Below are 57,671 nucleotides of genomic sequence, written 5' to 3'. Positions count from 1 at the left end.
GGGGCGCATCGAGGAGGCCGGCCGGCTGCGCATTCATCACGCGATCATCGGCGGTGACTTCGAGGCCGCCGAGCGCATCGCGCGCGAGCTCGAACAAGACATCGCCGACGAATCCCTGGAAGAAAAGCACGTCGTCCCGGCCCTCGCGCTCGTCCAGCTTTATGGGGAGCTAGGCCAGGACAAACGCGCGGCCGAGGTGGCGGATCGATTCCTCGCGCAACGCTCGGCGTGGACCCAGCCGGTGGTCCGGTCGATCTGGTGGGATCCGACGGTCGCGTTCCTCGAAGCGAAGCGGCGGGGCGGCGGGCTCGACGCCGTGCAGTTCACCCTGGCGCGCGCCTCGTGGGAGAGCAGCTTCGCGAGCAGCACGAACGACATGAAGCAGGCCTCGATCTGGTTCGTCGGGTACGCCATGCCGGCCCGAACGGAGGCCCAGGCGCGGGAGGCGCTCGCGGCGCAGCCCGCGCTCCAGCCGGCGACCTTTTATGCGCAAATGGCGCCGCGGGTGGAGATGTGGGTCGGCGGCGTCCATTACCTGGCCGGCGACGTCGAGCGCTCCTTGCCGCACCTCGAGGTCGCCGCCCGCTCCTGCACGGCCCTCGACGAGCCCATTCTCCATACCGTCGCGACGTATCGCCTCGGCGTCGCGCGCGAGCAGCGCAACGACAAACAAGGCGCGTGCTCCGCGTATCGAGCCGTGCTCGATCGCTGGGGGCGCGCGAAGGGCTCGGTCACGGCCCAGGGCGCCGCGGCCCGGGCAAAAGCGTTGAAATGCGTCGAATGAGGCGCGAGCCCGGCGCATGCCACGGGAGGCATCAGGCCGCATGATCAAAGAAAAAGGTTCGCTCGTCGTCGTGGGCACCGGGATCCGGACGGTCGGTCAGCTCACCGGCGATACCATTGCAAGGCTGAAGACCTCCACGAAAGTCTTTTACATCATCGCCGATCTCGTCGGCGAGCAGGTCATCAAGCAAATTCAGCCCGCGGCGGAGTCGCTCGGCCGGTTTTACCGGCTCGGCCGCAATCGCCGGGAGGCGTACGACGCCATGGTCGAGCGGATCATGAGCGCCGTCCGCGACGGCCATCGCACCTGCTGCGCCGCGTACGGCCACCCCGGCGTTTTCGCTTTTCCCACGCACGAGGCCATTCGCCGGGCGCGCGCCGAGGGCTTCGAGGCCACGATGTACCCGGCCGTCTCCGCCGAGGATTGCCTCTTCGCCGATCTCGGCGTCGACCCCGCGAACCCTGGCTGCAACAGCCACGAGGCCACGCGGTTCGTCCTGTACAAGAAGGCCGTCGACCCCTCGTCGGGGTTGATCCTCTGGCAGGTCGGCATGTTCGGCGACGCGACGTACCGGCCCGAGGGCAACCGCGGCCAATGGATTCACGTGCTCGTCGATCGCCTGCTCCAGCATTACCCCGAGGACCACCAGGTCACCCTTTACGAGGCCGCGGTCTTCATCAATTGCCCCCCGCGCATCGAGCGAATCGCGCTCGGCAAACTCGCCGATGCCGAGCTCACGCCCGCGACCACGCTTTACGTGCCCCCGGCCCGTGGCGACGTGCTCGACGAAGAGACGTGTGCCGCGCTCGGCATCGAACGCGCGGCCCTCGCGCGCTGAATTTGCCCGGCCTCCTTCCTGCGAAGGCACCTTCGCGCTACCCTCTGCCGCATGCCCCTTTCCCCGGGAGAAAGGTTCGATCGGTACGTCGTCGAAGCGCTCCTCGGCGAAGGCGGCATGGGCGAGGTGTACCGCGCGCAAGATACGCGTCTCGGCCGCAGCGTCGCGCTCAAGGTGCTTCGGCGCGACATCCAGGGTGGGAGCGAGAGCTGGGCACGGCAGGTGCGCCGCATGCTCCGCGAGGCGCGGATCGCCGCGGCGTTGAATGATCCCGGCATCGTCGCGGTCTACGACGTCGGCGAGCACGAGGGCGCGCCTTTCATCGCGATGGAGCTCGTGCAAGGCAAGCTTTTGCGCGACCTCGTCCACGCGGATGCGCCGCTCGGCGAAAAGATCACCTTGCTCTCCGCGATCGCGCAGGTCCTCTGCGTCGCGCACCGCGCCGGGCTCGTGCACCGCGACGTGAAGCCCGAGAACGTGATGCTGCGCGAGGACGGCGTCATCAAGATCCTCGATTTCGGCATCGCGCGGCGCACCGACGCGGAGATCGCGCTCTCCGAGGGGCACGACGATCTCGCCACGCGCACCGGGGATGGTTCGTTCGTCGGCACCCCCGCGTACATGGCGCCCGAGCAAGTGAAAGGGGATCCCATCGACGCGCGGGTTGATCAATTCGCCTGGGGCGTCACTGCGTACGAGCTGCTCGTGGGCAAACTCCCGTTCCGTTTGGATCGCGGGCCCGTGAGCCTCATCGCCTCGATCCTGAGCGACGACCCGCCGCCGATGAACGACGTGCCTGCCGAGATCGAGGCCGTCGTCGCTCGTGCGCTCGCCAAGGAGCCCGCCGATCGCCACGCGTCGATGGACGACATCGTCGCGGCGCTCGCGCCCTTCGCCACGCCGATCACCACGCTCCTGCGGAGAAGGGACGGGCCCGCGAACGCCGCGCGTCCCTCCGTGCGAGAGCCGCCGCCACCGAAGGCGAGCACCCCCTCCCGCAGCACGACGACGCGCTCGCTCGTGCGCCACGCCGCCACGAATCGCACCCCGGTGACGACGACCTCGCGCGCCCCCGCGCGCGCACGCCGCTTTCTCGGCCTCGCCGCCCTCGTCACCCTGGGCGTCGCAGCCGCCGGGATCGTTTTCGTCCGTAAGGCCAGGACCGCGCCGCCGCCCGTGCTCGCGCGGACCTCCCTCACGCCCGTGCCGACGGCCGTCACGGCCCTGCCTTTGCCGAAGTTCGCCCATGAAGAGGCGCGCGCGGCGTATCGCGAGGGGCTTCAGGGGCTGCGCGACGGGGCCTGGAGGACCGCGTATGCCGCCTTCGCGCGCGCCACGCGGGCCGATCCGGGGCTCGCCGCGGCCTGGCTGCGCATGGCCATCCTCATTTGGGACGCGGACTTCACGGCGGGGCGCGAGCATTTTCGCCGCGCGGTCCTGGGGCGCGCGACGCTCGACCCCCACGACCAGGCCCTCCTCGACGCGCATGAGCCCCTCATTCAGCGTCAGCCGAGTGATGTCCCCGAGACCGCCCGGCGCCTCGCGCTCGCCTCCGCTCGATTCCCTGGCAACGCCGAGCTCGCGAACCTCGCTTCGATGTACGCGCTCGCCTACCTGCCGCCTTCCGACGTCCTGCCGCGCATCGATCGTTGCCTGGAGCTCGATCCCCTTTATGGCGATTGCTTGCAGGGCCGTGCGCGCCTGCTCATCCGTCGCACCGGGCACATCGAGGAGGGCCTCGCGGCGCTCGAGCGCTGCATCGAGGCGACCCCGGCCGCCTCCGATTGCCTCATGGATCGAGGCGATACGAACCTCGCACTCGGCCGGTGTTCGGTCGTCGAGGCCGGCGCGCGTGAATGGATCGCCAAGGTCAGCGCCGCGCCGGCCGCGCACATGCAGCTCGCGGGCGCGCTCTACGCGCGCGGCGCGCCCGAGGCCGCCGTGAAGACCGCCGTCGAGACCGCGGCGGCGCAATTTCGAGCGCAGGGGCTCGAAGCCGAGGCCTCCAAGCAGCTCATCCTGCACGAGATCGCCACGGGCAGATTCGAGCGAGCCGAGCGCATGCTCCGCGACCACCAGCGCCTCGTCGCCGACGATCCTGCCGCGGGCGCACATGGCTGGACGGCCAGCATGCTCGTCCAGGTGCTCGAAGAAATGGGCCGCGACGCCGACGCGGGCCGCGAGGCGCAGAGCTTCCTCGCGCGCCGCGGCGCGCTGATCACCGATCCCATCAGCGCCGATTCTTTCGTGTATCTCTTGCGTGCCGAGCTCGCCGCGGGGCTCATCACGCGGGACGTGTACGAAGCGGAGCGCGCGGCCTGGGCGAAGAACCATTCGGAGCCCGCGTATCGGATGGGCGTATGGGTCTCGGGGTATGCGCTCGCCGTCCGCGACGCCGCGGAAGCGAAGGCCGCGCTTGCGGTGATGCCGTCCGAGGCTTTGACCAAGCCGCGGAGCTTCGCCCTCCACTTCGGCCTCGTCCTGGACAGCGCGCTCGGCCAAACGTATTGGCTGGCGGGCAACCCCGCCGCCGCGCTTCCGCACCTCACGGCGGCGACCGTCTCGTGCAGCGGCCTCGTCGAGCCGATGATGCCCACGCACCCCATGCGCCACACGAAGAGCCTCCACCTGCTCGGCCTCGTCCGTGAGGCCCTCGGCGACCGCTCGGGCGCGTGTGACGCGTTTGGCCGCGTCCTCGCGCGCTGGGGCGGTGCGCGCGCCTCGCGCACGGCGGCCGAGGTCCGCGCGCACGCAAAGGCGCTCGGTTGCGAGGCAAAGGCCGGCTGACGTATGGCGGAGTCCACGCGATTCGCCAGCGGCGAGGTCTTTGGCCGGTACGTCGTCGAATCCCTCCTCGGCGAGGGGGGCATGGGCGAAGTGTATCGCGCCCTCGACACGCGCCTCGGCCGCAGGGTCGCGCTGAAGTTCCTGCGCAAGGACGGCGAGCTCTCCGAAGACGCGTGGGCCTACGAGTCGTCGCGCATGCTCCGCGAGGCGCGCGCGGCCGCGGCGCTCTCGCACGCATGCATCGTGGCGATCTACGACGTCGGCGAGCTCGACGGCACGGCGTTCATCGCCATGGAGATCGCCGAGGGCGAACCCTTGCGCGCGCTCGTCGGAAAGGACGTACCCGACGCCCGCAAGATCCAGATCCTCCACGACGTCGCGCGCGCGCTCGCCGCGGCCCACCAGACCGGCCTCGTGCACCGCGACGTCAAGCCCGAGAACATCGTCGTGAGCCAGGCGGGCGCCGTGAAGGTGCTCGATTTCGGCATCGCGCGCGGGCTCGATCGCGAGACCGATCCCGGCGCGCGGACGCTCGAGGCCGAGCCGCCCGAGTCCATGTTCCAGGGCACGCCCGCGTACACGGCGCCCGAGCAGCTCACGGGCGAGGCCCTCGACGCGCGCTCCGATCAGTTCGGCTTTGGCGTCGTCGCCCACGAGCTTTTCGAGGGCGAGCTGCCGTTCCGCGCGGACAAGGGCCCCGCGGCCCTCATCAGCGCGATCCTCGCCGACGAGCCCAAGCCCATGACCCGCGCGCCCGAGGGCGTCCGTGACCTCGTCCGCCGCGCGCTCGCCAAAGACCCCGCCGATCGATTCCCCTCGATGGCCGCGCTCGCCGACGAGCTCGCGCTCCTCTCGATCGAGCCCGCGCCCGCGCCGCTCCCCGCGCCGCCCCCGCCCGCCACGGCCCGTTTTCCTGCGGCGCGCGGGATCGCGCTCGCCGCCGTCCTCGCCGCGCTCACCGCCGTCGCGTGGTTCGTGTTTCGCCCGGAAAAACATGCCGACATCGGGCCGGCCTTGCCGTTTGCGTCGGCCGTGCTGCCGGTCAAGGTCGCGATCACCGATCTTCCGCTCCCGACCACGGACAAACCCGAGGCGCTCGTCGCGTATCGCGAGGGGGTCCAGGCCATCCGTGACGCCTCCTGGTCGACGGCGCGCCTCGCCTTCGATCGCGCCCGCAAGGCCGACCCCTCGCTCGCGCTCGCGCATCTCCGTTATGCGATGACCGCGATCGACTCCGACGACCTCGACCCCGCGCGCGAGGCCTACCGGGTCGCCTTCCTTTTGCGGTCCTCGCTCGGCGCTCGTGATCATGCGCTGCTCGACGCGATCGAACCCTTCTTGCAGCGCGACCCGCCCGACCTCACCGAGATGCGCCGCCGCGTCACGGCGCTCTCGGCCCGGTATCCGGGCGACGCCGAGCTCGTGTACTGGCAGTTTTTCCCGTTCGTCCACCACACCCCGGCCGAGGTCCTCGCGCTCACCGAGCGTTGCCTCAGGCTCGACGATCGATACGCCGATTGCTGGCAAACCCAGGCCCGCGCGCTCCTCGCCCTCAGTCGGGGCGAGGACTCGCGGCGCGCGCTCGATCGATGCGTCGAGATCGCTCCCACCGCGGGCGACTGCATGTTCGACCGGGCCACCGTGGAGATCCTGTCGGGCCGCTGCGTGGGCCTCGAAGAGGTCGCGCGGAACTGGATCGCGCGTGAGCCCGACCTCGGCCGAGCGCATGGGTATCTCGCGTCCGCGCTTTATGGGCAGGGCCGCGAGAACGCCGCCGTGCGCGCCGTCGTCGACGTGGCGACGCAAAAGCTCCGCCTCTCGGGCTTCCAGGTCGAGGCCCTCACGCTCGATTTCGGGCTCGCCGCGGGCACGGGTGATTTCGAGGCCGCGCTGAAGGCCCTCCAGCAGACGGGCAACGTCGGCGACACGGATCACGGGGCCGGCCCCACGGCCAAGCATACCTTTCTTTTGCTCGAGCTCGGGCGCACCGCGGATGCCGGCCGCGTCGCCTCGGACTTCCTCGCGCGGCAGACGGCCTCGCTCCGCTCCACCGTCGAGGGATGCATCGTCGACCCGGACCCGTTGTTTTACGCCGTCGCCCATCGCGCGGGCCTGCTCTCGGCGGACGACCGCGCTGCGCATCGCGACGCCTGGTTGCAACGCTGCACCGAGCAGGGTGACGCCGCCTCCGCCTGGTACGCCGGGTATGCCCTGCCTGCGCTCACGCCCGAGGACGCGCGCGAGGCGCTCGCCGCGATGTCGCGTTTCGCCGTGCGCCCCGAGGACGTCCCTTTCTATCGTGGTCATTATGCCGCCGCGCTTCGTGGAAAAATCCGGTTCCTCGCGGGCGAGATGGACGCGGCCTTGCCGGACCTCGTCCAGGCTTCGAGCCATTGCGCCATGTTGATGGATCCGGTCAGCTATCTGCAGAACCAGCATCGCATCGGCGTCGCGCGTGAAACGCGCGGTGAAAAGGACCTCGCGTGCGCGGCGTATCAGAGCGTCCTCTCGCGGTGGGGCGCGGCAAAGGACTCGATCACGGCGCGCGACGCGGCTCGTCGGCAGAAGGCGCTCGGGTGCGCGCCCCGGCGCAAACCCTGACGAACGCGCCATCGTACCTGGGCGGGAGCCCGCGGACGGGCTACGATGTTCCCGTCATGCGTTTCTCGCCGGGGGAGTCGTTCGACCGCTACGTCATCGAGTCACTCTTGGGCGAGGGTGGCATGGGCGAGGTGTATCGCGCCGAGGACACCCGCCTCCGCCGCAGAATCGCGCTCAAGGTGCTGCGCAAGGGCGACGAGGCCGACAGCGAGACCTGGGGCCGCGCGGTCGCGCGTATGCTCCGCGAGGCGCGCGCGGTCGCGGCGCTCTCGCATCCGGGCATCGTCGCCATCTACGACGTCGGCGAGCACGAGGGCGCGCCGTTCATCGCGATGGAGCTCGTCGAAGGCCGCCCTTTGCGGGCCCTCGTGGGCGGGGACGAACCCCTCGGCACGCGCTTGCGTCTCCTCCTGGAGATCGCGCGGGCCCTCTCGGCGGCGCATCAGGCGGGCCTCGTGCACCGCGACGTCAAACCCGAGAACGTCGTCGTTCGCGCCGACGGCGCCGTGAAGGTCCTCGATTTCGGGATCGCCCGCAAGCTCGCGCGGACGAGCGCCGATCCCCTCGGGCCCACGGCCGACGGCGGGCTCGCCACGATGACGGCCGAGGGCGCGCTCGTCGGCACCCCGGCGTACATGGCGCCCGAGCAGCTCCGCGGCGAGGACATCGACGCGCGGGCCGACCAGTTCGCGTGGGGCGTCCTCGCCTACGAATTGCTCGCGGGCAAGATCCCGTTTCGCTCCGACAAAGGCGCGGTCAGCCTCATGGCCTCGATCCTGAGCGACGAACCGCCCCCGATCCCGACCGTGCCCGACGGCGTCTGGCAGATCCTCGCGCGCGCCCTCGCCAAGGAGCCCGAGGCGCGGTTCGCCTCGATGGACGAGGTCGCGCAAAACCTCCACGTGTTCGTGACCGCGGAAGATACACGGACCATCACGAGCCGCCGCAACGTCGTCCTCGTCTCCTCCACCGGCGACACCCGCGCGCCGGTCGCCGCGTCGCTCCCGCCCCCTTCGGCCGCGCGCCGGCCCTGGATGCTCGTCGCGTCCCTCGTTGCCCTCGTCGTCGCGGGCGGCGCCGCGTTTGTCCTGCGCAAACCTCCGGCCGAGGGGAATGCGTCGGCGCCGTCCTCGGCGGTCGTGCCGGCCGGCCCCGCGCCCACGGCCGTCACTGATTTGCCCCTTCCGCCCACGGAAAACGCGGAAGCGCGGCTCGCGTTTCGCGAGGGGCTCCAGGCGATCCGGGACGCCACCTGGGATACGGCGATTGCCGCGTTTGATCGGGCGCGCAAAGCCGATCCGGGCATGGCCACGGCGCACCTCCGGTTTGCGGCGCTCGAGGCCTCGTTCGACATCAACGCGGCCCGCGAGGCGTTTCGCAAGGCGATCGGCCTCCGCGCCTCGCTCACCGAGCGCGACCAGGCGTTCCTCGACGCGCTCGAGCCGATGCTCCAGAACGACCCGGGCGATTGCGCGACGTCGGCCCGCAGGTTCGAGGCGATGGTCGAGAAATGGCCCGGCGACGCGGAGCTCGTCTTCTGGTATGCGCGCCAGCTCCTCGAAGCCACGAAGAGCTCCCAATCGGAGAAGGCCCTCGCGCTCGCGCGGCGCTGCGTCGAACTCGACCCGCAATATGCCGATTGCTGGCAGACACAGCAATACGCGCTCTTGCCCCTCCGCCGGAACGCGGAGGCGCTCGTCGCGCTCGAAAAATGTGTCGAGGTCTCGGCCGGCGCGGTCGATTGCCTCAACGACAAGATCAAGATCGTTTCGTCGCTCGGCCAATGTGACGTCGCGGCCGAGACGGCGCGGCGGTGGATGGCCAAGGAGCCTTCCTCGCCGAAGCCCCACGTGATGCTCGGCGGCGCTCTTTATGGCGCCGGCGAGCCCGAGGCGGCCGTCCGCGCGGCGCTCGACCAGGCGGAGCGGCGTTTCCGGGCGACGGGTCATCTCTGGCAAGCCGAGGACCTCGTGGCCCGCCGCGCGATGGCGTTTGGCGAGTTCACGACGGGGGCGCGCGTCGCGGATTCGCTGATGGCCATGACCGCGCCGATGCCGCAGGACGAGGTCGCCGTGTATCACTTGCGGACGTTCGCGCGCGTGGAGCTCGGGGACATCGAGGGCGCGGCAAAGGTCGCGGACGAGTTCCTCGCGAAGAGTGCGCTCCGGACGGGGTATTTCGTCGGCCATCACGTCCTCGACCCTACGGTGTACATGCATTCGCTCCGGCTCCGCGCCGGCAAGGAGTCGCGCGCCGAATACGAGGCGGCGCGGTCCGCGTGGCTCGCGAAGCAGAACCTCTCCACGCCCGGGACACGGCGCGTGGCCTGGGACGGGGCGTATGCCTGGCCGGCGTATTCGGCCGAGCTCGCGCAGGAGGCCCTCGCGAAGGAGGAGGAGTACATGCGGCTCCCGTCGGGCGAGCTCGACGCGAGCGAGCCGGTATGGGCGGGCGCGCTCGGTCATGTGCGCCTCCTCGTCGGCAAGGAGATCGAAGCGCTGCCTTACCTGGAGAAGGCCGCGCAGATCTGCCCCAACCCCTGGCAGGCGAGGTGGTACGTCCACCAGCAGGCGCGCCTTGGCATCGCGCGCGAGGCGAAGGGCGACAAACCCGGCGCTTGCAGCGCGTATCGCGCCGTTCTTTCCCGGTGGAGCAATCCGAAAGAGTCGGTCACGGCGCGGGACGTCGAGAAGCGGGCGAAAGGACTCGGCTGCGGGTTTCTCACGGACGGGGGGCTCGCAGGGCCCCGTTCGCCGCGGGGGTCGAATCCGAACGCTGGCTGACGTTCCCGCGGCGCCGCGCGGGAGGGTAGGCGCGCGCCGGCTTGCCACGTAAGATATGCTGTCCCCTTCGAGTTGCCCCCCGAGAGGTCATGACCGCCACCCGAAGAGCCCCCGACGAGCCGAACGCCTCGGACCTCGAGCGTATCCTCCGCGACGCCACGCGGCTTCAGCTCGACCTTGCCCGGGCCGCGAGCCTCCTGCGCGAACGCGGCGGTGATCTCGCGCGGGATTTGCCAGGCGAGATCGACGCCCTGATCACGCAGCTCTCCACGTTTCGCACGAGCCTCGACGTGGAACGGCGCGAGCAGGAGGGCGCCATGTCGCGCGAGGCGCAGGCCGCGCTCTTCGAGGTCGGCAAGGCGATCACCTCCTCGCTCGACCTCAAGACCGTGCTGAACCAGTGCATGGACTCCGTGATCGAGTTGACGAAGGCCGAGCGCGGCTACCTCGTCCTCGTCGACCAATACGGCAAGCTCGACGTCCAGGTCGCGCGGAACCTCGATCAGGACACCATTCGGAGCATGGAGTTTGCGTATTCGAGCTCCGTGGTCGAGGAGGTCTTGAAGAGCGAGCGCAGCGTGCTCACGAGCAATGCGCAGACGGACGAGCGATTCGCGCTCCAGCGCAGCGTGGCGATGTTCCGGCTCACGAGCATCATGGCGGCGCCCTTGCGCATCCGGGGCAAGGTGATCGGCGTCCTGTACGTGGACAACCGCGCCTTCACCGGGCAGTTCTCGCAAGCGAAGCTCGATTTGCTGGAGGCGTTCGCGGGGCAGGCCGCGATCGCGATCCACAATGCCAAGCTCTTCGGGCAGACCGACGAGGCGCTCAAGCAACGCCTCCTCGAGCTCGAAGGCCTTTACAAGGAGCTCGCCGTGGCCCGCGAGCGCGCCGAGAATGGCCTCGCGGCCGTCGAGCGCGAGATGCAGATCGGCCGCGTCCTCCAATCCGAGTTCCTCCCGCGTGATCTGCCCTCCTTGCCCGGCTGGCAGATCGCCGCCCGGTTCTTGCCGGCGCGCCAGCTCTCGGGCGATTTCTACGACGTCTTTCAGCTCGCCTCCGGCGAGGTCGCCGTCGCGATCGCCGACGTCTGCGACAAGGGCGTCGGCGCCGCGCTCTTCATGTCCCTCGTCCGCGGCCTGCTCCGCGCCTTCGCGCTCCGGGCGCCCCATCGGACCGCGGTCCTCGAGGCGATCACGCAGACGAACGATTACCTCGCCGAGAACCACGGCCGCACGGCCATGTTCACGACCCTCTTTTTTGGGGTCCTCGACCCGGAGAGCGGCGATCTCTCCTACGTCAATTGCGGTCATGACGCGCCGATCGTCCTCAGCGCGACCGGCGAGGAGAGCCGCCTCGAATCGACGGGCCCCGCGCTCGGCGCCATCCGGGACGTCGAATTCGAGATGGGACAGGTGACGTTGCTGCCCGGCGATTCTCTCGTGGCCTTCACGGACGGCGTGAGCGACGCGCTCGACCCCTCCGAGGCCCCGTTCAGCGAGGAAAAACTCCTCTCGATGCTGCGGGGCGGCGCGCCTTCCGTCACGACCATGCTCGGCGACGTCGTGGCCGCGCTCCGCCATCACATCGGGAGCGCCGCGCAGTTCGACGACATCACGCTGCTCGCGCTCCGCCGCAATCCGACCCGCCGCGACTTCCCCACGGGCCAGTACCGCGTGATCGAGCCGATTGCGCAGACCCTGGGAAAGCGCAACCGGCGCTGATCGAAGCGTTGAAAAACGGGGAAAGCGCGGGTAGCCTTCGAGCGTGCTCTGGGTTGGTGGGAAACGCCTCTACGGCAAGGTCGAGCAGGTCGGCAGCACCTACGTCGCGACGACGTTTGCCTTCCTCCAGTTCTTGCCGCTCTTCCCCGTGCGGTCGCACATCGTCGTCGCCGAGGGCGCGGCCGACACGCACACGGTCGTGCCCATCAAGATGCACTGGAAGAGCGTCGTGACGGGGTATCTCCGCGCGTACGGCATCGCGGCCACGCTCTTCACGTTCATCCCGGGCCTCGTCATGGCGGGTACCTCGAAGGTGCCGACGGCTTATGTCGGCGCGGGCCTCGTGCTCGCCTGCGCGGGGTTGACCACGGCGGCGTTCTCCAGGATCGGCCGCCTGAGCCGCGAGGAGAAAGCGCAGCGCCTCCTTTACGCGCGTTTCCTCGGGCACCCGGTGCACCCGTCGATCCTCGACGAGGACATGCGCGGCGCCATCGCGCAGAAGCTGCGTGATTTCCTGGAGGAGCGCGCGGCGGCGGCGATGACGGGCTCGAACTACCGCAAGGGCGGGCCCGTGAAGGCGGGGTATCGGGTGCTCGCGCTCGAGCCGTCGATGCGGGATCGGGAGTATCTCGAAGCGGCGTTCACGCTCGCCTGCATCGACGCGTCGCTCTCGGTGGGCCCGATGCGGGCCGACGCGGAGCGCGTGCACGGGGCGCTCTGGAACAAGCTGCTCGCGGAGCACCCCGATGTCATCGACGTCGTGCGGGACGCCGAGGCCGTGCAGCGCTCGTGGGTGAGCAACGTGCTCGGGTTCGTCCCGCTCGTGGCGGCCTTGGGCGTCTGCTGCGTGATGCTCCTGCGCAACGACGCCGTCTTCAAGTGGAGGCCGAGCGGGGCCGAGAAGAAGGCCGAATACGGGTTCGTGCCGGAAGAGCTTTTGCGCTGAAGGCGCGCGACGCGCATGCGCCTTGTGGCGCCGCGGCTCCGCGCGGTACGATCGTGGGCGTTTTCCCAGGGAGCACCCACGCCCATGCGCCTTCTCCATTTTGCTGCGCCGTTCCTCCTCGTCGCTTCCCTCGCCGCGTCCGGTTGTAGCAGTGACGTCGCCTCGTCCTCGGGGGACGGCGCCGCCTCGGCGTCGTCGTCCTCGTCGGCCGGCGGGATGGGCGGCGCGGGCGGCATGGGCGGCATGGGCGGCGTGGGGGGTGGTTCGTCGTCCTCCTCGGGCACGGGGGCCGGCGGCGTTGCCTGCACGGACGAGGTTTGCAACGGCCTCGACGATGATTGCGACGGCGCCGTCGACGAGGACGCCTCCCTATGCCCCGGGCCCGGCGAGGTCTGCGCCGCGGGCGCTTGCAAGGCCGATTGTGTCCCTCCCGAGGCAAACCCTTGCGCGCCGGACACCGTCTGCAACGTCAGCGACAAAGACCCCGGCGCTTGCGTCGCGCCCGACGCCGGCTGCGTCGTCACCGGCCCGCTCGTCGCTTGTGGCGCCTCGACTTGCGGCCCCGGCACCACCTGCGACGCCGCCACGAACACCTGCGTCGCGTCCCTGCCTTGCGCGGGCATCGAGTGCCTCGGCGCGGTTTGTCGCGGCGTCGCTTGCCCCTGCGAGCGCCCCGCGCCGACCTGCACCGGCGCCACGCTCGAACAGCTCAACGCGTCGGCGTTCGTGAATGGCCTCGTCGACATCGACTTCGACCTCGCCTGCAATGCCTGGGGCGTCACCGTCATCAGCGGACCCGATTACCTGCGCAAGGTGAGCACCACCGGCCAGGTCTCCACGGTCCAGGGCGTCACGAACCTGAACATGGGCGAGGTCGCGGCGATCCAGGGCCAGAACGGCACGTTCGGCGGCAGCGTCACCGAGGTCGGGCTCACGTACAACTGCTGCGCGAACTGCGGTTGTCAGGGCACACCGCAGGGCGTCGCGTTTTTCGACCAGATGACGAATGCTCTGCCGCTCGTCATCCCGAGCGCGAAGATCACGACCGGCGCGGGCCCCTTCAAGAGCGGCTACCTCGACACCGGCCCGCAGGGCCTCACCTGGGGCCTCACGAAGAAGCTGTACGTGGGCAATGTCGATGCAGACGGCGATTTCCACACGGTCGACCTCGCCGATGGCACGAAGGGCCTCGTCGCCACGCTCCCGGCCCGCGTCTACGCCGCCTCGCCCTACGATGGGAGCCGCTTGCTCGTCGCGCTCGCGACGAAGGAGATCGTGCTGCTCGACGTGAACACCGGCGCGACGACGCCCTTCGCGGCCCTGCCGGCGGACATCACGAGCCTCGCGCGGGATCCGTTCACCGGCCACGTCTATGTCTCGCTTTTCGGCGGCGAGATCCACGACCTCGATGGATCCGGCAACGATCTCGGGATGTTCGCGAAGGGCGCGAAGAGCGGTCGGATCGCCCTCGCGCGCGACAACCACCTTTACCACGTGAACGCCGCGCCCGTGGGCGGCGCCTCGATCGAGCGATTCCCGCTCCCGCAGACGTATTGAAGTTGACTCCTCGCGGGCCTTGCCTTCCAATCCTCGTATCAAAGTCGTGATTTGCCGCTGCCCGTGATGATTCGATCCCTCCGCAGGCCCCTTCTCCTCGGGGCCCTCCTCCTCACGACGGCTTGTTCGAGCCGGGGGCCCACGCCCGAGGTCGGGCCCTCCGCGCCGCCGCCCGAGCCGCTGCCGGTCGTCCCGAATCCGCCGACGATCGCCGCGCCGCCCCCGCTCGAACCCAAAAAGCCCGCGTCCCCCGCGCCGGTGGAGCCTTCCCCGCCGCCCGCGCCCTCGGAGACGAGCGCGCTCCCGGCCCGCGTGGACGGCATGATCCTCGTGCCCGCGGGGCCTTTCACGATGGGCGCCGACACCGGCGGCGAGGCCGACGAATGGCCGGCCCACACCGTGACGCTGCCGGCGTATTACCTCGACGAGTTCGAAGTGACGAACGGCGCCTACGCCCGCTGCATCGAGGCGAAGCTCTGCCCGCCGCCCGAGCCGAGCAACGCGGATCGCAATGGCGTGGGCCCGGACAAACGGTTCCGGGGCCCGAAGCAACCCGTGAGCAGCGTCTCGTGGGACAGCGCGCGTGCCTATTGCGCATTCGTGGACAAGCGCCTCCCGCGCGAGGCGGAGCTCGAAAAGGCGGCGCGCGGCGAGAGCGGTCGGCTCTACCCGTGGGGACACTCGCCGCCCGGGCCCGAGCGCGCGGTCTTCGCGGTCAGCGTCACGGCGGATGTCGGGACACACCCCGCGGGGCGTGGTCCTTATGGGCACCACGACCTCGCCGGCAACGTGTGGGAGTGGGCCGAGGACGTCTACGATCCGTTCGCCTACAAGCGCGCCGGCGCCTCCGAGGGGCGCGGCGGGTCGTGCGAGGAGACCCTCGAAGCCTACGCGGAGCTCCGGCGAACGCGCCAGCAGGGTTTTACCGGGTCGAACAAGATCCCGACCGAATGCGAGCGTGTCCTGCGCGGCGGCGGCTTCAACTATCACGCGACGGGGCTCCGCTCGACGAACCGCGTCCACCACCCGGCGCGCTACCGGATGGTGATGAGCGGGTTCCGATGCGCGAGGGACGCGAAGGGCTAGGGCGCGCAGGCTCGCCCGGGGACATGGGCGATCGGAGAACCGCCCCATGGTGTAGGATGGACCGAGGGCACGACGTCGGCTCGGCGTTCGGGCTCCGGGACCACGTCACCATGACCGCGGAGGATCGGGGCGATCTCGAGCGTGAACTCGAGACCCGCCTTGCCAGAGGAGACCTGAGAGGCGTCGCGACGGCCGTGCTCGCGACGTACGGGCCCGAGATCTACGCGTTCCTCGCGGCCCTGCACCGCGACGAGAGCGACGCCGAGGAGGTCTTCTCCCGCTTCGGCGAGGCGCTCTGGCAGGGGCTCCAGCGTTTCGAGGGCCACGCCTCCTTCCGCACCTTCGCCTATGCCGTCGCGCGGAAGACCTCGGTCCACGTGCGCAGGGACGCGGCGCGCAGGCGCAAGCGCGAGGGCGGGCTCGACAGCGCCGAGCTCTCGGGCGTCATGGCCGAGGTTCGCGAGCGCACGGCCGCATACCTGCGGACGACGACACGCAGCCGCCTCGCCGCGCTGCGCGCCTCGCTCCCCGAGGAGGACCAGGAACTGCTGATGCTCCGCGTGGACCGCAAGTTGCCCTGGGACGAGCTCGCCGTGGTGCTGCGCGGCGAGGACGAGCCGCCCCTCTCGGCCGAGGACAAACGCCGCGAGGCGATGAGGCTGCGCAAGAAGTTCCAGCTCCTGAAGGACCGGCTGCGCGAGATGGCCCGCCGCGAGGGCCTGCTCGACGAGGACGGGTGAGCACGATGTCGTCGCAGAGCTTCGCCTGGCTCATGTCCACGCTCGCGGGGAGCTCCTCGTCGGACGACGCGTCGGACGACTCGTTCCTGCGCGAGGTCGCGCGCATCGACGACGTGCCCGTGCCCCCCAAGCGCGAGGAGAGAGCGGGCAACCGGGTCGCGGATCGATATGTGCTCATCTCGCTGCTCGGCCGCGGCGGGCAAGGCGCGGTGTGGGAGGCGGAGGACACGCTCACGGGCGAGCGGGTCGCGCTGAAGGTGCTGCGCTCGGTGTCGGCGACCTGCGCGGCGCGCGCGCAACGAGAGATCGCGGTGCTGCGGCTCCTGCGCCTGCCCGGCGTGGTGCGCCTCGTCGACGAGGGCCTCCAAGGCGACAGCCCCTTCCTCGTGACCGAGCGCATCATGGGCCGGCCCTTCCCCGGCGTGAGCGTCCCTTGCTCCTGGGAGGAGCTCGAGCCCGTCCTCGTCGGCCTGCTGGAGACGCTCGCGCGGATCCACGCCGTGGGCATCGTTCATCGTGATCTCAAGCCCGACAACGTGCTCGTGGGGCCGGACAAGCGCCCCGTGGTCCTCGATTTTGGCCTCTCGTCGCCCTCCGCCGCGTCGCCGGATCCGATCACGGACGCGGGGCAGATCGTCGGCACGCTCTCGTACCTCGCGCCCGAGCAGTTCCGCGAGCAACGCGCCACGGCGCGCACCGATCTCTACGCCGTCGGCGTCATGGCGTACCTCGCGCTCACGGGGCGCGTCCCCCATGAGAAGCGTGACATGTGCGCGTTCATTCTTTCGCGCCTGAACGAGCCGGCGCCGAACCTGCGTACGCTCGTCCCGAGCCTGCCCTTCGAGGTGGCGCTCGTGCTCGATCAGCTCGTCGCCACGAACCCCGCGGATCGACCCCGCTCGGCCGCGGAGGTCGTGGTGCGGCTGCGGGATCGCGTCATCCCCTCGACTCGTTCGAGCCGCGTCCCGCCGCCGCTTCGCCCGATCTTGATGCCGCGGGATCGGCAGCCGCCGCGCACGGTCACGGCGCTCCAGGCCGTGTTCTCCGGTCCGAACCGCCTGCTGTATCTGCAAGAGGACGCCGCCCGGGTGCTCTTCGCGCGGACCGCGGGCGAGCCTGCGCTCGTCGCGCGGGAGCTCGAAGCGTGGGTGCGCGCGGGCCTGGCGCGCTGGGACGGCGAACGCGTGGCCATGGATCGCGAGGCGATCGAGGTGCTCGAAGCGGGGCTCGTGGTCGCGCCGCACGACGACACGGGCGCGATGCGGCGCCATCTGACGCTGCGGCAGTGGGACCTCGTCGCATGGGTGGCGCTCGCGTTCCCGCACGCGGACGTGGGCGTGCTGGCCGAGGCGCGCGGCGACGATCCGGAGGACGTCGAGGTCGAGCTCGACGAGCTCGTGCGCGCGGAGGTCTTGCGTCCGCTGCCCGAGGGGAAGTTCCTCCCGGTGCTCTGGCCGGATGTGGAGGAGTTCTGGACGGTCGAGGCGCAGCAGCGCGCGCACCGGGCGCTCGCCGCGGCCTTGCCGCTCGGCGCGCCGGGCCGGCTGATGCACCTGCTCAAGGGCGCCGCCGACGATCGGGAAAGCGCGGCCGACGTGACGCGGGAGGTCGTGCGGGCCTCGCAACGGCTCGCGGCCGAGGGGCGCACCACGCGGGCGACGCTCCTGCTCACGGAGGGCCTGCGGATGCTCCGGCAAAATCCGCAGGCGTCGCGCGAGGATCGGGCGCGGCTCTTCGCGTCGTGGGTGGAGATCGCGCTCGCGGAGAACACGTCGACGGCGCTCGATCGGGTGCTCTACGAGCTTTGCCGGCCCGGCGCGGCCGACGATCCGGCGCTCGCGCACCTCGCGGCGCTCGTGCGCGCGGCGCTCGCGGCCGGGCCCTGGACGTCCCGCGTGCTCGTGGCAGCGGCCGAGGTGCCGCCGTTCACGGATCCGGCGCTCGAGCTGCGGCGGCAGGGCGTGCGGGTGCTCGCGGCGCGGCGCGGGGCGCTCGCGGCCGAGGAGGCGACGATCGCCGAGGTCGCGGCGTGGGCCGAGGCTGGAGGGGATCGGGTCGCGCAGGCGCGCGCGGCGAGCTGGCTCGGACGGCTGCGGTATCGGCAGGGTCGCTTCGACGAGGCGGCGGCGTGCCATCTGACGGCGGCGGCGGGCGAGGCGTGGCCCGTGGCGCGGCTGTGGGCGCTGCTCTTCGGGGCCTCGGCGCTGCTCGAAGCGTTTCGTTTCGAGGAGGCGAAGGCCACGGCCGAGGAGGCGCTCGCCCTCGCGCGGCACTGCCGTCATGCCGTTTGCGCGGGCCGAGCCGAGTGGATCCTCCGATCGGTCGCGTACCGGATGGGCGTGATCGACGGCGGTCCCGTGGACCACGAGCTCGTCGAGGCGACGCCGCTCGTGGGCGGCTCGGACCTCGAAGCCCTCGTGTGCCTGACCGAGGCCGCGGTCGCCCACCGCGCGGGGGATCGCGCCCTCGCGCGGGACCTCGCCGGCCGGGCCTACCGCGTGTGGCGGCCTTTGCAGGAGCGTGTCGGCGCGTTGCTCTGCGCGGGGCTTTTCCTCGCGCACGGCGGCGATTTGCCGGAGGCCGAGGTGCAGGCCTTCGTCGAGGCGGCGCGGACGTGCCCGATCCCCGGCGTGGGCGTGCAGGCGCTCGCGCTCTTCGTGGTGGCCGGGGTGCCGGTCACGTGGGGGAGGGACGACATCAACAGGCTCGTCGCGCTCGTCCCTGTGGATCGGCGACGGGATCGGATGGATGTGCTCTCGGTGGAGGAGGCGCTCGAAGGAATGCCACGCGCCTAGTCGTTTCACGCGGCCACGGCGCAAAGCGCGTTCACCGTCACGACGGCGCGGCCCGTGAGATCCGGCGTGTTCACGGCGCCGAGGTAGGTCAGCGCGTACGTCCCGCCGAGGCTCGCGTCAGGGGCGCTGTACGGTGCCTCGTTGAGGTTGTTCAGCGTGCTCGTCGTGACGCGGTCGAAGAGGTGCCACGTCTCCAGGGTGCCGCTGGCGATGGGCGTCACGACGAGCACGCCGACGCGCCGGTTGCCCTGGGTGATGTCGTAGATGCCGAGGTCGACCTGCTGCGGCAGGCTCGGCATCGCGGCGGAGATGCTCCCGGCGTTGTTCGAGGCGAGCCGGTCGCAACGCGCCTCGATGTACTCGATGCCACAACCCGTCGAGATCGTCAGCCGCGCGAGGTAGTCGTTCACGTTGAAGCTGGCCGGCGGCGCGCCGGTGCCCCGGAACGACAGGCCCACCGGCGTGCCCAGGAACGAGCTGCTCGGGCGGACGTACTCCGCGTAACCGGAACCGATGGGCGCGCTCGTGTACAGGAACCAGTGCTCGACGCGGGTATCGCCGTCGAGCTCCGTCACCACGAGGCGCCCGACCTCGAGCAGCGGCGCGCTCGGAACGCGCGGATCGCGCTGAAAAAGAATGTACTGACCTGCGCCGATATGCCCACTGATCATGGCGTACTCTCCTCGGAAGAACGAACAAGAGGCCCCGGGCGGGACGAACGGCCCCCCAGCCTTCTTCGAGAGAGTTCCCGCTGCGAACCGATGTGACGAAAAAAATCGCGGCGGCCGGAAGGTTTCTCCGACCCCCTCCGAGGGACCGAGGACGAGCCGTGGGGAAGCCGACCTTCGGCGCGCGGAGGCTGCTACGGAACCTCCGCGTCGCCCGCCGGGCCCTTCGGCACCGGCGGGCGCGGCGGGGGGTTAGTTGCAGAGGCCGTTCTGGCAGGTCGTGCCCGCCGGGCAGTCGGCGTTGCTCGCGCATTGCAGGATCGTGCAGTTGCCGTTCAGGCAGAGCTGCGGCGCGGGGCAGTTCATGGAGCCCGGGTTGCCCTCGTCGACCATGCCGTCGCAGTCATTGTCCATCCCGTCGCAGGTCTCCACGGTGGGCAGGTTGTTCTGGATGCAGACGATGGCGCCGTTCTGGCAAGCCGTCTTGCCGGCCGCGCAGATGCCGGGCAGCCCCGTGTTGCAGGCGCTCCCGCCGCCGGGGTTCTGATCGTCGATCTGGCCGTTGCAATCGTCGTCGATGCCGTTGCAAACCTCGGGCTGCGGGAAGCAGCCGTTCGGGTTGACGCACGTCCCGTTCGCCGGGTCACAGAGATGGCCGGCGGGGCAATCGGCGTCAGTCATGCAGCCCTGGAACGTGCACTGGCCATTGACGCACGCGCCGCCCATCGGGCAGAGGAGCGTGCCGGGCGTGGGCTCGTCGATCACGCCGTCGCAATCGTTGTCGTAGCCGTCGCAGAGCTCGGGCGTGGGCGAGCACATGCCGCCGCACTGGCCATTGACGCAAGGGGTGCCGTCGGCGCAGAACGCGTTGTCGTCGGGGATGCCGTTGCAATCGTCGTCGAGGCCGTTGCAAGCCTCGGGCGCCGGGACGCAGCCGCCCGGCACGCAGATGGCGGCCATCGGGTTGCAGAGCTGGCCGGGCGGGCACTCGGCGTCGGTCATGCAATGCACGACCACGCAGGCGCCGGCCATGCAGACGCCGCCGTTCGGGCAGAGGAGCGCGGCGCCGGGGTTCTGCTCGTCGACCTGGCCGTCGCAGTCGTTGTCGAGCCCGTCGCATTGCTCGGGGAGGGCGCTGCACACCGGATCCGGGACACACATCCCGAACATGTCGCAGAAATGGTCGGGGGGACAGTCGCACACGAGCTGGCACATGCCGTTCGCGTCGCAATACGCGTTCGGCGGGCACGGCATGTCCGCGCTACATTGCACCTGGCCGCCGCACATGCCATTCACGCAGATGCCCCCGTCGGCGCAGACGACGGGGCCGTTCGGGGTCGCGTCGATCTGGCCGTCGAGATCGTCGTCGATGCCATTGCAGACCTCGGGCTGGGGGCCGTCGTTCTGCACGACACAAGCGCCGTTCACGCAGAACTGGCCGGGCGCGCAATCGGAGTCGGCAATGCACGGGCCGTCGTTGCCGCCAATGATGACGTGATCGATACACCCGCCGAAGGGCGCGATCGCGAGGAGGGCGCCGAAGGGGAGCAGGGCCTTGAGGAAGGAAGCACGAAGGTTTTTCATGAGGGAATCGTCTTTCTCGTGGAGGAATGGGCGTGCGCGTCCGTTCGCCCGCGCAAGGGACGCGCGGCGCGGTTGTCCGGGTCTTCGTCTGTCTTCGTGGCCGGACGTCCGCCGATCCGTGTCGAAATGTTAAGGGCTCGCGGGGCAGGCCTTCCGCACGCGATCGGCGAGCGGCGAACCGGGGCTCTCCGAAAGGAACCTGGCGGCCTCGGCGCGGGCCTCGGCGACGCGGCCGAGCTTGCAGAGCGCGAGCACGCGCGCCGCGGTCCGCTCCGCGCGGAGCGATTGCCCTTCCGCGCCCGCCGAGGTCTCGTCGAGCAAACGCAATGCCTGCTCGGGATCCCCTTCCTTCATGGCGCCGTGCACGGCGCGAAGGCGCTTCGTTTCGGCGAGCAGCGGGTCCACGGGCGCCGGGGGAGGCTCGTTCGTCGCGATGGGCGCCGCCGGCCGCTTGGGAAGCGCATTCACCGCCGGTGTATTCGGGAGCGCGGGCGCCGGCGGCGGCGGTTCGTCCGTGGGGAGAGCCTCCAAAGGCCGCACCTCGACCTCCGCCGACTTTTGCGCGGGCTTGGTTTGTCCGAAGGGCGCGGGCGCTTCGAGGTGTGTCGCCGCGGGGGGCGTCTCCACGTGCGTCGCCGTGGGCCCGAGGATCGCCACGGCAGAGGCGGCGCCGCCCACGATCAAGGCAAGCATTCCTTTCCACGCGAGACCGCCGAGGGAAACCACGGCGCTGGTCTTGGCAGCGGAGGCGATCTTCGTGGCGGCGGCGACCTCGCCGAGCTTCGTCGTCGCGGCGTCGGCGACGCCCTCGCCCCCGACCGAAGCGGCTCCACCTGCGGCAATCGCAGCGGCGATCGATCGGCGCAGGCGGGCGCGATCGGCGGGCGAGGGCTCGTCCCCGTCGCGCCCTGCAAGAAGGATGGCCCGGGCTTCGGGGCCGAGCTCGCTCATCGGAGCCTCCACGTGTCGCGCGCCCGCTCCCGGGCGACCACTTGCTCGAAATCGCGCCGCGCCGCCCGCAGCCTCGCGTAAATGGTGTTCACGTTTTCCCCGAGCGCGTCCGCGATCTCGGGCGCCGTCATCTGCTCCAGCTCGGCGAGCACGAGCACGGTGCGTTTGTCGAATTCGAGCTCGTCGAGCAGCTTGTGCAAGAGGCGCGCGCCTTCGAGCCGAACGGTATGCTCGTGCGGGCCCTCCGTGCGCTCGTCGGGCACCGAATCGACGTCGACGGCCTCGGCCTTGCCGCAGGCGTGTGGGCTCTTTCGCCGCAGGGCGCGCCGGTGGTCGCTCGCGACGCGCGTGACGATGGAGCAGATCCACGTCTTCAGCGAGGAGCGGCCCTCGAACTGGCCGAGGCGGCGATACACGACGAGGAAGACCTCCTGCACGGCGTCGTCGACGAGCGCGTCGGGGACGCCGAGGCGGCGCACGTTGCGGAAGACGAGATCAAAATGCTCTTCGTAGACGACTTCGAAGGGGGGCACGGCGACCACCTCGCCCCCACCCCCCGGGCGCGCCGCGGCCGTGGACTCGGGGGCGAGCGGCGAGGGGAGGGCAGCGTGGCAGGAGGCGGAAGGGGGCAAGCGTGTCCTTGGTGGCCGGCGCCTTCTCGTTCCGTGATCAAAAATCTCAGAACCGCACCTCGAAGCCGAGCTCGGCCCGGCCGACGACGGGTGAGGCACGGTGAACGGTGCCGAGGCCCGAGATGACGAGGTCCGGGTGGACGATGGGCACGCCGGCGCCGAGGCCGACGACGAGGGCGACGGGCCGCGCGAACGTCCAGCCGAAACGTCCGCCGGCCGAGAGGGCGAGCCAGGGGGCGGCGCCCTGGCCCGGGGAGGAGACACCGGCGCTGGAGCTCTGGATCCGGCCGGCCTCGAAGGCGACGCAGGGGCCGAGCTCGATGCGGGGGCGCCGGAAGAAGGCCGCGCAGGCGCCGACGTGGGCGAGGGTGAGGTCGATGTCGCCGGTGGCGGTGCCGAGGGTGGGGAAGGGAAAGGTGCGCGTCGGGAGGTAGGTGAGGCCCGCTTCGAGGCGGTAGTTGCCGACGAAGAGGGAGATCGCGGCGCCGAGGCCGAGGGTGGGGGTGGGGAAGGTGCCGGCGTCGGCGAGGGCACGCACGGAGAGGGCCATCGGCGGCGGTAGCGGTTGTGGGGATACCGACAGAGGGACCTTCGAAACCGATACGCGCTTCGGTTCGGGTCGTGGGGGGGAGGGCTGGAACCGATGCGCGCTTCGGTTTGGGTCGTGGGGGGGAGGGCTGGAACCGATACGCGCTTCGGTTTGGGTCGTGGGGGGGAGGGCTGGAACCGATACGCGCTTCGGTTCGGGTCGTGGGGGGGAGGGCTGGAACCGATGCGCGCTTCGGTTCGGGTCGTGGGGGGGAGGGCTCGGGGTGATGTGCGCTTCAGTTTGGGTCGTGGGGGGGACCTCCGGCGGGGGTTCGGCGATCACGTCCGGATCGATCATCATGGCGATGATCAAGGCGGCGGCCTCGCCGAGGGCGGCGCAGGAGGTGGCCTCGACCTCACGCGTCCGGGGTCCCTCCTCGCTCCGTGTCTCCAGCCGAACCCGGAACCGTCCCGCCTCGTCGCGCTTCACCTCGGCCGTGACGTCGAGCGGCGCGGCCTGCGCGCCTCGGCCGCCGAGCAATCGATCCACCTCGGCCGAGACCACCGCGGCCGTGGGACACCCTTCCGGCGCGGACCATCGCAAGCGCACCGCGCTCTCGGCGTGCGCATCGGCGGCGAGGCCGAGCGACGCGAGCGAGGCGAGGATCAAGGAAGGGGCGCGGGCCCGAAGCATGGGGTCACTCAGGTCATCGAGGCGCGGGCTGGCTCGTGACAACGAGACCAGGGATCGCGTGCTGTTCGGCGAGATCGCGGCACATGACGAGCACCTTGGGATTCAGCCAGGTGAGCTCCCGCTTGATCGCCTCGGCGAGCGTGGAGGCCGCGGCGGGCGTCGGCGGGCGATCCTCTTCGAGCCAGAGCACGACGGGGACCTTGTGCTTGCACCCCAGGAGGGAGCGCAAGAACGGGCCGAGATCGTTCCGGTCGAGGGGGGTTCGCTGACATGCCCACGCCATCGAGGCGATCGAATCACGCACTTTCCACGCGATCTCTTTCGCGAGCTCACCGCTCGTGAGCCGCTGCTTGTTCTCGATTCGATAGTCCCGGAAGTCCTTGACCTCGATGAACCAGGGCGCGCCGAAGAGCAGGCCTACGAAATCGACGGCCCGGGTCCCTTCGAATCGCTTCAATCCATCCTGAAACGCGGTGTGGTCGTCCCACTTGAGGATCTGCCAGTCGTCCCCGAAGGAGAAGGAGAGCCGCCCCTCGACGTGAAGCGCGCTCACGCGGTGCTCCGCGCGTCTTCGTCGAAGAGCTTCCGCTCGAAATCGTAATGCTTCGTGAACTCGTCGAGGATCGGGTTGTCCGGCAGCTCGGCGAGCGTGCTGCCCGGCGCGATTTGCACCGGGTCGTGCTCTTCCTTCCGGTGAAATGCGAAGAAGCGAATGGGAACATCCGGACACCGGCCGTACTCCGAGAGGAGGGAGAGCTTGTGGGCGAGCAGATAATCGTGCGTCGTGACGAAGATCTGCACGCCGCGCTTTCCGAGCTCGAGCAGGATGTCCACCACGAGGGAGACGAGCCGGGGATTGAGGTTTGCCTCCGGTTCGTCCCAGAACAGAATGCCGTTCTTCGTGAGGGAACCATTGAGGACGAGGTGCGCGAGGCCAGCGATCTTGCGCAAGCCTTCCGCGACGAGATGGGCTTCCATATCGCCGTCCTTGCGCACGAGGTAGAATCGCCCGCCCTGGAGGGCGACGTTTCCCCCGAGCGCGGCCTCGATGGGCTCGATCAGCGCCTTGGCCTGCGCGGAGCGGGGGCCGCGCAGCACGGCCCGGCTGAGGGCAAGACACGCATCGTAGTAGGTCTCGTCGAAGGAGAGCTCCCGATCCTGGTACGCGGCGATGAACCCCTCGTACATGGCGAGGATTTCGCGCGTCGGGAGGAAGATGATCGGCTCTTCGCTCTTCCAGGTCGCCGCGCGCACGTCCAGCTTCTTTTTGCCGCGGGTATACAGCGTCAGCCGCAAATCCCCGGAGCTGCCCTCGATGTCGATGTCGCCGTGTCCTTGCCCTTTGCGTCGCCGCACGAGGCGTCCGAGGAATCCGTCGTCGGGACGGAACACCTTGGCGAGCTTTTCATGCATACGGGCGTCGAGGGGGATCGTGCTCTCGGCGTGCTCCATGACCTTGATGGGCGCGTAAAGCGCCTTCATGGCGTGCGACTTCCCCGTGGCGTTCGTTCCCAGGAATACGTTGATGCCGGCGCAGGGCTGGAACGCGACGTCCTTGAACGCGCCGAACTCCGTCAACCGGACCGCCTGGATTTTCATGGGAGCGCCCCGAGCCTACTCGTGATGGAACCCGCGTGCATCCGGGTTCATCATGCCCCGCGGATGAGCCGGCCGAAAACGAGCAGCGCCGCGCGCCCTTCCCCGACGGGCCTGCCCTCCCGTGAAGGCCTGCTCCGGGACCTCGGCCGCTCGCCCGACGAGCGCCCCGTCTTCTCCTTGCCCTCGCCGCTCCTTCCCTGGATCGGCATCCTCCTCGGCATCGCCGTCGCGATCCTCGCGCGCGGGCTCGTGCGGGTGGGGCCTTGGGGCGCCACGCTCTGGGTCGCGCTCGTCCTCGCGGTCGTCGTTGTCCTGCTTTATCCGCGCAAGCTCGTCGTCGGCGAGGATGGGCTCTTGCTCGTCTGGATCCGCGCCCGCTTCATCCCTTATCGCGACATCGCCTACGTCGAGACCTCCGACGGGTTTTACCTTCGCCACCCCGGCATCAACATCGCCCTCCGCTCGGGCCGCGCCTTCGATTTCGCCACCAGCGTCTTCAAGGATCGCTGGGCCGAGCGCGACGCCCTCCTCAGCTTGATTCGCGCCACCGCGGAGGCCGCGAGCGCGCGCCGCCCCGCCTGCGCGCCCGACGCCCTCGGCCGCGGCGGCAGGCCCTACGACGCCTGGGCGCGTGCGCTCCGGGCGATCGGATCGGGCGCCCACGAGGGCATCCGCACCTCGCCCGTCCCCGCCGACGAGCTGCTCCGCGTCGCCGAGAACCCGGGCGCGCCGGTCGTCGATCGCGCCGCCGCGTTCGTCGCCCTCGCCGCCTCGCGGGACGACGAGCACTTGCGCCGCTTGCGCATCGCCGTCGACCTCACGGCCGCGCCCGAGACCAAGGCCGCGCTGCAAGCGGCGCTCGCGGCGGACGGCGACGAGGCTTCGATCGCCGAGGCCCTCGCGTTTGCCGAGACAAGGACGCCGCGGCGCTGAGCCCGCGATCCATCGGCGTCGGAAAGCGGGCGAAACCCTCGCCACGACGCCCTCCTTCCTTAATGATGGCGCATGCCCTTGCGCCGCACGTGTCCCTCGGCGCTCGTCCTCGCGAGCGCCGCCCTCCTCGTCGCCTGCTCCGATCCTGTCGAGCTCCCCATCCCGCCCGCGCCGTATGCGCCGCCGCCGAGCTCCACCGTCGTCGAGGACGGACCCGTGCGGATTCGCCGCGACGTCTTCCTCGTCCCCGGCGTCACGCCCCCGCCGAACCCCCTGACGGGCAGTGCGACGCCCGCCGAGCTCAACGCCGTCCGCGTCGTTCGGTACCGCGTCGACGCCGATCCGCCGGCGCCTGCCCGCGCGGTCGCCGTCCTCATGCCCGGCTTCCTCGGCGGCGCCAGCAGCTACGATTCCATGGCGCGCGCGGTCGTGCGCAGGTCCAAGCAGGGCGAGGCCTTCGAGGCCTGGGCCATCGATCGACGCTCGAACTTGCTCGAGGATCACCACGGCCTCGACGTCGCCGAGTTCCGCAAGGATCCCGAGATCGCGAAGCGCTACTACTTCGAGGAGGAGCCCGCCGAGGACAAGACGTTCCCGGGCTTCGTTGATCAGGCCTCGGTCGATTACGCCTCCGAGTGGGGGCTCGACACCACGATCGGCGACCTCCGCCGCGTCATCGAGATCGTCGCGCCCGAGGAGCGCAAGGCGCGTGTCTTCCTCGTCGGCCACTCGCTCGGCGCCACGATCGTCGAGGAGTACGCGGCCTGGGATTTCGACGGAAAGCCTGGCTACGGCGAGCTCGCGGGCCTCGTCCTCGTCGACGGCGTCGCGCGGCAGGAGGGTGCCCTTGCCCCGACGATCACCGAAGAGGACTACCTAAAAGGCTCGTCCCAGGAGCCCAACGCCTACCTCACCCCGGGCCTCGAGACGATCCGCAAGACCACGCGTTACATCGCGCTCCCCTTGCTCGGCCTCAAGATCTACCCCGTCGCCGCGGTCGCCGGCATGCGCGCGATGTGGTCGCCGACCGCGATCACCGAGGATCCCTACCGCGACAACGCCTTCCTCACGCTCCTCTCGCTCACCCAGGTCCCGCGCATGACGAACCGCGCGGCCATGGGGTTCGCCATGGACGAAGCGTCGAACGGCGTCTCCTTCGCGGCCGTCTCGTGCGGCGAGAGCAAGGGCGGCGCGCTCGCCGAGTACGACAGCCTCTTCGGCACCAAGCTCATCCAGCCCTCCGATCCTACGGCCACGTACGATTGGGTGGAGTACGACGCCAAGAGCCCGCGCGAGCACACCTCCCTGGACGACATTTCGCGCTCCTGGTTCGAGGGCCCCTCGCTCGATTTCGCCGAGTGGTACTTCCCGGCGCGCCTCTCGCTCGACGCCCAGGCCGCGGCCACGCTCGTCTTGAAAGATGGCGATTGGCCCCTCGCAACGCACGGAATGCGCGCGATTCACGGCGCTTCCATGGACCTCCCGATCTTCGCCGCCGTCGCGGGCCTCGTCGGGGACACGGCCGCCCTCGACCCGCTGCGCGCGCTCGTTCAGAACGTACCCATCGGACCGGACCGGCCCCTCGCGGGCAAACCTCGCACGGATCCCGATGCGTTCGTCGTGCTCGACATCGTCAAGCTCACGCACATCGATCCCCTGTCCGGCACCGATGACGGTCAGGGCGATGTGACGAAATGGTACGACTCGCTCACCACGTGGATGACCACGAACAGCCCCGCAGGGGGGGTGGTCCTCGCTCCATCGGACCCGTGATCATGCCTGTTTTCGCAACACCCCGAAGGTTCTCGGTCTGGCTCACCCTCGGCGTCACGGTCCTCGTGATCGCGCTCTTTGGCTGCTCGAAAAAGGACGAGGGCGCAGGCCCTCCCGGGGGCGGCAAGGGGAAGATGGCGTTCCCCGTCGAGCTCGCGCCCGTCCCGGGCGAGCGCGTCGAGTACTCCGTCACCGCCGTCGGCAGCGTCGACGCGTACGAGCGTGTGCAGGTCACGGCGCGTGTCTCCGGCGTGATCGAGCACGTGCGCTTCGCCGAAGGTGACGTTGTCAAGAAAGGCCAGGTCCTCGTCGAGATCGATCCGGCCCGCTTCAACCTCGCCGTCCGCAGCGCCAAGGCCACGCTCGAACGCGCGCAAGCTTCGGCGGCCGAGGCGCAGCAGAACCTGGATCGCCGGGAAAAAGCGGGCGAAGACGGCGCGGGCGTCTTCTCGAAGGAGGACGTCGATGGCTGGAGGACACGCGCGCGCACCGGGGCGGCGCAGGTCGCCGAGGCGCGCGCCGCGCTCGACGAGGCGAACCTGAACCTGCGCGACGCGTACGTGCGCGCGCCCATCGAGGGCAAGATGCAGACGCGCACGGTGCAGACCGGCCAGTTCGTCCAGCCCGGCGCGGTGCTCGGCACGGTCCTGCGCCGGGACCCGCTCCTGCTTCGTTTCCCGGTCCCCGAGGCCGATGCGCCGCGCCTCTCGGCCGGCATGAACGTCTCGTTCAAGGTCACGGGCATCGAGCACGACTTCACCGCGAAGATCACGCTCGTCGCGGACGCCGCGGATCCCGCGACGCGGATGGTGCCAATCGTCGCCGAGGTCGCGGACGAGAAAAAAGATTCGCTCCGGCCCGGCGCGTTCGCCGACGTCACGGTGCGCGTCGGCGCGACCGAGAACGCGCCCGTCATCCCGCAGACCGCGATTCGACCGAGCGAAAAGGGCTTCCTCGCGTTCGTCGTGGAGAACAACGTCGCGCACGAGCGCGTGCTCGCGCTCGGCATGCGCACGGCCGACGGGCGCGTCGAGGTGCGCAAGGGCTTGAAACCCGGCGAGATGCTCGTCGTGCGTGGGGCCGAGCCGCTGCGTGATGGCACCACGGTGCGCGTCGTGCCGCCGGGACAAGGGCCGGGCAAAGGACCGCCCGGGGCCTCCAGCGCGGCCGCGCCGCCGGGGACCTCGAGCGCGCCGAGCGAAGGCGTCGGCGCGCCTGCGAAGGGAGGGAGCGCGCCATGAGCTTGACCGAAGCGTGCCTGCGCAAGCCCGTCCTCGCGTGGATGATGATGGCCGCGACGATCGTCTTCGGCATCGTCGCGGCGACCCGCATCGGCATCAGCCAGTTCCCCGACGTCGACTTCCCGACCATCAACGTCAACGTCACCTGGGAAGGCGCCGCGCCCGAGGCCGTCGAGCACGACATCGTCGAGCAGATCGAGGAGTCGGTCGTCCAGGTCGAAGGCGTCAAATCGCTCACGTCCTCGTCACGGCAGGGCGGCGCCTCGATCACGGTCGAGCTCGACCTCTCGCGCAACGTCGACTCTGCGCTCCAGGACGTGCAGGCCAAGGTCTCGCAGGCCCAGTCGCGGCTGCCGCGCGACATCGACCCGCCCGTCATCTCCAAGTCGAACCCCGAGGACCAGCCGATCATGTGGATCGGGTTGTCCGGGCCGTTCTCGCCGCAGACCCTCTCCGACTACGCGCGCTACCGCGTCAAGGAGAAGCTCCAGACCGTGCCGGGGATCGGCGAGGTCATGCTGGGCGGCTACCTCGAGCGCAACGTCCGCGTCTGGTTCGACGCCGACAAGCTCGCGGCCAAGTCGCTGACCGTGACGGACGTGATCGCGGCCCTGCGCCGGGAGCACGTGGAGCTTCCGGCGGGGCGCCTGGAGACCACGGGCCGCGAGATCAGCGTGCGTGTCCTCGGCGAGGCGCTCGACCTCGAGACGCTCCGCCGCATCGTCGTGCGGGAGCAGGAGGGCGTCCCGACGTACATCGAGGACGTCGCGATCATCGAGGACGGCTTCGAGGACGTGCGGCGCATGTCGCGCGTGAATGGCCAGCCCGCGCAGGGCATGGGCATCAAGAAGCAGCGCGGCTCGAACGCGGTCGCGGTCGCGGGCGGCGTGAAGGCGCAGCTCGACGAGATCCGGAAGACCTTGCCCGAGGGCATGGAGCTGCAGATCAACTTCGACTCGACGCGCTTCATCGAGCAGTCGGTCCACGAGATCGAGCTCGAGCTGATCCTCGCGGTCGCGCTCACGGCCCTCGTCTGCTGGCTCTTCCTCGGATCGCTCTCCAGCACGCTGAACGTGATCCTGGCGATCCCGATGAGCCTGCTCGGGACGATCGCGGCGATCTACTTCCTCGGCTTCACGCTGAACACCTTCACGCTCCTCGGCCTCTCGCTCGCGGTCGGCATCGTCGTCGACGACGCGATCATGGTGCTCGAGAACATCTTCCGGCACGCCGAGCAGGGCAAGGATCGCGTGCGGGCCGCGCGCGAGGGCACGGCCGAGATCACCTTCGCCGCGCTCGCCGCCACGGTCGCCGTCATCGCCATCTTCATCCCCGTCATCTTCATGGAAGGCGTGATGGGGCGCTTCTTCCTCCAGTTCGGCGTGACGCTTTGCATCGCCGTGGCCCTCTCGTACGTCGAGGCCATCACGCTCGCGCCCGCGCGCTGCGCGCAGCTCCTCACGACCTCGCGCGAGGGCCGCAGCAAGATCGGCATCTTCGTCGATCACGCCTTCGACAAGCTCTCCGCCGGTTACGGCTGGCTGCTCGCGCGGGGCCTCAAGTTCCCCTCGCTCGTGCTCGTCGCGTCCGTGGGCCTCTTCGTGGGCGCGGTCTTCGCGTTCCAGGCGCTCCCCGGCGAGTTCGTCCCTTCGCAGGATCAAAGCCGCCTCATGGTCCGGCTCACGACCGCCGTCGGCTCCGACATCCGCGAGACGGACAAGATCGTCACGAAGGCCGAGACCATCGTGAACAACGCGCCCGAGGTGGCGCGCACGCTCGTGGTCGTCGGCGGCTTCGGCACGGGCGCCGTGAACAGCGGCATGATCTTCGTGACGCTCAAGCCCCGGGGCGAGCGCAAGGCGACGCAGAACGAGTTCGCCGCCGTCCTGCGCAAGGAGCTCAACGCGATCCCGGGCCTACGCGCCGTCGTGCAGGACCTCTCGCAGTCGGGCTTCACCGCGTCGCGTGGCTTCCCCGTGGAGTTCTCGATCCGCGGGCCCGAGTGGGGCGAGCTCGTCTCGCACAGCGAACGCATGAAGGCCGAGCTTCAGGCGGCGGGCCTCGTCGTCGACCTCGACTCCGACTACCAGCTCGGCATGCCCGAGCTACGGATCGTGCCCGATCGTGCGCGGGCCGCGGATCTCGGCATTTCGGTCGAGGAGATCGCGACGACCCTGAACGCGCTCGTCGGCGGCACGCGCGTGGGCAAGTACAGCGCGGGCGGGCGACGTGTCGACGTGCGCATGCGCCTGCTCGCCGATCAACGCTCGCGGCCCGAGGATCTCTCGCGCCTCAAAATCCGCGCGAAATCGGGCGAGCTCGTTCCGCTCTCGACGCTCGTGAAGTACGAGGAGCAGCCGGCGCTCCAGGCGATCACGCGCCGGGATCGCGAGCGCGCGATCACCCTCTTCGGCAACGTCGCGCCGGGCAAGTCGCAGAGCGACGCCCTCGCGCTCGTGGAGAAGCTCGGCAAGGACGTACCGACTGGCTACCACGTGGTCCTCGGCGGGGCGTCGGTCGCCTTCCGCGAGTCCATGGGGGGCCTCGTCTTCGCGCTGATCCTCGGGATCATCGTCGCGTACATGGTGCTCGCGTCGCAGTTCAACTCGTTCCTGCACCCGGTCACCGTCTTGACGATCCTCCCGCTCTCCGTCGCGGGCGCTGCGTTCGCGCTGCTCCTCATGAAGCAGACGCTCAACATCTTCAGCATGATCGGGATCGTCCTCTTGATGGGGATCGTGAAGAAGAACTCGATCATCCTGGTCGACTACGCGACGGAGCTACGGAACCACGGCAAGAACGCGCTCGACGCGATGCTCGAAGCGGGGCCGGTTCGTCTCCGGCCCATCCTGATGACATCCATCGCGACCCTGATGGCGGCGATCCCCTCGGCGCTCGCGCTCGGCGAAGGCAGCGAGGTGCGCGCGCCCATGGCGATCGCGGTCATCGGCGGCCTCGTGATCTCCACGGGCCTGAGCCTCCTCGTGGTGCCGGCGTTTTACATCGTCGCCGACCGCATCGCGACGCGCCTCGCGCGCGCTCGCCCCGCGTCCACCCCGCCCCTCGCCGAGCCGGTCCCGCCTCCCCCGCACGTTTGACGCGCTGGGCCGACCAACTCGTGCTCCCCCCTCCCGTCCCGGCAGAAAAATCGATCGCAACTGTTGCCGTTCGAGAGGCTCGGCTTTAGGTGCGCCGAGGTGGCTTGATGCTGCAAAGAACATTCCGCAGCCTGGACGGTCGGGGGTTCGCCTCGGGCGACACGAACGTGCACAAACCGCTACGCGTCAGGCTTGCTTCTTCTGCACATCGTGTAGGATTGGCGCATGCCGACCGCTGGGGGCCGAGGGAGTCACGCTGCTGCGATCCGAGGGACGATCGCGCTGCGCACACTCGGTGCCGGGGCAAACGCAGCGCTCCCTTCGCGCTGCACCCGTCCCCAAGTTCCCCGAGCGGCAATCTTCGCTTGCACCCCGGCCAGGGTTTCCTGGAAAATCTGAAAAATCGGCTTTTGGGAGATGAACGATGAGCGCCAAGAACCGACCTCACACCCCGGCCGTCGCTGTTGCCCCTCGCGAAGCGGCGTTTCAGGATGCAGTGGTCCTTGTTCGTGAACCCTTCGTCATCGACCGGGCGGTGGCCATGCAGGCCATCCGCTACACGAAGGAGCTTCTGTCCGGCTCCTTTGCGCCGAACACACAACGCGAGTCCATGCCATCCTCCAACCCGTCGACCTCGAGGCGACGCGCTGCGAGCGGCCGCTAGAACTTCCGAAGCGGTCCGCGCGTCGATGTAGCGCTGGGACCGAATGTACATCCTCCACCTGTCGGATCTTCACGTCACGGAGCCCGGGCAATCGCTCGACGACGTGTGGATGCACCCGGCGCAAGCGCTGGGGACGCTGCACCCGGCCCCCTTCGACTTCGTCGTCGTGAGCGGGGATCTCACGCAGCGCGGGAGCGCCGCGGAGTACGACGAGCTGCTCGAATTCGCGGAGCACCGTGTCCTGCCGCTCGTCGTGAACCGCGAGCGCGCGCGCGTCGTGTTCGTTCCGGGCAACCACGACGTCGACTGGGGCGCCGACATCGGCGAGCCCGTGCGCGTCACGTCGCTGCGCACCGCGCACGACTTCGACCTCCTCGAACAGGAGATGCAGCGGCTCAAGCGCTCGCCGGATCTCTCGGATCTGCGCATCGACGTGGGCCGCTACGGTCACCTCGACCTCGTCAAGCTGCGGGCGGGCGCGGAGTACAACAAGCGCTTCGCGAACGTCCAGCGCTTCTTCGACCGTTTCTATGGCGAGTCCTTGGATGGCCGCGGCCGCGCCTTTGATCTTCTCGACCCGAACGAACGCGAGCATTGGTCGGCGCATGTCTTCCCCACGGAGAAAGTCGCGTTCTTCGGTTTCAATTCCTGCCATCGGAACGACAAGTACTGGACCGGCGCCTGCATCTCCACGCGCGCCGTCTCTGCCGCGCGCGACTTCGCCAACGGCCTCGATCGCGACACGCTGCGCGTCGCTGTCTGGCACCACGGCTTCACGAGCGAGCGCGGGCGCCCCGACTACCTGACGCTCCAGGACGTCGGCACCCTCTACGCCGCGGGCTTCCGCATCGGCTTCCATGGCCACACGCACCAGGAGAGCTCGAAGCTCGTCGAGCTCTTCAAGAGCCGCTTCGTCATCATCTCCACGGGATCGCTCGGCTCGGCCGCGCACGAGCGCCCCGGCGCCGTGGGCAACCAGTTCTCGGTGGTGCGGCTCAGCCCGAGTACGGTCAGCGTCGAGGTGTACGAGCGCGACGGCGAGGCCGGCGAGTACGCGCTCGAGCCGAAGCGCAAATACTTCGAGGTGAACTGGGAACCCGTCGCGCAGGCCGAGCGCTTCGTGAAGGCCCGCGAGCACACCCGGATCTGGAGCGTCGGCGACGACGGCATCGCGCTCGTCGAGGTGGAGCTGCGTGACTTCGTGGCCCCCGTCGAGACGCCGATCGCCGTGCTCGAACCGCCCTACAACAACGTCCAGGCCGAGCCGCGCGCGACCACGTGGCGCGGCCGTCGCGAGGTGAAGGAAGAGCCCCTCGGCGGCGGGCGCGTGCGCTTCATGCTCCAGGGCGCCGACAAGACCGAGCGTTATCTCACGTGGAGCTACCACCTTTCGAACGCTGTCGCGCTCACGCAGGCCGAGCTGAACCTGCTGGAGAAGCGCGATCGTTGGTACCCCAACTTGATCGACGGCTACGACGTCCGCTCGCACGTCGTCCGGTTCGAGTCCGACCACCTCACGCTGGCGCTCGTGTTCGCCGAGAGCTCGGGCGCGACGATCGAGGACGCGTATCCCATGGTCGAGCGCTGCTACGAGCAGTTCGGCGAGGATCGCTGGGAGCCCGTGGAGTTCGAGCAGGAGCGGTGCCGCTCGCACTTCATCGTGGGCAAGTCGCACGTGGAGCTCAAGATCCCGGGGCCGATCGTGGGCTACCGGTACTCGCTCGCGTATCGCCCCGGAGGCCCCGGCAAGGAGTATCCCGAGGCCGCGAAGTGGACCGCGCGCGCCTTGCTGGAGCGTTGCTGCGGCAAGCCCATGTCGAACCACTCGCTCTCGGCGAAGCTCACGGAGGCGGTCGGCAACTCGATCTACAAGATCGCCACGGCCTCGCCGTGGGGCGTGCAGACCGCGCCGATCGTGCGGAACGGCCTGCTCTCGGAGCGCGGGTCGTGGATGGGCATGATCTGGGACGCGAACCTGCGCGTGCTCTGCCCGGCGTTCGGCCAGTTCTGGCCGCAGTCCTGGGCCGCGCGCTTCACCTGCGGCAGCGGCGTCGCGGGCCACGCCTTCCGCTTCAACATCGCGGCCGCGTGGCATCGCGACGCGCACGCGACGACGAGCATCATCTACCAGCCGAGCCCGGATCATCACCGCCTCTTCGCGCGGCACTACCGCTGGATCTTGTGCTTCCCGCTGCGCCTCGCGCCGGAGGAGGAGTCCTCGCTCGGCGTCGTTTGTCTCGCGAGCGAGGAGGAGAACACCCAGGTCGAGCGCGCGCTCGGCCACCTCGCCCGCGCGATCTGCACCGAGACGATGGATCCCGAGGCCACGAAGCTGCGCCTCATGCTCCAGACCGTCATCAACGCCGTGTTCTGGACGTGCGTCACCGATCCGAACCACGGGCTCAGCGAGAGCGAGGGGCGGTACGCGCGCCACGTGCTCAACGCGCTGCTCTCGTCGGCGACGGATTAACGGACGAGCAGCAGGTAGCCGATCGCCACGACCATCGAGGCGACCGTCACGGGCAAGCCCGCGCGCAGGTACGTGACGAACCCGATCTCGTCTTCCGCGTGCGCGGCCTCGACGACGATGATGTTCGCGACGGAGCCGAGGAGCGTGAGGTTGCCGGCGAGCGTCGTGGCCATCGCCGTGACGGTCCAGGCGAGCGTGGGATCGGGCAAGGTCCGGATCATCGGCTCGGCGAGCAGGATGAAGGGCACGTTGCTCACGACCTGACAGCCGAGCGTGAACATCGCGGAGAGCGCGGCCATCGCGGCGCCACGATCGGCCGGGATGAACGGCCGCGCCGCGGCGAGCGCCTCGTCGACGAGGCCCGTGCGCTGGAACGCGGCCGCCACGATGAAGAGCGCGCCGAAGAAGACGAGCACGGTCCACGTCACGCCCGAGAACAGCGACGTGGGATCACGCCTGCGAAGGACGAGGAGCGCAGCCGCGCCCGTGAGCGCGGCGAACGCGAGGTTCGCGCCGGCGAGGAAGGCGATCGAGACACCCAGGAGCACGACGAGCGCGAGCGTCAGCTCCCCGCGTGATCGGGCCGCGACGGGTGCTTCCGTGTCGATCGCCGCGGAGCTCGTCGGCCGCAATTGCTTCCGGAAGAGCAAGTGCAACGTCGCCGCCGTCACCAGCAGCGCGAGGAAGCCGGCCGGCCCCGCGCGCAGGAGGTAACTCCGGTACGACAACCCCGAGAGGTGCGCGACCAGCATGTTCTGCGGGTTTCCCGCGAGCGTCATCGCGCTGCCTGCGTTCGCCCCCATCGCCAGCGCGAGCAGGTAGGGCACGCGGGGCAGGCCCGCCCGCCGCGCCGTCGCGTCCACCACGGGCGCGAAGAGCACGCACACCGGATCGTTGACCAGCACGGCCGAGAGCACCCCCGAGGCGATCGTCGTGCCGTAGAGCAGGCCCACCGGCGAGGGCTCCCGCTTCAGCAAATACGACGCGGCCATCTCGAAGAACCCGGCCTCCGCGAGCGCGGCCGCGAGCAGCATCATCCCGAGCAGGAGCCCGATCGTGTTCGGCTCGACGGCGGCGAACGCGGCGTTCGCGTCGATGCCCCAGCGCGGCTCGATCGACGCGAGCACGACCATCGCGCACGCCCCGGCGAGCGCGCCTGCGGGCCGGCCGATCGGCAGGAGCGACAGGCGCCGAAAGGCGATCAGCGCGTAGGTCGCGACGAACACGGCGAGCGTAGGCAGGTGGCTCATGGCGGGGTCACGGGTTCGTGTCGGCGTCGGGAGCTTGCTCCGAAGCGACGCGGGAGGGCTTGAAAGAGCCGCAAGCAACCGAGCGGCGGGTTTGTCCTTCTGGACCCTTTGCGAGGGCGTACGGGCGCCCCCGACCTTGTCACACGCGGGGCCTTACGCTACGTACGTTGCCCCCGCAGATCCCGAGGTCCTCGGAGGCCCTGGGGATGCTATATACGTCCACGCAAGCGCACAGGAGAGCGAGATGTACGTCCCCGACGTGGTGATCCGGCCTCGGCTCGAGATACTCGCGAAGGCCCCCGTGCCGACGCAGACCGGTTTGTTCGAGATGATCGTATTCCGGTATGGTGAGCAATCCGCCGAAAGCGGGCTTTCCCCGGATCATGTGGCGCTGGTGATGGGCGATGTGCGTGGACGGTCGTCCGTCCTCGTCCGGGTGCACTCGGAGTGCCTGACGAGCGAGGTCTTCGGCTCCCTGAAATGCGATTGCCGTGGGCAACTCGAAGCGGCGCAGGCCGAGATCGCGCGGCGGGGGCAGGGCGTCGTCGTGTACCTGCGCCAGGAGGGCCGGGGCATCGGCCTCTCGAACAAGATCCGCGCGTACGACCTGCAGGCGCGGGGGCATGACACCGTGGACGCGAACCGGATGCTCGGGCTCCCCGACGACGCGCGGGATTACGCGCCGGCCGCGGCGGTGCTGGAGCACCTCGGCGTCGCCTCGATCCAGCTCATGACGAACAACCCGCTCAAGGTGCAGGCGCTCCGGCAGCTCGGCACGCGGGTCGAGGCGCGCGAGCCGTCGATTGTCGGGACGAACCCGTTCAGCCAGGGGTATCTGGAGGCGAAGCGGGTGCGGATGGGACATTCGCTGCCGCCCGTGGACGCGGCCTTGATCACCTCTGCCGAGAACATCGACGCCGAGTGACGTTCAGCCGTTCGACGGCTTCTTCGCCGCGCCTGCCTTGAGCCGCGCCTTGAGCCGCGAGGCGTAGCCCTCCTTGTTCTCCTGCTTCACCCGCGAGATGGCGAGCGCGTCATCCGGCACGTCGCGCGTGACCGTCGTGCCCGTCCCCACGTACGCGCCCACGCCGATCCGCACCGGCGCGATGATCTGCGAATCGCTGCCGACGAACGCGCCCGCGCCGATCTCGGTGCGGTGCTTCTTGAACCCGTCGTAATTGCAGAAAATGGTCCCCGCGCCGATATTGGCGCCCTCGCCGATGTCGCCGTCGCCGAGATACGCGAGGTGATTCGCCTTCGCCCCGCGGCGGACCACGGTCTTTTTCGTCTCCACGAAATTGCCGATGTGCGCCTCGGCCTCGACGCGGCTCTCCGGGCGCAGGTGCGAAAACGGCCCGATCTGCGCATGCTCGCCGATCGTCGAATCGCTCGCGATCGAATATGGTTTGACCAGGGCCGAGGGCGCGACCTCCACGTCCGTCAGCACCGAGCCCACGTCGATCCGCGCATTCGCCCCGATGCGGGTCTTTCCGCGGAGCACCACGTAATGCTCGATCACCGCGTCCGCCTCGACGACCACGGTCGCGTCGATCCGCGCCGTCGCCCGCACCGTCGCGCCCGCGCGCCGGATCCGGTCCGCGATGCGCCCGTACAGGATGTCCTCGGCCGCGGCGAGCTGCGCCCGGTCGTTCACCCCCACGAGCGCCGCCGCGCTCTCGGCCCGCACGGAGGCGACCCCGCCCGCCTTCGACGCGACGGCCACGATATCGGTCAGATACAGCTCGCCCTGCGCATTGTTCGGCAAGAGCCCTGCCACCGATTCTCGCAAAAACCCTGATCGCGCGACGTACACGCCCGTGTTCACCTCGCGCACGCGCCGCTCTTCCTCCGTCGCGTCGCGCTGCTCCCGCACGGCGAAGATGTTTCCATCGGCGTCACGCAGCACGCGCCCATAGCCCGTCGGATCTTCGGTCATCGCCGTCAGCATCGCGACCGACGCGCCGCCCTCGATCGAGCCCGCGAGCCGCACGAGCTCGGCCGGGTCGAGCAGCGGCGTATCCCCGCAGAGCACGAGCACGCGCTCGGCTGCGGGATCGAGCGCCGGCAGGGCCGACCGCACTGCGTCCCCCGTCCCGCGCTGGGCCTCCTGCACCGCCGTCCGCACGCGATCGCCGAACGCCTTGGTGAGGTGCGCGGCGAGCTCGTCCCGGCCATACCCCACGACGACCACGACGTCCCCGCACCCTGCGGCGAGCGCCGCTTCGATGGCGTAGTCGACCATCGGCCGGCCGCAGAGCGTGTGAAGCACCTTGGGCTTCGCGCTCTTCATGCGGGTGCCTTGCCCGGCGGCGAGGACGATGGCGGTGAGGGAAGGGGAGGCTTGGGTCGTCATCGGCGCCGAAACTAGCACGGCCACCCGAGACCCCCCAGCGATCGGCGAAACGGCCCGCGGGGCCCCCGCGGGACGGACGGGCCGGCGCCGCGGACGTATCGAGCGCCATCCCATTGTCGCCATTGAATGGCTGTTGAAATGGGAAAAGGCCGTTCTGTCTGCAACCACGAATACGAGGTTGGTCTCACCCGGTGGTATGTGGAGTGACCGCATTGCGTCGAAACCGTGCCGGCGCGCCGTCTTTTCTCGATGAATTGGACCTTTTTGATGATCTCCTCGTCAGGCGCAGTGTATGCACGAAGGGAAGGACGGAGGGAACCTCATGACCCGCTTCGCTCATGTATCGCTCGTGTCTCTCGTTCTCGTGTTCGCGTCGGCTTGCAGCAGCACCGAGGCCACGGCGCCCGCGGCGGTCAACGTCGAGGCCGAGGCGGTCGTCAACGCGGATCTCGGGGCGGAGGCGCTGATCGAGGAGCACGACGAGGGAACGGTCGCCTGGCGCATCGACAACGACGGCCAGGTGAAGGCCGCGGTCACCGCCTCGGCGACGGGGCGCGTCAAGGAGGACGTCAGCGGCTCGCTCATCTACAAAGTCGAGGGCAGCGAGCCGAAGACGGTGCCGCTCGTGCTCGACGCGAAGACGGGCTTGCTCGTCGCGGCTGGGCCGAAGCTCGAAGCGGATCTGACCGAGGTCGACTACACGCTGACGGTCGCGGGCAAACCCTGGACCGGCGTCATGCACGTGCCCGTGGGCGGCACGGCGGAGCTCGTGGCCGGCGCCAAGGTGACGGCCGAGGCGAAGCTGCCCGACGAGACCGTGGGCCCGCACGGCGGAACGATCCAGATCGTCGGCGAGGATCGGCTGGAGATGGTCGCGGACGCGGACACGGGCGAGACGCGCGTGTACGTGCTCGACGTCGATCTCAAGCCCGTGCGAATCGAGACGCGCAAGCTCCGGATGGGCTTCGTCGCCGAGAAGACCACGTTCGTGAACTTCGATCCCGAGCCGTCCGGCTTTTATTTCTCGGCGCGGCTCGGGGCTTCGGCGGCGGTGCTCAATCCGCTGCGCGTCACGGCGTCGCTCAGCGTCGGCACGATCACGCACGCGGCGATCTGGGGATATCGGCCGGGCATTCGTGTCTACGCCCCGAGCGCCACGGTCAAAATCGCGGCCGCGCCGCGCGTCCGCTTCAGCCTCCGGGGCGGCTTCGACAGCGGCGTCGACTGCTACGGCCGCGCCCACGTGAAGGTGCACCACAGGGACGACCACGACCACCACGACCACCACGACCACCACGACCACGACAGAAAGGGCAACAACGGCCGGCATTTCGGCCAGGACGGCACCTTCGCCCGCGACAGCGGCGGCTTCAAGTCGGACAACGCCGTGCACCCTGGCAGCAGCAAGGCGAAGGGCGGCGGCGACGACGATCGCGGCCACGATCACGTCAGCAGCGCGAGGAGCAGCGGCAGCCCGAAGCGCAGCAGCCATGACGATCGCGGTGGCGGGGACCGAAAAGGCGGCGGCGGGGACCGAAAAGGCGGCGGCGGCGGCAAGAGCGGCGGCGGCGACGCGAAGGGCGGCGGTGGCAAGGGCGGCAAAAAATAACCGCGTCGCGAGACGAATGTAGGGTTTTCACCCTCCTTCTGTCAGGTTCTCGTCACGATTGCATGAAATCCAACGACGCAGCGCAAGACGCGCATTGCGTCATGCTGGAAACGGCCTTTCCTCCTCTTGCCGGCTTTTCTGCAGTCGGGTAAAGATGGGCCTTCCTCCATGAAGGCCAAGCTCGTTTCGCTCTGGAACTGGTTCGAGATTCTCGCCGTCGTGACGGTGTCGACCGGCGCCGTCGCGGCGGTGTTTGTCACGACCGCACCATTCGACCGCGTCCGCAAAATCACGGGCAGGTTCTTTCGCGTTTGCGGCACGATGCTCGTCCGCTTGAATCCGCTCTGGAGCGTGAAGGTCTCCGGCTGGCAGAGGCCCAAGGACAGCGGGCCTTTCATCGTCGTCGCCAATCACCAGTCGATCGCCGACATCCCTGCGATCAGCTATTTGCCCTGGGAAATGAAATGGCTCTCGAAGGAGAGCAATTTCAAGGTCCCGGGCCTCGGCTGGATGATGAGCATGGCCGGCGACATCCCGCTCCGCCGCGGCGAGCGCGAGAGCGCAAAATCGGCGATGGAGCGCTGCAAATGGTACCTCGACCGCGGCATGAGCGTGATGATCTTCCCCGAAGGCACGCGCTCCTCCGACGGTGAGCTCAAGCCCTTCAAGGACGGCGCGTTCCGCCTCGCCCTGGAGACGGGTATCCCCATCCTGCCCATCGCTGTCGCCGGCACGCGCCACGCGATCCCCAAGAACTCGTGGGTCTTCGGCGTGAAATGCCAGGCCCGCATCGAAGTCCTGCCGCCCGTCGACGTGAAAGGCATGACGATGGCCGACCTCGACACCCTGCGTGATCGCGTGCGGGGTGATATCTCGGCGGCCTTCGAACGGCTCGGCAAGTGGATGCCGACGCTCCCCTCCGAGGAGGACGGCGAGAGCGAGGCACCAGAAGCCACGGTCCCGGCTGCGATCGAAGCCTCGCCCCCCGCCTGAGCCTCACCGGCACATCGAAATCACCATCGTCTCGAGCACCGCCTGCGGCGTGCGTTTCGAGCCCTTGAGCGCTCGATCCGCCTCCGCGAGCAGGCGCACCCACGTGGGCAAGGTCCCGCGCGGCAGCGATTTCAACGTCTGCGCCGTCTCCTGCGCCTTGAACGGCGGAATGCCCGCGCGCGCGGCCGCCTCGTTCACGTTCGCCCCCGCCCGCAGCGCCGAATCCATCTTCACCATTTTCCGCACGTTCGAGGCCACGAGCCCGAGCAGCGGCAGCCCGCCGTCCTTCGAATCCACGACCTCCGCGAGCACCGCGAGCGCCTTGTCGAGCCGCCGCCGCGTGAGCGCGTCGACGAGGTCCCACACCGAGCCCGGCCGGACCTTCATCACCATCGTCACGACCGCGTCCTCCGTGATCGGCTTGCCCTCCCCGACGAACAAACTCAGCCGCTCGATCGCGTCCGCCACGTAGCCGAGCTCCGGCCCGGCGATCTCCGCCAGGTGATCGGCCACGTCCGGCGCGATGTCGTGCCCTCGCTCCTTGGACATCTGCCGCACCACGGTCGGCAGCGCTTTGCGGCTCACGGGCTCGCAGTTGACGAGGAAGTCCTCCTTCTTCGCCGCCGTCACGATCTTGCGTTGCGCATGGAGCTTCGACGCCGACAGCACGAGCACCGTCGACGAGGCCGGCGCCTTCGCGTACTCGGCGAGCGCGTCGAGGGGGCTCGCGTCTTTCGCCCCGCGTTTGCCCTCCGAGGCGCTCTTGCCGCCGCCCTCGTCGTCGTCGCTGTCGCCCTTCTTCTCCCAGCGCTCGAGGCCCCGCGCCAGGACGAACCTGCGCTTGGCCATCATCGGCACCATCTTCGAGGCCGAGAGGACCGCGTCCACGCTCGCCTCGCCGGCGGTGAACTTGTCCTCGTTGAAGCCCGCGATGCCGCCGAGCATCGTCGCCTCGCGGAGGGCGTGCACCACCTTGTCGGCGAGGTACCGCTCCTCGCCGAGCACGAGGTAGACGGGCCGCAGGGTCCCTTTTGTGGCTTCCTGGATGGCTTGCTCGGGCGTCACGGGTGTCCTCGTTCGTCCCTTCGGAGGGGCGCGTCAAGCGCGGGAAGAGGTACCATGTCCCCCACCATGATCGACCGCCTCTCTCCGGCCGAACGTCCGCCGGGCCGGCCCGCCGGCTTCCAGCGGTGGCGAACCCTGCTTTTCCTGCACTGGGAGGTGCCGGCCGAGGCGATCACGAGGCTCCTGCCCCCCGAGCTCTCGGTCGACACGTTCGAGGGAAAAGCGTGGGTCGGGGTCGTGCCCTTCACGATGCGGGACGTCGCGCCCCGCTGGTCGCCTTCGGTTCCGGGGGTCTCCCATTTCCACGAGCTCAACGTCCGCACGTACGTGCACCTCCGTGGCAAGGATCCGGGCGTCTGGTTCTTCAGCCTCGACGCGGCCGCGACGATTGCGGTGGCCGTCGCGCGCGCCGGCTGGCACTTGCCGTACCACCGCGCCTCGATGACGCTCGACATCGCGGGGAACACCGTCGATTACCGGAGCAAGCGCCTCTTCCCCGGCCCCACGCCGGCTGAATTCGAGGCGCGGTACCATATCGGAGACTCGATCGGCTCCGCCAAACCCGGCACGCTCACGCATTTCTTCGCCGAGCGGTACATCCTTTACGCTCGCACCCGCTCGGGTTTGTCGCTCGGGCGCGTCCACCACGTGCCGTATCCGCTCCACGAGGTGAAGGTCGAATCGTGGCGCGACGGAATGGTCGCGGCCGCGGGCTTGCCAGCGCCCGCAGGCGAGCCGCTCGCGCTCTACAGCCCCGGCGTCGACGTCGACGTCTACAAGCTCGTGCCCGTCGTTTGAATCTCTACGGGCTCCGCGCGCCGTTTTTTTTCGCGCGCGTGAGCAGCCCCGCCAGCACCTGCGGATCGAGCGGCTTCATGAGCTGATGATCGATGCCTGCCTCCTCGGCCTTGTGTCGATCCGCCTCCTGCCCATAGCCACTCACGCCGATCACCAGCGCCTTCGACGTTGGCCTCGTCGCGCGCAGCCGCCGCGCGACCTCGAACCCGTCCATGCCCGGCAGGCCGATGTCGACCAGCACCACATGCGGGCGGAACGTCGCCGCCAGCGTCACGCCCTCCTCGCCGCTCTGCGCCGCCCGCACGTCGTAGCCCCAGAGCCCGAGCAGCTCGGAGAGCATGTCCGCCGCGTCCGCGTTGTCCTCCACGACGAGCGCTCGTTGCGCGTTCGCAGGAGCCTCCTCGGCCGGGGGCGCTTGCGCGCTCAGGCCGTCGCGCCGCACGTGCGGCAGGCGCACCACGATCTCCGAGCCCTTGCCCATGCCCTCGCTCCGCGCCTCGACCGAGCCCCCATGCATCGTGATCAGGCTCTTCACGAGCGTGAGGCCGATGCCGAGCCCGCCCTGCGATCGATCGAGCGTGCGTTCGCCCTGTACGAACAGATCAAAGACACGCGGCAGGAGATCCGCGGGCATCCCGATCCCGTTGTCCTTCACGGTCGTGGTCACGCCCGCCTTGTCCTGCTCGACCGAGAGCGCGATCTGCCCGCCGCGCTCGGTGTACTTCGCCGCGTTGTTCAGCAGGTTCACGATCACCTGCTCGAGCCGCGTCGGATCGCCCTGCACGAGCACCGGCGCCGCCGGCAGCGTCACCACGAGCGTGTGGCCCGAGGCGTCGATGAGCGGCCGCGCCGCGTCCATCGCGCTCCGCACGATCGTCCCGAGATCCACGAGCATCGTCTGCAGCGTGATCGTCCCGCGCGTGATGCGCGAGACGTCGAGCAGATCGTCGACGAGCCGCGACAGGTTGCGCGCCTGCCGCTCGATCACGCTCCGGAACCGCTCGACCCGCGCGTCGCCTTGCGTCGACATGCGGATCATCTCCGCCGCCGTCAGGATCGGCGCGAGCGGGTTGCGCAGCTCGTGCCCCAGCATCGAGAGGAACTCGTCCTTGCGCCGATCGGCCTCGCGCAGCGCCTCGTTCGCCTTCACGAGCTCGGCCGTCCTCGCCGCGACGCGCGCTTCGAGCTCGTCGTTCACCTGCCGCAGCGCCGCCTCCGCTGCCTTGAGCGGCGTCAGATCCGTCGCGACCCCGGTGAACGTCGGGTCTTCCTCGCCCGCGTCCCGGATCGACAGCATCACCGGCAACTGCGCGTCGCTTGCTTGCATGAACGACACCTCCCCTTTGGCGCTCCCGCCCTTGGCCTGCGCGAGCAGCGTGGAGAGCGCCTCTGCCTGTTCGGGCACGACGAACCCCGACAGCGACGCGCCGAGCACCTTGCCGAGCGGGCGCTCGAGCATCTCGGCGAGCTTGCGGTTGGCGAAGAGGATCGTCCCGTCCCCGGTGATCGTCATCGCGCCCTCGTTCAGGCTCTCCAGCAGCGTCCGGTGCGCGTGGTCGGCGCCTTTCAGCACGAAGACCTGCGGCGTGCCGTCGGCGGCGACCACGAGCGCGTCCACCTCGCCGGCGCGGATCGCCGCCAGCGTGGCTTCGGCTTCTTCGACCCGCAGGATGAGGTCGTGCGCGACGATCGGGGCCGGAGGTTGGGTGCTCGCATCGGCGTCCTTCTTCGTCATGGATCCCCCGGTTCGTGTGCAGGAAGCCCGAGACCCACGAGGACACGCTGGACACCGGAGAGCGAGCCGATGATGCGCTGCACGGGCAGCGGCCGCTCTCGCACCAGCGTCGGCGCGGCGATGATTTGCGCGTCGCGCGCGAGCCACGGTTCCTGGTTCAGATCGTGCACCTCGAGATCGTAGCGACCCGCGAGGTGCTCATCGCAGAGCCTCCGCACGTTGCGGATCGCCCGCCGCGAACGGGGGGAGTTGCCGACGACGTAGAGCCGGAGGACGTACGTCTCCGGGGGATCGTCAGCGAGCGCCTTCTCCCAGAAGTCCGCCGTGTCTCCCGAGGCCGTTCGGGTGGTTTCTTCGCGGCGCTCGTCGTCTTGATCGCTCCCCCCCATGGTCGTTCTTTCAACGAGGCCGGATGTCGAGACCCACGAGCACACGCTCGGTGTTCGACAGGTCCCCGATGATCTTCCGGATCGGCTCGGGCAGCCGCCGCACGAGCGTGGGGATCGCCAGGATTTGATCCCCCTCCGCGAGCTGCGGGTGCTGGAGCAGATCGACGATCTCGATGCGGTACTTCCCTGCGAGGTGCTCCTCGCAGAGCCGCTTCAGGTTGGAGAGCGCGAGGAGCGACTTCCGCGTCTGGCCCGCGATGTAAAGCCGTAACTCCCAGATTTCGGCGCTCCCTTCGGGTTGGATTCCGTTTCCGAGGCTCGTCATCCGGTACCTCCCGTCTGCTGCTTGCTCGTGTCCGCGTTCCGGAGACGGGCCCTCTGTTCACGGTCGTGACGGAGGGTCGTCTCGCGGTGCTTGTCCTGCTCCACGATGGCCAGGACCTCCTGCTCCTCCGCCTCGAACTCTGCCCGCAGCGAGAGGATCTGTGCCTCGACCTGAGCACGCTTCCGCGCGAGCTCACGCTGCTTGCGCTCGATCGCTTGCTGCCGCGTGATCGCGTCCGCGCGCTCTTGCGCCTCCTGCGCCTGTCGCGCCGACCCCGTGAGCACCCCCGCGGGCCCCACGTAGACGTCGAGCAGATCGATCCCGTGGTCGCCGAGGTGGAACTCGCGCACCTGGTTCGAGTGCGACATGCCCCTCGACTTGAGCACGTAGAGCCCCCGGTTCCGCTCTCCGCTTCCTTCGAGGAATTGCACGAGCAGCCACGTATCCATGAGCGACGAGATCCCGACGTCCGTCTCCTCCAGCGCGCCGCTGCCGGCCGTCAGGCTCGTGAAGATCGCAGTGATCCCGCGGCTCTTCAGGAAGTCGACGAGTCGCATGAGCATCGCGCGCACCTCGAAGGTCGTCGCCACCATGGAGAAGTTCGTCACGTGATCGATCACGACGACGCTCGGCTCGAAGGACTCGACGAGCCGGTGCATGTTCGCGAGGTGCATCTCCAGTCCGAAGAGCGTCGGACGGGAGGCCTTGAAGAGGAGCCGGCCCTGGTCGAGCCACGGCTGGAGGTCGACGCCGATCGAGCGCATGTTGCGCACGAACTGTCCCTGCGACTCCTCGAACGCGAAGTAGAGGCACCGCTCGCCGCGACGGCAGGCGTTGTGGACCACGTGCGCCGCCAGGCTTGATTTGCCCGTGCCCGCGGTCCCCGAGATGAGCACGCTCGACCCGCGGTAGATGCCTTTGCCGCCGAGCATGGCGTCGAGGCGCGGCACGCCGGTCGACATGCGCTCCTCGGAGGCGTTGTGCTCGAGCCCGAGCGAGGTCACGGGCACGACCGAGATGCCGCCGGCGTCGATGAGGAACGGATATTCGTTCGTCCCGTGCATCGTCCCGCGGTATTTGACGACGCGCAGGTAACGCGTGGCGACCCGCTCGTGCACGCGTTGTTCGAGCAGGATCACGCAATCGGAGACGTACTCCTCGATTCCGTGCCGCGTGAGGGTGCCGTCGCCGCGTTCGGCCGTGATGACCGCGGTCACGCCGCGATCTTTCAGCCAGCGGAAGAGCCTTCGGAGTTCGGAGCGCAGGATGGCCTCGTCGCCGAGCGCCGAGAACAAGGTCTCCAGCGAGTCGATGACCACGCGCTTCGCCCCGACCGAGTCGATCGCATAGGCGAGCCGCACGAAGAGGCCATTGAGATCGTAGTCCCCGGTCTCGAGGATCTCGCTCCGCTCCACGTGCACGTAGTCGATCGCCAAAAGCTTGCGGGCGATGAGCGCGTCGAGGTCGAAGCCGAGCGAGGCGACGCTCTGCGCGAGCTCCACGGCCGTCTCCTCGAATGCGAGAAAGACCCCTGGCTCGACGTGCTCGGTCGCGCCGCGGACCAGGAACTCCATTGCGAAGAGCGTCTTGCCCGAGCCCGCGCTCCCGCATACCAGCGTGGTGCGTCCTCTCGGGAGTCCCCCGACCGAGATTTCATCGAATCCCTTGATACCGGTCGGAGTTTTTTTCAGAACATTGGATGATTCTATCGAAGTATCAACAATCTTCGCAGATTCGTATGTGTCCATACGAGCCCAACTCCCAATCGATAGGTCAATCGGTCACGTATCGGCCCAAGCCGATACGCTCGTGCCCCTACGGAACCCGCGGGCTCCGTAGGCGGCATATCCTTTCTTCGATTTCCCCCATCGTACAGGTGCAACCCGCTGTGCAAGACAGGATACGGATTGTCACGGCTCCTCAACATCCCGTCCGTTCAACGATGACAATATCGTAGGAGGAGGAGGGTATGTTGTCGAAAGAAAATCGCTCGCCGTGTAGGCCCTAATCCTGCTTGACCTTCCGCAGGAGTTCCTTCGTCAAATTCTTCTGGTGCGACTCCAGCGTGCCTCCGCCGATTTCGAGCAGCTTCGCGTCGCGCAGGAACCGCTCGACCTTGTACTCGTTGCAGTACCCCCAGCCGCCGAGGACCTGCATCGCGTTGTCGGCGACCTCCTTGCCCACCGGCGCCGCGAAGAGCTTCGCCGCGTCCGTGCCGATGCGGTTGCGTTTGGCCGGGCCGACGTCCCGCGCCACGCAGTAGACGAGCGTCCGCGCGGCCTCCGTCTTCGCGAAGCTCTCGCCGATGTATCGCTGGATCTGCCCGTGCTCCGCGATCGACTTGCCGAAGCTCGTCCGCTCCGCCGCGTACTGCACCATGATGTCGAGGCAACGATCCGCGATGCCGAGGCTCATCGCCGCCAGCGTGAGCCGCTCGAGCTCCAGGTTGCGCATCATGTTGCGCACGCCCCCGCCCACCGTGCCGAGCACGTTCTCCGCCGGCACGAAGACGTCCTCGAGCATGAACTCGCTCAACGTGCTCGCGCGCATGCCCATCTTCTCCGTCTTCTTTCCGACGGAGAACCCCGGCGTGTTTCGCTCGACGACGAACGTCGTCACCGCGTTCTCGACCTTCGCGTAGACGATGAACACGTCCGCATCGACCGCGTTCGTGATGAGCGCCTTGTGGCCCTTGATCACGAACCCGTCACCCTCGCGCCGCGCCGTGGTGCGCATGCCGAGCACGTCGGTGCCGCTCGACGGCTCCGTCATGCCCATCGCGCCGATCCATTCGCCCGAGATCACCTTGGACAACCAGCGCTCGCGCTGCGCTTCGTTCGAGGCGTAGTAGAAGTTGTTCACGAAGAGCACCGCGTGCGCGAGGTACGCGAGGCAGAAGCCCGGATCGCTCTTCGACAGCTCGTGGTGCACGACGACCGAGCCCACGGCGTCCATGCCCGCGCCCCCGTCCTTCTCCGGGATCGTGAGGCCGAGCAAGCCGAGCTCGCCCGCCTGCCGGAGCAAGGGGACGTTCAGCGTGCCCTTGCGATCATGCTCTTCCGCCTGCGGCTCCACCACGTCGCGGACGAAGTTCCGCACCATCTGGCGCAGCATCCGGTGCTCTTCGGTCGGGTTCTCGAGGTCGAAGACGACGTCGCTCATGCGCGCGACACTAGCACGAGAGCCACCGCCACCGTCCTCATGCGAAGCACCTTCCCACGCAGGTCGGGCACGCCCTTCGCAACGGCGCCGGACGATGCTGGTCTTCTGGGGACTCACCATCGGCGCCTTCCTCGCCTGGCTGCTCGCTGTGACGGGCGTCTACCAGGCAGGCCCGTGGATCCACGTCCTGCTCGTCATCTCCATCGCCTTCGCCGTGACGGGCCTCCTGTTTCGCCCGATCGGCCGGCGCTGAGGAAACGAGGAAAACCTTTCCTGCGCCGCGCCGTGGGCCTATATCCGCGCCCGTGCGCCCCGAGAGCCTGTTTTTCCGGCCGGATGACCTCGTCCTCAGGGGCGCGGCCGGCCGCCCCCCCGTCACGGTCCGCTGGCTCGGCACGGCGGGCTTCGAGATCACCTGCGAGGACCACGTCGTCCTGCTCGACCCCTACGTCACGCGCGCCTCGCTCACCCGGTGCATCACCTCCCCGCTCGCCCCGGATCTCGGCGCGATCGGTCGCTACATCAGCCGCGCGGACGCGGTGATCGTCGGCCACACGCACTTCGACCACGCCCTCGACGTGCCCGCCATCGCCAAGCGCACCGGCGCCCGTGTCTTCGGCTCCCGCTCCGCCGCCGCGCTTTGCCACGCCGCAGGCGTGCCCGAGGCCCGCGTCGACATGGTCGAGCGCGCGCCCGGACAAACGCCGATCGTCCGCGAGGTCGGCCCCTTCCGCCTGCGCTTCGTGCCGAGCGCGCACTCGCGCTTCGCCCTCGGCCGCGTGCCGTTCCCCGGCGACATCGACGACTGCGACGCCGTCCCCGTCCGCGCCGAGGGCTACCGCTGCGGGGCCGTCTTCCGCGTCGAGATCGAGGTCGCCGGCCGCACGATCGTCCACCTCGGCAGCGCCGAGCTCTTGCCCGACGAGCCCGCGCCGCGGCATGTCGACCTGCTCCTGCTCTGCGTGGCGGGCTGGCGCAGCGGGGTCGATCTGCCCGAGCGCGTGATGCGCGCCGTCTCGCCCGCGGCCGTGCTCCTCTCGCACTGGGACGATTTCTTCCGGCCGCTGCACGCGCCCGTGCGCGCCTTGCCGGCCGTGGGCCTCGGCCCGCTCGCCGAGCGCCTCACGCGCGCGTCGCGGGACGTGCGCGTCGGCGCGCTCCCGCTGCTCGGCGACCTTTTCCTTTGACCTGAAAGGGCCTACTCGTCGCGCGCCCGGATCGCCGCGTTTCCGTCGGGCGCGTGGTAGACCTCGATGACCCGCGAGGTCACGAGGTGCTCGAGCATGCGGCGACGCGCGTCGGGCGAAGGATCGAGCCGGTTCGATTGCCAGCGCGTCACGAAGTAGTTCGCCCCGACGTACCCGTTGCGCAGCCTGCGCTCGGCCGCGCGTAGCTCCTCGATGAACACCGACTCGTCCTCCGACGGCTGGTACGAGGGCGGCGCGGATTCGCCCGCCTCCGGGTCTCCGTTTTGCGGGTCCTCGCACTCCTCGTGGATCGCCTCGCGGGGCACCGACCCTGCGGGCGGCGTCGGCACGGCGGGGGGAATGTCCTCGCTCGCCCAGCGCGGCTCGGGCCCGGGCGGCGCGGGCGGCCCGGAGCCCTCGGTATCCTCGAAAAACGAGATCCCTTCGAGCAGATCGATGTGATCGAACGCCGCCTTGCGCAGCCGAATCGACAGCCCTGCGCGCCCCCAGGTCGATACGTAGGCCTGGCGGCCGAGCTGCCGCACGCCCTCGACCGCCGGCGCGTGATCGGAGTCGCCCGAGACGAGGACGAGCACGTCGAACGCGTTGACGGCCGCGAGACGGAGCATGTCCGCGACCATCGAGGTGTCGACCTCTTTTTCCTGCGTATACCGGTTCTCTGCGCCGCACGCGGCACACTGGAACATCGTCGTTTTTCGTGGGAAACGCTTCACGAAAAAGCCGGGCTGCACTTCGAGCATGTCGAGGAAGCCCGCGAGCTTCTTCTGCCCTTCGGTGACCGCGGCCGAGCCGATCTCGATGCCGGTATAGTAATAGGCGCCCCAAAGCAACGAGCCGCCCACGCGATCGACCAGCCAGCGCGAGAGTTTCGGAAACGCGAGCCTCCGACCTCCGGCCTCGTCACGCCATCCGGAGTGGAAATTCTTGCCGTCGAAGAAAATACAGACGCGCATCTCACCGCCGCTTGAACCAAAGAAAACCGGTGCCCCCCGGGGAAACCGGTCACGGTCATTCGAGCGATCCCTTCACGCGATCGCGGGGCGGGTGTCTTAGTCCGAGGCTCCTCATCCGGTCAACCCGCTCTACGGCCGAAAAAAACGGCTTCTGCGATGCAGGACGCTCGCCCACCGGGCCCGCTCACGCTTTCTCCGTCATCGCAGTGTTATGGTCGGCCGTACCCTCGATCCGATGACGCGTTGACGGCGCAGCGCTCCGTCCCGCTTGTGCCTCATTTGGCAGCACCCAAACGATCTCGACTCGCGCCTGGGCCTCTGCCGGGTATTCTTGGGGGCGCATGCCCGGTCCTGCCCTCGATCTTTCGCTCGCGCTCGACGTCCGGAGTGTCGCTCCGGGCGCCCCGCAGCGCGCGCACCTCGTCGTCGAGGTCTCGGCCGCGCTCCCCGAGGACGAACGGCACGAGCGACCGCCGCTCGCGCTCGTGTTCGCGATCGACGTCTCCGCGTCGATGTGGGGCCAGCCGATGGAGCAGGTCGTCCGTTCCATCGAGCGGATGGTGGAGCTGCTCGATCCCACCGATCGCGTGGGGATCGTCTCGTTCTCCGAAGGCGCGGAGGTCGTCGCGGAGCTCGAACAGCTCGACGCGGCCGCGCGCCGCAGGCTCGCGGGTAGCTTGCGTCGCATCGATCCCGAGGGCGGCACCGACATGGAGAGTGGTCTGCGCGTGAGCCGCAGCGCGCTCGGACCCCGCGTGCCCGCGGAGCGACGGGGCATCCTCCTGCTCAGCGACGGCGATCCGACGCTCGGGGATCGGCGCCCCGAGGCGCTCGCCGAGATCGCGGCCTCGTTTCGCGCGGACGCGGCGGTCTCCACGCTCGGCTACGGCGAGGAGCACAACGAGGACATCCTGCGGCGCATCGCGGTCGCGGGCGGCGGCCAGTATTATTACGTGCGGGATCCAGCGCTCTGCGCGACCGAGCTCGCGCTGGCCGTGGGCGCGACGGGCGACGCGGTCGCGGAGGGCGTGTCGGTCGATGTTTCGCCTGCGCGCGGCGTCGACATCATCCGCATCGCGGGCGACGTGCGCGTGCGCAAGACCATGGGCGCGGCGCGCGTGGAGATGCCGGACCTCCAGCCGGGCGAACGCGCGTCGCTGGTCATCGAGCTCGTGATCGAGCCAGGCGCCTCGGTGCACGGGGCCTTCGAGGTCGTGAAGACGCGCCTCGCGCATCGCCGCCCCGGCGCGACGGACGTCCACGTCCTCGAGCGCGTGATCGGGGTCGACGTGCAGCCCGGCCCTCCCGAGCGCGACCCTGCGGCGCGCGCGCGTGTGCTCGTCGCGCTCGCGGAGGAGGCGCGCACCGCGGCGCGTGTGCTCGCCGATCAGAGCTCGTTCGAGCTGGCAGCGGCGCTGCTCCGGCGCGCGGTGGACGGCATGCGCGCGGAGGCCGATCTCCAAGCGGAGGACGGCACGCCGCTCGGCGAGACGATCGCGCAGCTCGCGGAGGAGGCGGAGGTGCTCGCGAAGAAGCCGAACCCTGCGGCGTATCGCCTCTTCCGCAAGGCCCAGGCGGGCCGCGCCGCTGCGGCCTCGCGCCGCGCGGGGGCGAGCCAGGCGGGCCCCCTCAGCCGCCGCGCCATGGCCACGGTCGCCGGGAACCTCCCCCGCGCCCGCCTGCTCGTCGTGAAGGGCCAGGGCCCGAAGGACGGGTATCGCCTCGAAGGTACGACGATCACGATGGGCCAGACGAACCAGGCGCAGATCCGCCTCGAAGGCAACGACGTGTCGCGGGAGCATTGCTCGATCGTGGGCCAGGACGGCAAGTTTTACCTGACCGACCTCGGGGGCGGCAGCGGCACGTTCGTCAATGGCAAGAAGCTCACGGCGCCGGCGGCGCTCAAGCCTGGGGACGTGATCGGGGTCGGGGACTACGAGCTCAAATACGAAGAAGAACGGTAGTGGAAAGGCCCGCCCGGGCCTCGTGCGTTCCGGCTTTTGCTTTCCATGCGCCTCGATCCTCGCCCTGCCTTGCTCGTCGCCGCCCTCACCTCGACCGCTGCGGGCTACCTCGCCGCATGCAGCTCCTTCGAGGCCCAACCGACCGGCGGGGACGCCGTGCCGAGCACCACGGAGGCCGCTCCGGCGAGGTCCACGTTGCCCGTGGTCGCGGAGGCCGTCGTGGAGGCGGTCGCGGAAGCAGGAGCGGGAGCGGACGCGGAGGCGGAAGGGGGAGCGGATGCCGAGGCGGACGCGGACCCGGCAGCGATTGCGGACGCGGGAGCGGACGCGGACCCGGCAGCGATTGCGGACGCGGGAGCGGATGCGGAGGTGGATGCCGGACCGCCGCCGGTTTGTCCTCCCGAGATGATCAAGTCCGGCCGCGCTTGCGTCGATCGCTGGGAGGCGCACCTCGCCACGAAGACCGTGGACGGCGTGGTGACGCCGTGGCCCCATTACGATCGCCCTGAGAAGGGTACGTTTTACCTCGCCATGAGCGGAGCGGGCTTCTACCCGCAGGCGTACATCAGCCGCGTCGAGGCGGCCGAGGCTTGCGCGCACGCGGGCAAGCGCCTCTGCAGCCGCGCCGAATGGACGCGGGCCTGCAAGGGCGGCAAGGGCTACCGGTATCCGTACGGCAACAAGGGCCAGCGCGGTGCCTGCAATACCGGCAAGCTCCACCTCCTCGAAAAGTTTTACGGCCGGAGCCGCGGCGCCTGGACGTACGAGGTCTTCAACGACCCGAAGCTCGACCGCGAGCCGGGGTTCCTCGCCAAGTCGGGCGAATACGAGACCTGCGGCAGCGACGAGGGCGCCTTCGACATGGTCGGCAACCTCCACGAATGGGTGAGCGACGCCGTCGGCTCCGATATCGAAGACGTCCTTTTGCGGGACGAGGTCGAGCGAAAGAAGCAGCCCTGGAGAGTGGGAAACGGCATCTTCATGGGCGGGTTTTTCAGCACCACCCTGGAGCACGGCCCGGGCTGCGCGTTCACCACGATCGCCCACGAGCCGACCTACCACGACTATTCGACGGGATTCCGCTGCTGCATGGACGCGCTCGGGGTCGAGAAGAAGCCCCGCAAGAAGAAGCGTTAATCCGACTTGGGCGCGGGCGCGGGCGTCCCGTCCGGCGCGGGCGTCCCGGGTGCTCCGTTCGTGGCGGTGGCGATCGGACCCGTGGGCGTGCTGGGCGGTTTGTCCTTGGGCAATGGCTCGCGGCATGCGGCGGCGAGCGTCAGGGCGGCGAGGAGGAGGCCATTGCAGATGACGGATCGCATCCCTCGGGTGTGACCCGACCGGCCTGCCTCGTCAATCGGGCAAGACCGACATATTAAGGCTCGGAGGCCGTCCCGGGCGGCGCGGCCGGGGGTGCGGTGAGCGGGCCTGCGGGGTCGGGCGGGGGCGGGGGAGGGGGCGCGCTCGGCGTGGGTTTGCGGGCCCGCTCGTCCTCGACGAGCTTCGCGAGCTGTTTTTGCAGCGATTGCTGCAGATCGATCCATTGCTCGTCGGCGTAGTCCTTGGCGCTCTTCGCGTAGATCGTCGCGTACGGCTCTCCGCGTGTATCCTCCTCGGAGACGTGGCCGTAGAGGTATCCATTCCGCACGTCCACGACGAACGCCTCGACGTACCCTTTCACCTCGGTATCGATGAACGGCACGAAGAGCACGGGCAAAAGCAGGGCGGTCGTGGCGACGAGGGGATTGGCGCCCAGGTTGCGGTAGCCGTGGTCCACGATGACGAGCACGTCGGTGTTCGCGCGGGCGGCCAGCAAGCGGAGCTTTTTCAACGAAATCTCGGCCGACGGTCCGTAGGGATACCCATTTCCATTCCCTTCGGAGACCCGCCGCTGGCCGGTGACGAGCAAGGACGGGATACGATAGATGCTGGTGACGCCGGGCAGCCTGCCGAACGCTCTTTCCAGGTCTCCGGCGACCTCCGGATCGAGCGTGTAATAGGCGAGCCGGATCGCGCCGGCGGGCATCTGGGGCCGGGCTTCGAACGCCTTGCGGATGTCCTCGTCGTCGATCTCGGCCTCGCGATCCATCTCGAAATTCGTATTTCGCGCGGGCGTGTAGCTGAACCCGCAGCCCGTGAGGGCGGCGAGCGCGACGGCGCAGAGGGCGAGAGGGGCGAGGCGGGGCATGGCGGTCCTTTCGGTGCGGGAGAACGGCGCCCGCGGCGTGAGCTTACACGCGTATCCGCGCGGCGTACCACGTCTCGATCCCCCTTCCGTCCTTTCGAGTTCCATGCTCACCATGGGGAAGCATGGCCGACGTCCTGTCCGATCGTGGGCAATGGAAAGAGTCCTGGAAGACGGACGCTTGGGATCTCCTCATGACGAGCCCTGCGTACGGCGTGTTTTTCACCCGCGTCTCGGGGCACGCGGACCTCGACTGCGCGCTGCATGTGATGCGCGCGTTCGACCGCCTGGCGTCGCACACGCTGGGCGACATCGAGGTCTTCCACGATTGGGAGCTCGTTGCGGGCTACGACAGCATCGTGCGGCAGGAGTTCGTGCGCTGGGCGCAGGAGCACCCGAAGCAGGGAGACGCGCACGTCCTGGTGAAGTCGCGTATCGTGGCGATGGGCGTCTCGGTCGCGAACGTCGCGCTCGGCGGCCGGATCAAGGTCTATGCCGACCGCCCCAAGTTCGAGCGGGCCCGGACCGAGACGATCGCCGGCAAACGCAGGGCTTCCATTCCGGGCTAGCCGCCCGCCTCAGGGCGCCGCGTCCTTGCAGCACCGCGCCCCGGTCGAATAATCGAGGTAGCTCCGCGGATGGGCCGTCACCACCGCGTCGCAGCCCGACCGCGTCGACCGCGCGTAAAACCCGCCTGCGAACGCCCCGCTTCCTTCGTCGACCCACTCGTCCAGGTTCCCGACCATATCGTAAATCGCATCGTTCCCCCAGCGGCTGCGGCAGGCCGGCGTCGCGCCCGTCCTCCGGAACAGCGGCGCCTCCCCGGCGCGCACGTGGTTCAATCGTGGATCGAGGTGCCCGATCGACGCATTGTCATGCAGAATCGCCGCCGGGTGCGCCTCCCGGAACACGTTGCACACCCCTTCCACGTACGTATCCCCGTACGGAAACGGCGTATCGTCCTGCCCCCGGCAAGCCATCACGAATTCCGGCAGCGTACACAGCCGCTTGCCCGCCGCCGCGCAGGCGCTCTCCGCCACGAGCCCCGTCAAATACCCGTTTGGCCGGGCCAATCGCCGCGGCACCGCCACCACGTTGAGCTTCTGCCCCCGCTGCCACCCTGGCAAAAACGGCAGCGGCATCGCCCGCGCGTGCACCCCGCCCACGCGGCTCCGCCCCGTCGACCAATCCCCCAGCGTGATCTCCATCAAATTCGGCGTCACCGGGAAATCCGGCGAAAGCTCCTCCCCGCTCGCCGTATCCACCAGCGTCGCCTCGAACCGATCCACGCAGAGCTTCCCCTGCACGAGCACCATCTCCGGCGGACACGGCCGCGGCGCCGTCGCCTTGACCTCCTCGACCTCCTCCGCGTCTTCCCCGCCGGCCCGCTCCACAGCCGCCCCGAGCCCCCGCACCACGCCGGCTTCCGGCACCACGTCCCGCCCCTCCGCGCGCGTCCCGAACCACCGCAACGACCCGTCCGTCGTCCACCCGGGCTCCCCCACCACGCACGTCCCCGGCGCTGCCAGCGCCTCCACCTCGACGAACGCGCCCGGCTTCCCCGACGGATAAAACCGCGGCCCCGCCGACCCGTCCTGACAAACCGCAGCCGCCACCCCTTCCGGCCAAGCCGCCGCCCCGACCTCACGCCCCTCCTCGTCCAGCCAAACGACAAACCGCCGCCCCTCGTCCGACAAAAGCGCCCCGCCTCCAGGTAGCCCTGACAAACGCACCCCCAGCTCCCCGGCCCGCACCTTCAGGGACGTCTTCGCCACCGGACCGAGCCGCCCGGCCCCGTCCACCACGAACGCCACCACCTCCTCGTCCGAGCCCACCCCCACGCCCGCCACGATCGCCCCACCCGCGCCCCGCTCCACTGCGGCAAACCCTGGCCGAACCGGCGAGGCCGCGCTCCGGGCCCGCCCATCCGACAGCGCCGGCGCCCCCACCTTCCCCTCCTCCAAAAGCCCCGCCACATGCAGCCGCCCCCCGGACAGCTCCATCAACATCCCCCTCCCTTTCCCCCCGACCAGCGCCGCCCCCTCCGGCCAAACCCGTCCCCGCCAAACCTCTGCCGTCCCACCTGCCGGCGCCACCCGCCCGACATCCCCCCGCGCCACCCACACCGCGCCCCCGACCTTCCCGATCCCCGCTACAGCCCCCGCGCCCCGCCCGCCCGCAAAAATCTCCTCCTTTGACAAACCCTCCC

General features: G+C 69.5%; 45 protein-coding genes (1 of these 45 running past the window's edge). 26 read left to right on the top strand and 19 right to left on the bottom strand.

The features are described 5' to 3' along the window. From QHF89_RS26050 to QHF89_RS26000, 11 genes are all read left to right on the top strand, one after another. Positions 1–784, top strand: partial view of a protein kinase domain-containing protein gene (locus QHF89_RS26050; protein WP_136927237.1) — the 3' end only. 2,156 nt of this gene lie to the left of the window's left edge; only the last 784 of its 2,940 coding nucleotides appear in the window; the start codon falls outside the window, past its left edge; its stop codon occupies positions 782–784. A gap of 40 nt (positions 785–824) precedes the next feature. Next, positions 825–1,622: an SAM-dependent methyltransferase gene (locus QHF89_RS26045; protein WP_170228790.1), complete on the top strand. Its 798-nt coding sequence runs from the start codon at positions 825–827 to the stop codon at positions 1,620–1,622. Between the two features lie 51 nt (positions 1,623–1,673). Next, positions 1,674–4,409, top strand: coding sequence for a serine/threonine-protein kinase (locus QHF89_RS26040; RefSeq protein WP_136970135.1), 2,736 nt, complete (start codon positions 1,674–1,676; stop codon positions 4,407–4,409). 3 nt (positions 4,410–4,412) lie between these two features. Further along, on the top strand, positions 4,413–7,010 hold the full coding sequence (locus QHF89_RS26035) for a protein kinase domain-containing protein (RefSeq protein WP_136970134.1): 2,598 nt from the start codon (positions 4,413–4,415) through the stop codon (positions 7,008–7,010). A 56-nt stretch (positions 7,011–7,066) separates the two neighbouring features. Continuing rightward, positions 7,067–9,793, top strand: coding sequence for a protein kinase domain-containing protein (locus tag QHF89_RS26030; RefSeq protein WP_136970133.1), 2,727 nt, complete (start codon positions 7,067–7,069; stop codon positions 9,791–9,793). A gap of 89 nt (positions 9,794–9,882) precedes the next feature. Then, on the top strand, positions 9,883–11,517 hold the full coding sequence (locus tag QHF89_RS26025; protein WP_136927232.1) for a PP2C family protein-serine/threonine phosphatase: 1,635 nt from the start codon (positions 9,883–9,885) through the stop codon (positions 11,515–11,517). 43 nt (positions 11,518–11,560) lie between these two features. After that, the gene (locus tag QHF89_RS26020) at positions 11,561–12,463 is read left to right on the top strand and encodes a hypothetical protein (protein WP_136970132.1); all 903 of its coding nucleotides are present in this window, start codon (positions 11,561–11,563) and stop codon (positions 12,461–12,463) included. An 84-nt stretch (positions 12,464–12,547) separates the two neighbouring features. Next, a complete protein-coding gene (locus QHF89_RS26015) occupies positions 12,548–14,020 on the top strand; it encodes a hypothetical protein (protein ID WP_284720944.1) in 1,473 nt (490 codons plus the stop codon). A 66-nt stretch (positions 14,021–14,086) separates the two neighbouring features. After that, positions 14,087–15,106 (top strand): formylglycine-generating enzyme family protein, encoded by a 1,020-nt coding sequence (locus tag QHF89_RS26010; protein ID WP_136970131.1) that lies wholly within the window; start codon positions 14,087–14,089, stop codon positions 15,104–15,106. Between the two features lie 56 nt (positions 15,107–15,162). After that, a complete protein-coding gene (locus QHF89_RS26005; protein ID WP_284720943.1) occupies positions 15,163–15,846 on the top strand; it encodes an RNA polymerase sigma factor in 684 nt (227 codons plus the stop codon). Between the two features lie 5 nt (positions 15,847–15,851). Continuing rightward, positions 15,852–18,641, top strand: coding sequence for a protein kinase domain-containing protein (locus QHF89_RS26000; protein WP_284720955.1), 2,790 nt, complete (start codon positions 15,852–15,854; stop codon positions 18,639–18,641). 5 nt (positions 18,642–18,646) lie between these two features. Here the strand turns inward: QHF89_RS26000 and QHF89_RS25995 are convergent, their stop codons facing one another. The 7 genes from QHF89_RS25995 to QHF89_RS25965 form a co-directional block, all read right to left on the bottom strand. Further along, positions 18,647–19,312 (bottom strand): hypothetical protein, encoded by a 666-nt coding sequence (locus QHF89_RS25995; protein WP_136970128.1) that lies wholly within the window; start codon positions 19,310–19,312, stop codon positions 18,647–18,649. Positions 19,313–19,561: 249 nt separating this feature from the next. Further along, a complete protein-coding gene (locus QHF89_RS25990; RefSeq protein ID WP_136970127.1) occupies positions 19,562–20,893 on the bottom strand; it encodes a MopE-related protein in 1,332 nt (443 codons plus the stop codon). A gap of 129 nt (positions 20,894–21,022) precedes the next feature. Then, positions 21,023–21,844 carry a hypothetical protein gene (locus QHF89_RS25985; protein WP_136970126.1) on the bottom strand — a complete coding sequence of 274 codons (822 nt, stop codon included), beginning with the start codon at positions 21,842–21,844 and terminating at the stop codon, positions 21,023–21,025. After that, a complete protein-coding gene (locus QHF89_RS25980) occupies positions 21,841–22,377 on the bottom strand; it encodes an RNA polymerase sigma factor (protein WP_284720942.1) in 537 nt (178 codons plus the stop codon). The genes QHF89_RS25985 and QHF89_RS25980 overlap by 4 nt, the downstream gene beginning before the upstream one ends. Before the next feature lie 145 nt (positions 22,378–22,522). Then, the gene (locus QHF89_RS25975; RefSeq protein WP_136970124.1) at positions 22,523–23,698 is read right to left on the bottom strand and encodes a hypothetical protein; all 1,176 of its coding nucleotides are present in this window, start codon (positions 23,696–23,698) and stop codon (positions 22,523–22,525) included. A 13-nt stretch (positions 23,699–23,711) separates the two neighbouring features. Then, positions 23,712–24,251, bottom strand: coding sequence for a hypothetical protein (locus QHF89_RS25970; RefSeq protein WP_136970123.1), 540 nt, complete (start codon positions 24,249–24,251; stop codon positions 23,712–23,714). After that, a complete protein-coding gene (locus tag QHF89_RS25965; RefSeq protein ID WP_136970122.1) occupies positions 24,248–25,297 on the bottom strand; it encodes an AAA family ATPase in 1,050 nt (349 codons plus the stop codon). The genes QHF89_RS25970 and QHF89_RS25965 overlap by 4 nt, the downstream gene beginning before the upstream one ends. Positions 25,298–25,360: 63 nt before the next feature. Here QHF89_RS25965 and QHF89_RS25960 point away from each other — a divergent pair, with 63 nt between their 5' ends. From QHF89_RS25960 to QHF89_RS25935, 6 genes are all read left to right on the top strand, one after another. Further along, on the top strand, positions 25,361–26,230 hold the full coding sequence (locus QHF89_RS25960; RefSeq protein WP_136970121.1) for a hypothetical protein: 870 nt from the start codon (positions 25,361–25,363) through the stop codon (positions 26,228–26,230). A 72-nt stretch (positions 26,231–26,302) separates the two neighbouring features. After that, entirely contained in the window at positions 26,303–28,003 is a 1,701-nt protein-coding gene (locus QHF89_RS25955) for an alpha/beta hydrolase (protein WP_136970120.1), read from the top strand. Positions 28,004–28,005: 2 nt separating this feature from the next. After that, positions 28,006–29,244, top strand: a complete 1,239-nt coding sequence (locus QHF89_RS25950) for an efflux RND transporter periplasmic adaptor subunit (RefSeq protein WP_136970119.1) — start codon at positions 28,006–28,008, stop codon at positions 29,242–29,244. Beyond that, positions 29,241–32,342: an efflux RND transporter permease subunit gene (locus QHF89_RS25945; protein WP_136970118.1), complete on the top strand. Its 3,102-nt coding sequence runs from the start codon at positions 29,241–29,243 to the stop codon at positions 32,340–32,342. Before QHF89_RS25950 ends, QHF89_RS25945 begins: the two co-directional genes overlap by 4 nt. A 424-nt stretch (positions 32,343–32,766) precedes the next feature. After that, positions 32,767–33,006 (top strand): hypothetical protein, encoded by a 240-nt coding sequence (locus QHF89_RS25940; RefSeq protein WP_136927216.1) that lies wholly within the window; start codon positions 32,767–32,769, stop codon positions 33,004–33,006. Between the two features lie 43 nt (positions 33,007–33,049). Then, positions 33,050–35,476, top strand: coding sequence for a metallophosphoesterase family protein (locus QHF89_RS25935; RefSeq protein WP_136970117.1), 2,427 nt, complete (start codon positions 33,050–33,052; stop codon positions 35,474–35,476). On the opposite strand, the gene QHF89_RS25930 is transcribed toward QHF89_RS25935, so the two are convergent. Further along, entirely contained in the window at positions 35,473–36,726 is a 1,254-nt protein-coding gene (locus QHF89_RS25930) for an ArsB/NhaD family transporter (RefSeq protein ID WP_136970116.1), read from the bottom strand. The genes QHF89_RS25935 and QHF89_RS25930 overlap by 4 nt on opposite strands. Positions 36,727–36,970: 244 nt before the next feature. Here QHF89_RS25930 and ribA point away from each other — a divergent pair, with 244 nt between their 5' ends. Continuing rightward, positions 36,971–37,651 carry a GTP cyclohydrolase II gene (gene ribA, locus QHF89_RS25925; protein WP_136970115.1) on the top strand — a complete coding sequence of 227 codons (681 nt, stop codon included), beginning with the start codon at positions 36,971–36,973 and terminating at the stop codon, positions 37,649–37,651. A gap of 3 nt (positions 37,652–37,654) precedes the next feature. On the opposite strand, the gene glmU is transcribed toward ribA, so the two are convergent. Continuing rightward, a complete protein-coding gene (gene glmU, locus QHF89_RS25920) occupies positions 37,655–39,079 on the bottom strand; it encodes a bifunctional UDP-N-acetylglucosamine diphosphorylase/glucosamine-1-phosphate N-acetyltransferase GlmU (protein WP_136970114.1) in 1,425 nt (474 codons plus the stop codon). Between the two features lie 322 nt (positions 39,080–39,401). On the opposite strand from glmU, the gene QHF89_RS25915 reads away from it, so the two are divergent. Both QHF89_RS25915 and QHF89_RS25910 read left to right on the top strand, forming a co-directional pair. Next, entirely contained in the window at positions 39,402–40,688 is a 1,287-nt protein-coding gene (locus QHF89_RS25915) for a hypothetical protein (protein ID WP_136970113.1), read from the top strand. A gap of 168 nt (positions 40,689–40,856) precedes the next feature. Beyond that, complete coding sequence (locus QHF89_RS25910) at positions 40,857–41,681, top strand: lysophospholipid acyltransferase family protein (protein WP_136970112.1); 825 nt, start codon at positions 40,857–40,859, stop codon at positions 41,679–41,681. Between the two features lie 3 nt (positions 41,682–41,684). On the opposite strand, the gene holA is transcribed toward QHF89_RS25910, so the two are convergent. Then, the gene (gene holA / locus QHF89_RS25905; RefSeq protein WP_136970111.1) at positions 41,685–42,746 is read right to left on the bottom strand and encodes a DNA polymerase III subunit delta; all 1,062 of its coding nucleotides are present in this window, start codon (positions 42,744–42,746) and stop codon (positions 41,685–41,687) included. A 54-nt stretch (positions 42,747–42,800) separates the two neighbouring features. On the opposite strand from holA, the gene QHF89_RS25900 reads away from it, so the two are divergent. After that, on the top strand, positions 42,801–43,544 hold the full coding sequence (locus tag QHF89_RS25900) for a YqjF family protein (RefSeq protein ID WP_136970110.1): 744 nt from the start codon (positions 42,801–42,803) through the stop codon (positions 43,542–43,544). Positions 43,545–43,548: 4 nt separating this feature from the next. On the opposite strand, the gene QHF89_RS25895 is transcribed toward QHF89_RS25900, so the two are convergent. From QHF89_RS25895 to QHF89_RS25875, 5 genes are all read right to left on the bottom strand, one after another. Beyond that, positions 43,549–45,279, bottom strand: coding sequence for a hybrid sensor histidine kinase/response regulator (locus QHF89_RS25895; RefSeq protein WP_136970109.1), 1,731 nt, complete (start codon positions 45,277–45,279; stop codon positions 43,549–43,551). Beyond that, entirely contained in the window at positions 45,276–45,668 is a 393-nt protein-coding gene (locus QHF89_RS25890) for a circadian clock KaiB family protein (protein ID WP_136970108.1), read from the bottom strand. The genes QHF89_RS25895 and QHF89_RS25890 overlap by 4 nt, the downstream gene beginning before the upstream one ends. A gap of 10 nt (positions 45,669–45,678) precedes the next feature. Beyond that, positions 45,679–45,993 (bottom strand): circadian clock KaiB family protein, encoded by a 315-nt coding sequence (locus QHF89_RS25885; RefSeq protein WP_136970107.1) that lies wholly within the window; start codon positions 45,991–45,993, stop codon positions 45,679–45,681. Further along, on the bottom strand, positions 45,990–47,741 hold the full coding sequence (gene kaiC / locus QHF89_RS25880; protein ID WP_136970106.1) for a circadian clock protein KaiC: 1,752 nt from the start codon (positions 47,739–47,741) through the stop codon (positions 45,990–45,992). Before kaiC ends, QHF89_RS25885 begins: the two co-directional genes overlap by 4 nt. Before the next feature lie 256 nt (positions 47,742–47,997). Further along, positions 47,998–49,155, bottom strand: coding sequence for an acyl-CoA dehydrogenase family protein (locus QHF89_RS25875; RefSeq protein ID WP_136970105.1), 1,158 nt, complete (start codon positions 49,153–49,155; stop codon positions 47,998–48,000). Positions 49,156–49,249: 94 nt separating this feature from the next. On the opposite strand from QHF89_RS25875, the gene QHF89_RS25870 reads away from it, so the two are divergent. Then, the gene (locus QHF89_RS25870) at positions 49,250–49,408 is read left to right on the top strand and encodes a DUF4175 domain-containing protein (protein WP_136927202.1); all 159 of its coding nucleotides are present in this window, start codon (positions 49,250–49,252) and stop codon (positions 49,406–49,408) included. Positions 49,409–49,460: 52 nt separating this feature from the next. Next, the gene (locus tag QHF89_RS25865) at positions 49,461–50,342 is read left to right on the top strand and encodes an MBL fold metallo-hydrolase (RefSeq protein WP_284720941.1); all 882 of its coding nucleotides are present in this window, start codon (positions 49,461–49,463) and stop codon (positions 50,340–50,342) included. Positions 50,343–50,353: 11 nt separating this feature from the next. Here the strand turns inward: QHF89_RS25865 and QHF89_RS25860 are convergent, their stop codons facing one another. After that, positions 50,354–51,316 carry an NYN domain-containing protein gene (locus tag QHF89_RS25860; protein ID WP_136970104.1) on the bottom strand — a complete coding sequence of 321 codons (963 nt, stop codon included), beginning with the start codon at positions 51,314–51,316 and terminating at the stop codon, positions 50,354–50,356. A 341-nt stretch (positions 51,317–51,657) separates the two neighbouring features. Between QHF89_RS25860 and QHF89_RS25855 the strand changes: the two genes are divergently transcribed. Beyond that, positions 51,658–53,280 carry an FHA domain-containing protein gene (locus QHF89_RS25855; RefSeq protein ID WP_136970103.1) on the top strand — a complete coding sequence of 541 codons (1,623 nt, stop codon included), beginning with the start codon at positions 51,658–51,660 and terminating at the stop codon, positions 53,278–53,280. A gap of 45 nt (positions 53,281–53,325) precedes the next feature. Beyond that, positions 53,326–54,417: a formylglycine-generating enzyme family protein gene (locus QHF89_RS25850; protein ID WP_136970102.1), complete on the top strand. Its 1,092-nt coding sequence runs from the start codon at positions 53,326–53,328 to the stop codon at positions 54,415–54,417. Here the strand turns inward: QHF89_RS25850 and QHF89_RS25845 are convergent. Both QHF89_RS25845 and QHF89_RS25840 read right to left on the bottom strand, forming a co-directional pair. Beyond that, positions 54,414–54,599: a hypothetical protein gene (locus QHF89_RS25845; protein WP_136927198.1), complete on the bottom strand. Its 186-nt coding sequence runs from the start codon at positions 54,597–54,599 to the stop codon at positions 54,414–54,416. The two genes, QHF89_RS25850 and QHF89_RS25845, sit on opposite strands and share 4 nt — an antisense overlap. Positions 54,600–54,652: 53 nt before the next feature. Beyond that, the gene (locus tag QHF89_RS25840; RefSeq protein ID WP_136970101.1) at positions 54,653–55,465 is read right to left on the bottom strand and encodes a hypothetical protein; all 813 of its coding nucleotides are present in this window, start codon (positions 55,463–55,465) and stop codon (positions 54,653–54,655) included. A gap of 122 nt (positions 55,466–55,587) precedes the next feature. Here QHF89_RS25840 and QHF89_RS25835 point away from each other — a divergent pair, with 122 nt between their 5' ends. Beyond that, positions 55,588–56,031 carry a hypothetical protein gene (locus QHF89_RS25835; RefSeq protein WP_136970100.1) on the top strand — a complete coding sequence of 148 codons (444 nt, stop codon included), beginning with the start codon at positions 55,588–55,590 and terminating at the stop codon, positions 56,029–56,031. A 9-nt stretch (positions 56,032–56,040) separates the two neighbouring features. Here the strand turns inward: QHF89_RS25835 and QHF89_RS25830 are convergent, their stop codons facing one another. After that, positions 56,041–57,465: a hypothetical protein gene (locus QHF89_RS25830; protein WP_136970099.1), complete on the bottom strand. Its 1,425-nt coding sequence runs from the start codon at positions 57,463–57,465 to the stop codon at positions 56,041–56,043. Between the last annotated feature and the right edge of the window lie 206 nt (positions 57,466–57,671).

This window comes from Polyangium sorediatum (assembly GCF_029946465.1).
Lineage (GTDB): Bacteria > Myxococcota_A > Polyangia > Polyangiales > Polyangiaceae > Polyangium > Polyangium fumosum.
The sequence above is the reverse complement of the archived record's forward strand: the minus strand, read 5'-3'. Positions and strand labels throughout refer to the sequence as shown.

What these genes read in the sequence shown, in the direction of transcription:
- QHF89_RS26045 (WP_170228790.1), top strand. Translation starts at nt 825, where the DNA reads ATGATCAAAGAAAAAGGTTCGCTCGTCGTCGTGGGCACCGGGATCCGG.
- QHF89_RS25845 (WP_136927198.1), bottom strand. Translation starts at nt 54,599, where the DNA reads ATGCGATCCGTCATCTGCAATGGCCTCCTCCTCGCCGCCCTGACGCTC.
- QHF89_RS25850 (WP_136970102.1), top strand. Translation starts at nt 53,326, where the DNA reads ATGCGCCTCGATCCTCGCCCTGCCTTGCTCGTCGCCGCCCTCACCTCG.
- QHF89_RS26030 (WP_136970133.1), top strand. Translation starts at nt 7,067, where the DNA reads ATGCGTTTCTCGCCGGGGGAGTCGTTCGACCGCTACGTCATCGAGTCA.
- ribA (WP_136970115.1), top strand. Translation starts at nt 36,971, where the DNA reads ATGTACGTCCCCGACGTGGTGATCCGGCCTCGGCTCGAGATACTCGCG.
- QHF89_RS25870 (WP_136927202.1), top strand. Translation starts at nt 49,250, where the DNA reads ATGCTGGTCTTCTGGGGACTCACCATCGGCGCCTTCCTCGCCTGGCTG.
- QHF89_RS25885 (WP_136970107.1), bottom strand. Translation starts at nt 45,993, where the DNA reads ATGACGAGCCTCGGAAACGGAATCCAACCCGAAGGGAGCGCCGAAATC.
- QHF89_RS25830 (WP_136970099.1), bottom strand. Translation starts at nt 57,465, where the DNA reads ATGGAGCTGTCCGGGGGGCGGCTGCATGTGGCGGGGCTTTTGGAGGAG.
- QHF89_RS25855 (WP_136970103.1), top strand. Translation starts at nt 51,658, where the DNA reads ATGCCCGGTCCTGCCCTCGATCTTTCGCTCGCGCTCGACGTCCGGAGT.
- QHF89_RS25890 (WP_136970108.1), bottom strand. Translation starts at nt 45,668, where the DNA reads ATGGGGGGGAGCGATCAAGACGACGAGCGCCGCGAAGAAACCACCCGA.
- QHF89_RS25900 (WP_136970110.1), top strand. Translation starts at nt 42,801, where the DNA reads ATGTCCCCCACCATGATCGACCGCCTCTCTCCGGCCGAACGTCCGCCG.
- QHF89_RS25965 (WP_136970122.1), bottom strand. Translation starts at nt 25,297, where the DNA reads ATGAAAATCCAGGCGGTCCGGTTGACGGAGTTCGGCGCGTTCAAGGAC.
- QHF89_RS25910 (WP_136970112.1), top strand. Translation starts at nt 40,857, where the DNA reads ATGAAGGCCAAGCTCGTTTCGCTCTGGAACTGGTTCGAGATTCTCGCC.
- QHF89_RS25990 (WP_136970127.1), bottom strand. Translation starts at nt 20,893, where the DNA reads ATGAAAAACCTTCGTGCTTCCTTCCTCAAGGCCCTGCTCCCCTTCGGC.
- QHF89_RS25975 (WP_136970124.1), bottom strand. Translation starts at nt 23,698, where the DNA reads ATGCTTCGGGCCCGCGCCCCTTCCTTGATCCTCGCCTCGCTCGCGTCG.
- QHF89_RS25835 (WP_136970100.1), top strand. Translation starts at nt 55,588, where the DNA reads ATGGCCGACGTCCTGTCCGATCGTGGGCAATGGAAAGAGTCCTGGAAG.
- QHF89_RS26015 (WP_284720944.1), top strand. Translation starts at nt 12,548, where the DNA reads ATGCGCCTTCTCCATTTTGCTGCGCCGTTCCTCCTCGTCGCTTCCCTC.
- QHF89_RS26035 (WP_136970134.1), top strand. Translation starts at nt 4,413, where the DNA reads ATGGCGGAGTCCACGCGATTCGCCAGCGGCGAGGTCTTTGGCCGGTAC.
- QHF89_RS25915 (WP_136970113.1), top strand. Translation starts at nt 39,402, where the DNA reads ATGACCCGCTTCGCTCATGTATCGCTCGTGTCTCTCGTTCTCGTGTTC.
- QHF89_RS26005 (WP_284720943.1), top strand. Translation starts at nt 15,163, where the DNA reads ATGGACCGAGGGCACGACGTCGGCTCGGCGTTCGGGCTCCGGGACCAC.
- QHF89_RS25895 (WP_136970109.1), bottom strand. Translation starts at nt 45,279, where the DNA reads ATGACGAAGAAGGACGCCGATGCGAGCACCCAACCTCCGGCCCCGATC.
- glmU (WP_136970114.1), bottom strand. Translation starts at nt 39,079, where the DNA reads ATGACGACCCAAGCCTCCCCTTCCCTCACCGCCATCGTCCTCGCCGCC.
- QHF89_RS25860 (WP_136970104.1), bottom strand. Translation starts at nt 51,316, where the DNA reads ATGCGCGTCTGTATTTTCTTCGACGGCAAGAATTTCCACTCCGGATGG.
- QHF89_RS25950 (WP_136970119.1), top strand. Translation starts at nt 28,006, where the DNA reads ATGCCTGTTTTCGCAACACCCCGAAGGTTCTCGGTCTGGCTCACCCTC.
- QHF89_RS25840 (WP_136970101.1), bottom strand. Translation starts at nt 55,465, where the DNA reads ATGCCCCGCCTCGCCCCTCTCGCCCTCTGCGCCGTCGCGCTCGCCGCC.
- QHF89_RS26000 (WP_284720955.1), top strand. Translation starts at nt 15,852, where the DNA reads ATGTCGTCGCAGAGCTTCGCCTGGCTCATGTCCACGCTCGCGGGGAGC.
- QHF89_RS25945 (WP_136970118.1), top strand. Translation starts at nt 29,241, where the DNA reads ATGAGCTTGACCGAAGCGTGCCTGCGCAAGCCCGTCCTCGCGTGGATG.
- QHF89_RS25930 (WP_136970116.1), bottom strand. Translation starts at nt 36,726, where the DNA reads ATGAGCCACCTGCCTACGCTCGCCGTGTTCGTCGCGACCTACGCGCTG.
- kaiC (WP_136970106.1), bottom strand. Translation starts at nt 47,741, where the DNA reads ATGGACACATACGAATCTGCGAAGATTGTTGATACTTCGATAGAATCA.
- QHF89_RS26040 (WP_136970135.1), top strand. Translation starts at nt 1,674, where the DNA reads ATGCCCCTTTCCCCGGGAGAAAGGTTCGATCGGTACGTCGTCGAAGCG.
- QHF89_RS25955 (WP_136970120.1), top strand. Translation starts at nt 26,303, where the DNA reads ATGCCCTTGCGCCGCACGTGTCCCTCGGCGCTCGTCCTCGCGAGCGCC.
- QHF89_RS25985 (WP_136970126.1), bottom strand. Translation starts at nt 21,844, where the DNA reads ATGAGCGAGCTCGGCCCCGAAGCCCGGGCCATCCTTCTTGCAGGGCGC.
- QHF89_RS26025 (WP_136927232.1), top strand. Translation starts at nt 9,883, where the DNA reads ATGACCGCCACCCGAAGAGCCCCCGACGAGCCGAACGCCTCGGACCTC.
- QHF89_RS26010 (WP_136970131.1), top strand. Translation starts at nt 14,087, where the DNA reads ATGATTCGATCCCTCCGCAGGCCCCTTCTCCTCGGGGCCCTCCTCCTC.
- QHF89_RS25960 (WP_136970121.1), top strand. Translation starts at nt 25,361, where the DNA reads ATGAGCCGGCCGAAAACGAGCAGCGCCGCGCGCCCTTCCCCGACGGGC.
- QHF89_RS25935 (WP_136970117.1), top strand. Translation starts at nt 33,050, where the DNA reads ATGTACATCCTCCACCTGTCGGATCTTCACGTCACGGAGCCCGGGCAA.
- QHF89_RS25995 (WP_136970128.1), bottom strand. Translation starts at nt 19,312, where the DNA reads ATGATCAGTGGGCATATCGGCGCAGGTCAGTACATTCTTTTTCAGCGC.
- QHF89_RS25875 (WP_136970105.1), bottom strand. Translation starts at nt 49,155, where the DNA reads ATGAGCGACGTCGTCTTCGACCTCGAGAACCCGACCGAAGAGCACCGG.
- QHF89_RS25940 (WP_136927216.1), top strand. Translation starts at nt 32,767, where the DNA reads ATGAGCGCCAAGAACCGACCTCACACCCCGGCCGTCGCTGTTGCCCCT.